This window comes from Acinetobacter sp. AS23 (assembly GCF_023612055.1).
In the GTDB taxonomy this organism is placed as follows: domain Bacteria; phylum Pseudomonadota; class Gammaproteobacteria; order Pseudomonadales; family Moraxellaceae; genus Acinetobacter; species Acinetobacter oleivorans.
On the sequence record NZ_CP082274.1, the window covers coordinates 2,996,990 to 3,054,660 of the forward strand.

General features: G+C 39.2%; 50 protein-coding genes (2 of these 50 running past the window's edge). 22 read left to right on the forward strand and 28 right to left on the reverse strand.

The annotated features are described in order from the left end of the window. On the forward strand, nt 1–470 hold the end of the coding sequence (locus tag K6I41_RS14200) for a CitMHS family transporter (protein WP_250374640.1). 868 nt of this gene lie to the left of the window's left edge; only the last 470 of its 1,338 coding nucleotides appear in the window; its start codon lies beyond the left edge, outside the window; its stop codon occupies nt 468–470. 41 nt (nt 471–511) lie between these two features. Here K6I41_RS14200 and K6I41_RS14205 read toward each other — a convergent pair whose 3' ends face one another. Beyond that, on the reverse strand, nt 512–1,024 hold the full coding sequence (locus K6I41_RS14205) for a hypothetical protein (RefSeq protein WP_004793963.1): 513 nt from the start codon (nt 1,022–1,024) through the stop codon (nt 512–514). Between the two features lie 213 nt (nt 1,025–1,237). On the opposite strand from K6I41_RS14205, the gene K6I41_RS14210 reads away from it, so the two are divergent. Then, complete coding sequence (locus K6I41_RS14210; protein WP_250374641.1) at nt 1,238–1,795, forward strand: DUF2239 family protein; 558 nt, start codon at nt 1,238–1,240, stop codon at nt 1,793–1,795. Between the two features lie 53 nt (nt 1,796–1,848). On the opposite strand, the gene cysN is transcribed toward K6I41_RS14210, so the two are convergent. The 5 genes from cysN to lysS all read right to left on the reverse strand — a co-directional run bounded on the left by cysN (nt 1,849) and on the right by lysS (nt 7,944). Then, nucleotides 1,849–3,462, reverse strand: a complete 1,614-nt coding sequence (gene cysN / locus K6I41_RS14215; protein ID WP_250374642.1) for a sulfate adenylyltransferase subunit CysN — start codon at nt 3,460–3,462, stop codon at nt 1,849–1,851. Nucleotides 3,463–3,492: 30 nt separating this feature from the next. After that, nucleotides 3,493–4,401 (reverse strand): sulfate adenylyltransferase subunit CysD, encoded by a 909-nt coding sequence (gene cysD / locus K6I41_RS14220; protein WP_000140408.1) that lies wholly within the window; start codon nt 4,399–4,401, stop codon nt 3,493–3,495. Beyond that, nucleotides 4,394–4,525, reverse strand: a complete 132-nt coding sequence (locus K6I41_RS14225; protein ID WP_002117520.1) for a hypothetical protein — start codon at nt 4,523–4,525, stop codon at nt 4,394–4,396. Before K6I41_RS14225 ends, cysD begins: the two co-directional genes overlap by 8 nt. A gap of 254 nt (nt 4,526–4,779) precedes the next feature. Beyond that, nucleotides 4,780–6,228 (reverse strand): capsule assembly Wzi family protein, encoded by a 1,449-nt coding sequence (locus tag K6I41_RS14230; RefSeq protein ID WP_250374643.1) that lies wholly within the window; start codon nt 6,226–6,228, stop codon nt 4,780–4,782. 186 nt (nt 6,229–6,414) lie between these two features. Continuing rightward, nucleotides 6,415–7,944, reverse strand: coding sequence for a lysine--tRNA ligase (lysS, locus tag K6I41_RS14235; RefSeq protein ID WP_004793971.1), 1,530 nt, complete (start codon nt 7,942–7,944; stop codon nt 6,415–6,417). A gap of 258 nt (nt 7,945–8,202) precedes the next feature. On the opposite strand from lysS, the gene K6I41_RS14240 reads away from it, so the two are divergent. After that, nucleotides 8,203–8,691: a YqiA/YcfP family alpha/beta fold hydrolase gene (locus K6I41_RS14240; RefSeq protein ID WP_107881118.1), complete on the forward strand. Its 489-nt coding sequence runs from the start codon at nt 8,203–8,205 to the stop codon at nt 8,689–8,691. 51 nt (nt 8,692–8,742) lie between these two features. Here the strand turns inward: K6I41_RS14240 and K6I41_RS14245 are convergent, their stop codons facing one another. After that, nucleotides 8,743–9,183 carry an SRPBCC family protein gene (locus K6I41_RS14245; protein ID WP_250374644.1) on the reverse strand — a complete coding sequence of 147 codons (441 nt, stop codon included), beginning with the start codon at nt 9,181–9,183 and terminating at the stop codon, nt 8,743–8,745. A 435-nt stretch (nt 9,184–9,618) separates the two neighbouring features. On the opposite strand from K6I41_RS14245, the gene rubA reads away from it, so the two are divergent. The 4 genes from rubA to oxyR all read left to right on the forward strand — a co-directional run bounded on the left by rubA (nt 9,619) and on the right by oxyR (nt 12,972). Then, entirely contained in the window at nt 9,619–9,783 is a 165-nt protein-coding gene (rubA, locus tag K6I41_RS14250; protein WP_000760495.1) for a rubredoxin RubA, read from the forward strand. A 94-nt stretch (nt 9,784–9,877) separates the two neighbouring features. Then, a complete protein-coding gene (gene rubB / locus K6I41_RS14255) occupies nt 9,878–11,059 on the forward strand; it encodes a rubredoxin reductase RubB (RefSeq protein ID WP_013198616.1) in 1,182 nt (393 codons plus the stop codon). A gap of 53 nt (nt 11,060–11,112) precedes the next feature. Continuing rightward, nucleotides 11,113–12,057, forward strand: coding sequence for an esterase EstB (gene estB / locus K6I41_RS14260; RefSeq protein ID WP_005303349.1), 945 nt, complete (start codon nt 11,113–11,115; stop codon nt 12,055–12,057). A 6-nt stretch (nt 12,058–12,063) separates the two neighbouring features. After that, complete coding sequence (gene oxyR, locus K6I41_RS14265) at nt 12,064–12,972, forward strand: LysR family transcriptional regulator OxyR (protein ID WP_004793979.1); 909 nt, start codon at nt 12,064–12,066, stop codon at nt 12,970–12,972. 30 nt (nt 12,973–13,002) lie between these two features. Here oxyR and K6I41_RS14270 read toward each other — a convergent pair whose 3' ends face one another. Beyond that, the gene (locus K6I41_RS14270) at nt 13,003–13,593 is read right to left on the reverse strand and encodes an SPOR domain-containing protein (RefSeq protein ID WP_250375791.1); all 591 of its coding nucleotides are present in this window, start codon (nt 13,591–13,593) and stop codon (nt 13,003–13,005) included. Nucleotides 13,594–13,650: 57 nt separating this feature from the next. Here K6I41_RS14270 and K6I41_RS14275 point away from each other — a divergent pair, with 57 nt between their 5' ends. Then, nucleotides 13,651–13,779 (forward strand): hypothetical protein, encoded by a 129-nt coding sequence (locus K6I41_RS14275; protein ID WP_081399186.1) that lies wholly within the window; start codon nt 13,651–13,653, stop codon nt 13,777–13,779. 59 nt (nt 13,780–13,838) lie between these two features. Here the strand turns inward: K6I41_RS14275 and ppk1 are convergent, their stop codons facing one another. Beyond that, nucleotides 13,839–15,920, reverse strand: coding sequence for a polyphosphate kinase 1 (gene ppk1 / locus K6I41_RS14280; protein WP_004793981.1), 2,082 nt, complete (start codon nt 15,918–15,920; stop codon nt 13,839–13,841). A gap of 105 nt (nt 15,921–16,025) precedes the next feature. Next, nucleotides 16,026–16,703 carry a monofunctional biosynthetic peptidoglycan transglycosylase gene (gene mtgA, locus K6I41_RS14285; RefSeq protein WP_250374645.1) on the reverse strand — a complete coding sequence of 226 codons (678 nt, stop codon included), beginning with the start codon at nt 16,701–16,703 and terminating at the stop codon, nt 16,026–16,028. A gap of 76 nt (nt 16,704–16,779) precedes the next feature. On the opposite strand from mtgA, the gene K6I41_RS14290 reads away from it, so the two are divergent. Beyond that, nucleotides 16,780–17,589: a rhomboid family intramembrane serine protease gene (locus K6I41_RS14290; RefSeq protein ID WP_107881116.1), complete on the forward strand. Its 810-nt coding sequence runs from the start codon at nt 16,780–16,782 to the stop codon at nt 17,587–17,589. A gap of 1 nt (nt 17,590) precedes the next feature. Here K6I41_RS14290 and K6I41_RS14295 read toward each other — a convergent pair whose 3' ends face one another. Together K6I41_RS14295 and K6I41_RS14300 are read right to left on the reverse strand one after the other, a co-directional pair. Next, complete coding sequence (locus tag K6I41_RS14295) at nt 17,591–20,050, reverse strand: ABC transporter permease (protein WP_250374646.1); 2,460 nt, start codon at nt 20,048–20,050, stop codon at nt 17,591–17,593. A 3-nt stretch (nt 20,051–20,053) separates the two neighbouring features. Continuing rightward, nucleotides 20,054–20,746, reverse strand: a complete 693-nt coding sequence (locus K6I41_RS14300) for an ABC transporter ATP-binding protein (protein ID WP_005303339.1) — start codon at nt 20,744–20,746, stop codon at nt 20,054–20,056. A 44-nt stretch (nt 20,747–20,790) separates the two neighbouring features. Between K6I41_RS14300 and K6I41_RS14305 the strand changes: the two genes are divergently transcribed. Further along, nucleotides 20,791–21,414, forward strand: a complete 624-nt coding sequence (locus K6I41_RS14305; RefSeq protein ID WP_250374647.1) for an arylesterase — start codon at nt 20,791–20,793, stop codon at nt 21,412–21,414. A 35-nt stretch (nt 21,415–21,449) separates the two neighbouring features. Here the strand turns inward: K6I41_RS14305 and K6I41_RS14310 are convergent, their stop codons facing one another. Beyond that, nucleotides 21,450–22,064, reverse strand: coding sequence for a carbonic anhydrase (locus tag K6I41_RS14310; protein WP_004793989.1), 615 nt, complete (start codon nt 22,062–22,064; stop codon nt 21,450–21,452). Between the two features lie 285 nt (nt 22,065–22,349). Between K6I41_RS14310 and K6I41_RS14315 the strand changes: the two genes are divergently transcribed. Together K6I41_RS14315 and K6I41_RS14320 are read left to right on the forward strand one after the other, a co-directional pair. After that, the gene (locus K6I41_RS14315; RefSeq protein WP_005303335.1) at nt 22,350–23,375 is read left to right on the forward strand and encodes an alpha/beta fold hydrolase; all 1,026 of its coding nucleotides are present in this window, start codon (nt 22,350–22,352) and stop codon (nt 23,373–23,375) included. A 26-nt stretch (nt 23,376–23,401) separates the two neighbouring features. Beyond that, nucleotides 23,402–24,409 carry a hypothetical protein gene (locus tag K6I41_RS14320; protein WP_250374648.1) on the forward strand — a complete coding sequence of 336 codons (1,008 nt, stop codon included), beginning with the start codon at nt 23,402–23,404 and terminating at the stop codon, nt 24,407–24,409. A 23-nt stretch (nt 24,410–24,432) separates the two neighbouring features. Here the strand turns inward: K6I41_RS14320 and K6I41_RS14325 are convergent, their stop codons facing one another. Further along, a complete protein-coding gene (locus tag K6I41_RS14325; protein ID WP_174746255.1) occupies nt 24,433–26,697 on the reverse strand; it encodes a TonB-dependent siderophore receptor in 2,265 nt (754 codons plus the stop codon). Nucleotides 26,698–26,866: 169 nt separating this feature from the next. Then, the gene (gene nfuA, locus K6I41_RS14330) at nt 26,867–27,505 is read right to left on the reverse strand and encodes a Fe-S biogenesis protein NfuA (RefSeq protein WP_250374649.1); all 639 of its coding nucleotides are present in this window, start codon (nt 27,503–27,505) and stop codon (nt 26,867–26,869) included. A gap of 157 nt (nt 27,506–27,662) precedes the next feature. Between nfuA and K6I41_RS14335 the strand changes: the two genes are divergently transcribed. The 5 genes from K6I41_RS14335 to K6I41_RS14355 all read left to right on the forward strand — a co-directional run bounded on the left by K6I41_RS14335 (nt 27,663) and on the right by K6I41_RS14355 (nt 33,503). Beyond that, on the forward strand, nt 27,663–28,280 hold the full coding sequence (locus tag K6I41_RS14335; RefSeq protein ID WP_004793994.1) for a rhomboid family intramembrane serine protease: 618 nt from the start codon (nt 27,663–27,665) through the stop codon (nt 28,278–28,280). Nucleotides 28,281–28,450: 170 nt separating this feature from the next. Next, on the forward strand, nt 28,451–30,127 hold the full coding sequence (locus tag K6I41_RS14340; protein ID WP_250374650.1) for an arylsulfatase: 1,677 nt from the start codon (nt 28,451–28,453) through the stop codon (nt 30,125–30,127). Further along, on the forward strand, nt 30,124–31,128 hold the full coding sequence (locus tag K6I41_RS14345; protein ID WP_250374651.1) for an SUMF1/EgtB/PvdO family nonheme iron enzyme: 1,005 nt from the start codon (nt 30,124–30,126) through the stop codon (nt 31,126–31,128). The genes K6I41_RS14340 and K6I41_RS14345 overlap by 4 nt, the downstream gene beginning before the upstream one ends. 107 nt (nt 31,129–31,235) lie before the next feature. After that, nucleotides 31,236–31,400: a hypothetical protein gene (locus tag K6I41_RS14350; protein ID WP_016138934.1), complete on the forward strand. Its 165-nt coding sequence runs from the start codon at nt 31,236–31,238 to the stop codon at nt 31,398–31,400. Between the two features lie 555 nt (nt 31,401–31,955). Continuing rightward, nucleotides 31,956–33,503: a hypothetical protein gene (locus tag K6I41_RS14355; protein ID WP_151766849.1), complete on the forward strand. Its 1,548-nt coding sequence runs from the start codon at nt 31,956–31,958 to the stop codon at nt 33,501–33,503. A 46-nt stretch (nt 33,504–33,549) separates the two neighbouring features. Here the strand turns inward: K6I41_RS14355 and dsdA are convergent, their stop codons facing one another. Both dsdA and K6I41_RS14365 read right to left on the reverse strand, forming a co-directional pair. Then, a complete protein-coding gene (gene dsdA / locus K6I41_RS14360) occupies nt 33,550–34,884 on the reverse strand; it encodes a D-serine ammonia-lyase (protein WP_250374652.1) in 1,335 nt (444 codons plus the stop codon). 164 nt (nt 34,885–35,048) lie between these two features. Further along, on the reverse strand, nt 35,049–36,680 hold the full coding sequence (locus K6I41_RS14365; protein ID WP_023274301.1) for an inorganic phosphate transporter: 1,632 nt from the start codon (nt 36,678–36,680) through the stop codon (nt 35,049–35,051). Nucleotides 36,681–37,145: 465 nt separating this feature from the next. On the opposite strand from K6I41_RS14365, the gene metH reads away from it, so the two are divergent. Next, nucleotides 37,146–40,832: a methionine synthase gene (gene metH, locus K6I41_RS14370; protein ID WP_250374653.1), complete on the forward strand. Its 3,687-nt coding sequence runs from the start codon at nt 37,146–37,148 to the stop codon at nt 40,830–40,832. Nucleotides 40,833–40,870: 38 nt separating this feature from the next. Here the strand turns inward: metH and K6I41_RS14375 are convergent, their stop codons facing one another. The 5 genes from K6I41_RS14375 to K6I41_RS14395 all read right to left on the reverse strand — a co-directional run bounded on the left by K6I41_RS14375 (nt 40,871) and on the right by K6I41_RS14395 (nt 46,307). Continuing rightward, a complete protein-coding gene (locus K6I41_RS14375; protein ID WP_250374654.1) occupies nt 40,871–42,100 on the reverse strand; it encodes a hypothetical protein in 1,230 nt (409 codons plus the stop codon). Nucleotides 42,101–42,298: 198 nt separating this feature from the next. Next, nucleotides 42,299–43,303: a transketolase family protein gene (locus K6I41_RS14380; RefSeq protein ID WP_151743961.1), complete on the reverse strand. Its 1,005-nt coding sequence runs from the start codon at nt 43,301–43,303 to the stop codon at nt 42,299–42,301. Nucleotides 43,304–43,313: 10 nt separating this feature from the next. Then, complete coding sequence (locus K6I41_RS14385; RefSeq protein WP_250375792.1) at nt 43,314–44,159, reverse strand: transketolase; 846 nt, start codon at nt 44,157–44,159, stop codon at nt 43,314–43,316. A 19-nt stretch (nt 44,160–44,178) separates the two neighbouring features. Further along, entirely contained in the window at nt 44,179–45,480 is a 1,302-nt protein-coding gene (locus K6I41_RS14390) for an MFS transporter (RefSeq protein WP_250375793.1), read from the reverse strand. 77 nt (nt 45,481–45,557) lie between these two features. Further along, nucleotides 45,558–46,307: an SDR family NAD(P)-dependent oxidoreductase gene (locus tag K6I41_RS14395; RefSeq protein WP_250374655.1), complete on the reverse strand. Its 750-nt coding sequence runs from the start codon at nt 46,305–46,307 to the stop codon at nt 45,558–45,560. A gap of 184 nt (nt 46,308–46,491) precedes the next feature. Between K6I41_RS14395 and K6I41_RS14400 the strand changes: the two genes are divergently transcribed. Further along, nucleotides 46,492–47,367, forward strand: coding sequence for a LysR substrate-binding domain-containing protein (locus tag K6I41_RS14400; protein ID WP_250375794.1), 876 nt, complete (start codon nt 46,492–46,494; stop codon nt 47,365–47,367). Between the two features lie 12 nt (nt 47,368–47,379). On the opposite strand, the gene K6I41_RS14405 is transcribed toward K6I41_RS14400, so the two are convergent. Continuing rightward, entirely contained in the window at nt 47,380–47,826 is a 447-nt protein-coding gene (locus K6I41_RS14405; RefSeq protein ID WP_250374656.1) for a hypothetical protein, read from the reverse strand. 172 nt (nt 47,827–47,998) lie between these two features. Here K6I41_RS14405 and K6I41_RS14410 point away from each other — a divergent pair, with 172 nt between their 5' ends. Then, nucleotides 47,999–49,144 (forward strand): aldose epimerase family protein, encoded by a 1,146-nt coding sequence (locus K6I41_RS14410; RefSeq protein ID WP_250374657.1) that lies wholly within the window; start codon nt 47,999–48,001, stop codon nt 49,142–49,144. Nucleotides 49,145–49,212: 68 nt separating this feature from the next. On the opposite strand, the gene K6I41_RS14415 is transcribed toward K6I41_RS14410, so the two are convergent. Then, on the reverse strand, nt 49,213–50,433 hold the full coding sequence (locus tag K6I41_RS14415; protein ID WP_250374658.1) for an MFS transporter: 1,221 nt from the start codon (nt 50,431–50,433) through the stop codon (nt 49,213–49,215). A gap of 105 nt (nt 50,434–50,538) precedes the next feature. On the opposite strand from K6I41_RS14415, the gene K6I41_RS14420 reads away from it, so the two are divergent. After that, nucleotides 50,539–51,327 (forward strand): AraC family transcriptional regulator, encoded by a 789-nt coding sequence (locus K6I41_RS14420; protein WP_049837673.1) that lies wholly within the window; start codon nt 50,539–50,541, stop codon nt 51,325–51,327. On the opposite strand, the gene K6I41_RS14425 is transcribed toward K6I41_RS14420, so the two are convergent. Beyond that, nucleotides 51,294–52,616 (reverse strand): glutaminase, encoded by a 1,323-nt coding sequence (locus K6I41_RS14425; protein ID WP_004703144.1) that lies wholly within the window; start codon nt 52,614–52,616, stop codon nt 51,294–51,296. The two genes, K6I41_RS14420 and K6I41_RS14425, sit on opposite strands and share 34 nt — an antisense overlap. A 177-nt stretch (nt 52,617–52,793) precedes the next feature. Further along, nucleotides 52,794–53,276, reverse strand: coding sequence for a peptide deformylase (gene def / locus K6I41_RS14430; protein WP_004703146.1), 483 nt, complete (start codon nt 53,274–53,276; stop codon nt 52,794–52,796). A 234-nt stretch (nt 53,277–53,510) separates the two neighbouring features. Here def and K6I41_RS14435 point away from each other — a divergent pair, with 234 nt between their 5' ends. Next, nucleotides 53,511–54,809: an MFS transporter gene (locus K6I41_RS14435; protein ID WP_250374659.1), complete on the forward strand. Its 1,299-nt coding sequence runs from the start codon at nt 53,511–53,513 to the stop codon at nt 54,807–54,809. Nucleotides 54,810–54,869: 60 nt separating this feature from the next. Here K6I41_RS14435 and K6I41_RS14440 read toward each other — a convergent pair whose 3' ends face one another. Beyond that, nucleotides 54,870–56,066, reverse strand: a complete 1,197-nt coding sequence (locus K6I41_RS14440) for a putative porin (protein WP_216070919.1) — start codon at nt 56,064–56,066, stop codon at nt 54,870–54,872. Between the two features lie 155 nt (nt 56,067–56,221). After that, nucleotides 56,222–57,671: the 3' portion of a thiamine pyrophosphate-binding protein gene (locus K6I41_RS14445; RefSeq protein ID WP_192455525.1), read on the reverse strand. It continues 191 nt past the right edge of the window; the window shows 1,450 of its 1,641 coding nt (coding positions 192–1,641); the start codon falls outside the window, past its right edge; its stop codon occupies nt 56,222–56,224.

Consider the following 57,671-nt stretch of genomic DNA (forward strand, 5'->3'; position numbering starts at 1 on the left):
CAATGCATGCAGACAGTGTCTTAGCTGTTGTGGGCTTAATTTTCGCAGCAGGTATTTTCACAGGTATTTTATCTGGCACAGGTATGGTTGAGGCGATGTCTAAAGAATTCGTCGCAATGATTCCTCCAAGCATGGGTCCATACCTTGCACCGATCACAGCTTTAGTGAGTATGCCTTTGACCTTCTTTATGTCAAATGATGCTTTCTTCTATGGCGTTTTACCTATTCTTGCTGAAGCTGCTTCACATTATGGTATTAGTGCAGAAGCGATTGCTCGCGCTTCAATTGTAGGTCAACCTGTACACTTGCTATCCCCTCTTGTTCCATCAACCTATTTGTTATGCGGTCTTGCTAAAGTCGATTTTGCCGACCATCAAAAGTTCACTTTAAAGTGGGCATTCATAACTTGTATGGTATTAATGGGTACTGCTTTAGTGATTGGTGTTTTCCCACTATTTAGCACGCTTTAATTATTGTTTCACAATAAAAAAGCCCCTATCGGGGCTTTTTTTTATTTCTGTACATATTCAATTAAGTGATCTAACACAATTTGAAAATGCAATGTAATGTCTTCTTCTAAAATTTTATAAGCATTATCAAACTGAACCATTGGCCAACCTTCTTTCCAAAATGGAAAAATATTGTGTAGACCTTCAGTCACGATCGCGTCTTCACGACTAATCGCTTGAGCAACTTGAGCTAAAACCTGAGCGGTTTCTGCACCATCAATAGCTAAATAATCAATACCACGTGCTTTAAAAATACGGATACGGTCTTTTTTATAACGAATCTTTTTCGCCTGACCTGAATTCAAGCCTAATGCCAGCGTAGCAGCCTCTACAAACTTTTCTTCAAAGTTTGCATTCAACGCAACTAAAGCCTGTTTATGTGCTTCTTGACGCCCAGCTTTCCCCCCATTACGGATAATCTCATTTGCTTCCGTATCCAGCTTATCTTTTTTCATAGACTGTAAAATGTCTAAAATTTCGATATCGCTTAAAGATTCAGGAGATTGCTCAATCATGGGAGTCCTAATACACAAAAATAAAAAAACATTGTCTCATAAAAGCGATATCAAAGCAGAGTAAAATTTTAAATAGCCTATTATCTTGACTATTTTTATAGTCCTAACTTCATAGACTACCCTCATAAAATCAAATAATTCTTTGGTTATAAAATTAATTATTTGCCAAAATAATTTTACCCTGGTAATATTATTTTACCCAGATAAAAATATATGACTAAAATGAATACTAAAATCACCTATACTGCTTTCACTGGAAGCACGCTTATTGCGAGTGACTCCCTAATTGAACTTGCAAAAAAACTTAAAGATCTTCCGAAAACAACGGAAAATATTCTGATTTTTAATGATCAAACAGGCCAACAAATTGATCTTGATCTTTCTGGTTCGGAACAAGAATTTCAACAACGTTATGCTGAACCAGAAGAAATTAAAAAAGTTGGACGACCTAAACTCGGAGTAATTTCGCGTGAAATCACTTTACAGAAAAAACATTGGGATTGGTTAGATCAACAAAGTGCGAGTGCATCAGCAATAATTCGTAAGTTAATTGATAAAGAGTTAAATAACCCAAATTCTGAAGGTAATATTATGCTCGCTAAACAAGCCATCGACCGTTTTATGTCTGCCATGTTGGGTAATATGCCAAATTATGAGGAAGCAACACGCGCCTTATATCAAGGCGATCGAGATCTATTTTTAAAGATGATTCAGAGCTATCCTAAAGATTTAAGAGAATATTTAACTTTAAAAACTCAAAGTATTTTCTAAGCCCAATAAAAAAAACCCGCTTACGCGGGTTTTCTCAAAATCAATTCAGCCTATTAAAGACGGACTAATTCCACAACTTTTTCAACTGCTTCTTCAACAGTTTCAGCAGTAACTTCTGTATCTGTGCCATCCACAGCCGTAGTGATAACCACAACACCTGTCTCACGCAATAAAGTAATTTGCTCAGCAGTTAAGTTAGCTTTTGCAATCGCAACTACACCTTGTTGGATCAATAAGCTTTCTAAAACTTGAGCTTTCTCGATTAACTGTGCAGAAATCCCAATCACCGCAGGTTTTTGACCTAAACGTGCAGCACGATCTTCAGCAGTAACAGGATTGCTATGTGCAGTCCACTCTACCGCAGACTCAACCATACCCGCACCAACCGTTACATTGCTTAAACGATCAATGAAAATAAATGAACCTGTGTATCGTGAATCTTGGTATTGATCAAATACGACTGGTGCATCAAACTCAACAACAACATCTGCAATTGCATTTAACTCAAGCTCCTCAACCTGAGTATGCTCAAGCGTATTCACATTCACACGATAGTGAATGTTAGTCACTTTGGCAGGAACAGTCTGTGTACCAATTTTAACGTTGTACAACTTGCCTTTCACCAATGGATGTTCATTCATCCATACCACTGAAGCACGAACACTACGTGAAATTAATGGTTGCTCGCCAGCACGTACCAAAACGTTACCACGGCTAATATCAATTTCATCATTCAACGTTAATGTTACAGCTTGACCGGCAACAGCTTGATCTAGATTTCCATCAAAAGTAACGATTTCTTTAACTGTTGAACGCTTACCTGATGGTAATGCAACGATTTCATCACCAACATTGATTTCACCCAAAGCAACAGTACCAGCAAAACCACGGAAATCGAGGTTTGGACGGTTCACATATTGAACAGGGAAACGGAATTCGTGTTTGTTTGATTCACGACTAATTTCCACAGATTCAAGAATGCTCATCAAGGTTTGACCCTTGTACCAAGCTGTATGCTCAGAAGCATTTACTACGTTATCGCCATTTAAAGCAGAAATTGGAACAAACTGGATGTTGGCTGGACGACGATCACCCAATTGGCTTACGAAAGCATCATATTCAATCTGAATTTCAGTAAAGCGTTCAGGAGAGTACTCAACCAAGTCCATTTTATTAATAGCAACAACGATATTTTTAATACCAAGTAAACTAGCAATAAATGTATGGCGACGAGTTTGAGTTTGCACACCATAACGCGCATCAATCAAGATAATTGCAAGATCAGCTGTCGATGCGCCTGTTGCCATGTTACGCGTATATTGCTCATGTCCTGGGGTATCAGCAATAATAAACTTACGCTTTTCAGTTGAGAAATAGCGATAAGCCACATCAATGGTAATACCCTGCTCACGCTCAGCTTGTAAACCATCTACAAGTAATGCCAAATCTGGCGCATCACCTGTGGTTCCTACTTTTTTACTATCGCGCGTTACAGCTTGCAATTGATCTTCATAAATCAATTTTGAGTCGTAGAGTAAACGTCCAATTAAAGTACTTTTACCATCATCTACGTTACCGCAAGTCAAAAAGCGCAGAAGGTCTTTTTGTTCATGTTGCTTCAAATAGGCCAAGATATCTTGACTGATTAATTCTGATTGATGAGACATTGCTCAAACTCCACAAATTTAGAAATTGTCTTAGAAATAGCCTTCTTGCTTTTTCTTTTCCATTGAGCCCGCTTCATCATGGTCAATCATACGACCTTGACGCTCAGAACTAGTGGCTAAAAGCATCTCTTGGATAATTTCAGGTAACGTATCCGCTTCAGACTCAACTGCACCAGTTAATGGATAACAGCCAAGCGTACGGAAACGTACAGACTTCATCTGTGGAACTTCACCTTCTTTTAAGCGCATACGTTCATCATCAACCATGATTAACGTACCACTACGCTCTACTACTGGACGAACAGCAGAGAAATAAAGAGGAACGATTTGAATATTTTCTAAATAGATATATTGCCAAATATCCAACTCAGTCCAGTTAGATAAAGGGAATACACGAATACTTTCACCTTTGTTCACTTTACCATTGTAAAGATTCCAAAGTTCAGGACGCTGGTTTTTCGGATCCCAACGATGCTTGCTATCACGGAATGAATAAACACGCTCTTTCGCACGTGATTTTTCTTCATCACGACGTGCACCACCAAAAGCAGCATCAAATTGATATTTATCCAATGCCTGTTTTAAAGCTTGGGTTTTCATAATATCTGTATATTTTGAACTACCATGATCGAATGGATTAATTCCAGCTTCACGACCTTCTTTGTTCTGATGAACGATTAAATCAAAGCCATGCGTTTTTGCCATATTATCGCGAAACGCGATCATGTCTTTAAACTTCCAACCTGTATCTACATGCAATAAAGGAAATGGAAGTTTCGCTGGATAAAATGCTTTTAACGCAAGGTGAAGCATTACCGCAGAGTCTTTACCAATTGAGTAAAGCATGACTGGATTTTCAAATTCAGCAGCAACTTCACGGATAATATGAATGCTTTCAGCTTCAAGTTGCTTGAGATGTGTGAGTCTTGATTCAGTCATGAACACGTCCTTCTCTATCCATTTTGCCCATAAAATCTAGAAGTAGTATTAAACCACCACCTAGAAGACCATGTGGAGGAACGAGTGCCATAACAACTCCAATTTTTCGTGATAGATAATCCAACCACAAGCCTTTATATGGCTTATAGCATTAGTTATGCATTATAGTGATTTAAAACCGATTTCTTTTGCTTGTTTTTTCATATTGATATTCGATTTCATCATATACATGTAATATGCTGATTCACTTGCGCAACTTTGCAATCGTAGCTTGTGTAGCCAACTTAAGCAAATCATGTTCTAGTCTTTAGATTTCTCTAAAAACCATAAAAAAAGAGAAGCTTTGATCGCTTCTCTTTTCTAAAACATGATCTATTCTTAGAAACCGAACATTTTACGTTCTAATGGAATTTCAATTCCAATAGACGCACCTGCGTCATTACCTTCTAGATCAGAATCACTTACCCAGCCATTAATTTTTAATGGAAGATCAGGTTTGATGTAATGCGTCCAAGTTAAATCAAAGGCTTTGATTTCATCGTCTTTAGGGAATGCCTTATTGATTGCCAAGTTAGATTGATTAACTTTAACCACCATTGCACGACCACTTAAACGGTTCATGACATCAAAGCGGATATCACCACCCACTGAGTACATTTGTCCATCACCACCCATCGCGTGGCCTAATGGGTAACCATGTTGGTAATAGCCATCTTTATATGTTGCATTATGAGCATAAGAGATACCTCTTACATCACCATTAGTTCGTGTATCCGCCCATTCTGCATAAAGTTGATAAGGCAAGTTATTGTAGCTAGATGAATAGTCCACACCCGCTAAGTACATTTTCTTAGAAGGTAAGCCACCAGCCTCATCCTCACCTACATATTGTCCATATATGCTAACTGGAACTTGGAATAGCGGTTGTAGTAATAAGCGACCATCAAAGCCAGCAATTTGGTTAGATGGATCTGGTTCCCCCGTTCCACCGTTATCTTTATTGCCGACAAATGCATCCCATAAAGAACTAAAACTTTCAGGACGTCCATCACCGCCCCATTGAATAGCACGCGATGCACCCAACTCAATATAGGGTAATGGTTGTGCAGTTACACGCAATCCAATTAACTTTGCGTCTGGGACTGCTTTGTAGTCATCTAATTGACCAGCAAAAGCTTGGTATTGCCAAGGTCCAATCCAAGATAACCATTTTGTATCAAAAGCATTTTGCACAGCACGTTGTGCTGTTACACCATAAACTGGGCGGCTAGCATCACCACGAATTAAGCTACCATCATGGCCAGGACCCCACCATGTTGGAATTTGACCCGCAACTATCCACTGATTCCAAAGTTTACCAGCAACATATGAGCCTTCAACATTCACATCTTGCCCATTATCAATTTGTGGATCTTTTTCTGCATTTACTCGGATTTTTGCATCCCAGTTTTCACCACCAGCATTAAACTCTAAAGAACCTTGATATTGAGCTTTTTGGTTATCACCGAATGCTTGCGGAATATTTTTGCTATCGGTCTCAGCAAAAGCGCCCACTTTAACCGTATCGTTATCTGCTTTTAATGCATCAAGAACTGAATTAATAACTTTTTGTTGAGCTGGATGCGTCACTTGCGCTTGAGAGAGGGCTCTCTGGATTTCATCACCACTTAACGGCCAAGTTGAGGTGCTAATCTTGATAACACCTTGTTGATTCAACCAATTTAAGTCTGTACGTAAGTCCTCATTATTTAGCACTAAACCTTGTGCAAAAATAGCGGATGAAGCAGTTGCCAATATTGCAATCGAAAGTGTTTTTCTTAGAAACATGCCAGCCAATTCTCAAAGTTATTTATGAGCAACACCTTAAATTTTTTATCACAACTTTGCAATTGTTAAACTGTGCAATTACATTTTTTAACGCTATTTTAAGATTAGTGTAGATAGGTAAGTTTTTGAGATATAAAAGTAATAAAAAAAGGCAGTATAAATACTGCCTTTTTTGCCTTTAGAAGATTAACCTTCTTTACGGCGCATATGAGGGAATAAAATTACATCACGAATACTTGGAGCATCGGCAAATAACATCACCAAACGGTCAATACCGATACCTTCACCTGCTGTAGGTGGTAAACCATACTCAAGCGCTTCAACGAATTCTGCATCGTAATGCATTGCTTCATCATCACCAGCATCTTTTTCAGCAACCTGAGCTTGGAAACGTTCAGCTTGATCAATTGGATCATTTAACTCGCTGAAACCATTTGCCAATTCACGGCCACCAATGAAAAACTCAAAACGATCAGTAATATGTGCATTGTCATCATTACGGCGAGCGAGTGGAGATGTTTCAGCTGGATATTCAGTAATAAATGTAGGCTGACGAAGTTTGGTTTCAACAGTTTCTTCAAATACGATCGTTTGAAGCTTACCTAAACCAAACCCAGGCTTAACTTGTTCTTTTAATTCTTCACGAATAAATTGAGCAAGGAACTCACGGTCACCAACATTTTCAGGCGTAAATTGTGGGTTATTCTCTAAAATCGCATCAAACATAGAGATTTTCTTGAATGGCCCTTTGAAGCTAAACACTTCACCTTGGTAAGGCACATCAGTTGTACCCAGAATATCCAAAGCCAATTTTTCAAGCATGTTTTCAGTTAATTGCATCAAGTCTTTATAATCAGCATAAGCTTGATAAAACTCGATCATCGTAAATTCAGGATTGTGACGCGTTGACACCCCTTCATTACGGAAGTTACGGTTAATTTCAAACACACGTTCGAAACCACCAACAACCAAACGTTTTAAATAAAGCTCAGGTGCAATACGCAAGAATAAAGGCATATCCAAAGCATTATGATGTGTTTCAAACGGACGCGCAGACGCACCACCCGGAATCACATGCATCATTGGCGTTTCAACTTCCATGAACCGTTCATTGTTTAAGAATGCTCGAATACCTGCAACAACTTTGGCACGGATTTCAAAAGTTTTACGTGTTTCTTCATTCACAATTAAGTCAAGGTAACGTTTACGGTACTTAACTTCTGTGTCATTTAAGCCATGGAATTTATCTGGTAACGGACGAAGAGATTTTGTAAGAAGTTCAAAACCTTCAAGATGAACATATAAGTCACCTTTTCCTGAACGTCCGATATAACCTTCGGCAGCAATAATGTCACCAAGGTCTAAACCTTTAATAGTCTCAAGAATATCTTTTGGTAAACCTTTACGGTCAACATATAGCTGAATACGACCTGTCATATCTTGAATAACCATGAAAGAACCACGGTTTAACATGACACGACCAGCCACTTTTACATAGACATGCTCAGCGCTTTCAATTTGTTCTTTCGACTGATCTTTAAATTGTTCTTGTAGATCAGCTGCGTAGTGTTCACGCTTAAACGTATTCGGCCAAGGACTCTTTCCAGTTTCCTTCGCAACATCTTGGATTTGCTTTAATTTGGCATGACGCTGTGCAATTAAATCGTTTTCGGAAATAGTTGGTTCAGAAGTCGATTGAGCGTTTTGTTGCGTCATCTCTGCCTCGATTAAGTAAAAATTAAGTGCTATATCCTAACAGATTGCGGAAGTTTTTCGAATGATTTCAATCAAACAAAAATGAAAAAAGACAATTTTATAGAACAAAACACCACTTTTTAAAGGCAAAGTGACTTAGACCAATCGCTAAGATCATTTTTTAAAGCATTTAGTAAAATATAAAAAAATCCAAATAACCTCGATATTCAAAAGGCCCGATTTGCCTTTTATTTTATGAATGAGATTGTGTCGTAAATAATGAAAATTCTATTTTTACATGGCTTGGATTCTTCCCGGGAATCGACAAAGTTCCATGCCATTTTACATCCTGAAAAATTTTGTATTGACGTCGATTATCGTAACTTAAGTTATGCATCTGTTGAGTACTTTTACCATCAGGCTATTCAGACGATCAAACCAGATTTATTGGTGGGTCATAGCATTGGAGGCTATTGGGCTCTAAAAACTGCTGCTCAACATAAATTAGCGGTTATAGTGGCAAATCCAAGTCTTACCCCTAATTTTCGGGCAGACTACCCTCAACTTTCTGAAGATGAACTCATGCTCTCTAATCCTAAAATGGCCTATTTAGAATTAGGAGATGAGCAACTTGATATGTATCAGGTTCAAGAAAAACTTGCACCCTACATGAATATTGAAACGTTTGAAGGTGGACATCATCGCTTAGCCTATCCTTCTCGAATTAATGATCTGATTATAAAAATTTATAAAAAATATTTGTCCTAGATTTATATCGTTTGATTATAAAAACTGGTTTATATGTGATTTAAAGAAGCTTTATTTCGCTTCCGCCATTTTTTTAACCACATCAAAACCTTGAACGAAGCCACTTTTCAACATGCCCATATATTCGGGTAAAGTGGCCAATTCAACTTTTAAAGTGGTTATATTACCTTTTTGGTTTAGAAAATATTTTTCTTGAGAACCACTCCAGCCTTTAACTTCTTCACTTTCTAAATCTTCTTTACCCTCCTTAATCATTCCTAAATGTTTAAAAATCAATATTTCCGGTTTTTGCATTTGTTCAATTGTAGAAACCATCCCATTTCCTTCGCCATCAAGAAAATAAGTTTTTCCACCTACTTGCCAGTCAGTACGCATTGAGGAATCTGGTGCAAAAAATTTCGTCCAAGCGTTATATGTTTCGCTATTCCAAAGTATGTCCCACACTTTTTCTATAGAAGCATCAATTTCCACTTCATATACTAAATTTTCCATATTTCACTTCCCTGATTTATACCGTCTTAATGACAGCAAATTTTAATTTTCGGTTTTAATAATGACATTCTGTAGCATCGTAGTTTGTTGTTATTTAGCTTTCATATGAGATGAATTTTTTAAATAATTTGGCACTCTTTATTTCATGATATTTTCACAAATAAAATTAACTGTAAGAATGCATTAATTATTATTAGTTTATGGCGAAGTTTTGCCTAAATAACCACTTATTTGTCCTAACCTGCCATTCATCTTTGCTTACGAATGATTAAACTCCGTTATTTACTTTACTTTGAATGTAGAACTGCGTAAAAATTTGATATCCGATCAAAGGCACATTGGTTATTATTGACCGGATCGTAGTTACATTATTAATAGATGGAATAGTTTTACTGAAAGGCAGCTTTGAGCAAACTTATCAGTGCGGAGAGTCTCATGAAAAAATATCAATGTATCGTTTGTGGATGGATTTATGACGAAGCGGAAGGTTGGCCACAAGACGGCATTGCAGCTGGAACAAAATGGGAAGATATTCCAGATGACTGGACTTGCCCTGATTGCGGCGTTTCAAAAGCTGACTTCGAAATGATCGAAATCTAAGAGCGTAAAGTAGAAGGCCATGATAGACATGGTCTTTTTTACGAATATTACCAATCACCGTATTAAATAAATAATTCTAACTCTGGAGAAAAAAATGCATCCTATCGTCATTATCGGATCAGGCATGGCGGGTTATACCTTGGCACGTGAGTTCCGTAAGCTTAGCCCAGAGCAAGAACTTGTGATGATTTGTGCGGATGATGCAGTGAACTATGCAAAGCCAACATTATCAAATGCATTTGCAGGTAAAAAAGCACCAGAACAAATTCCTTTAGGTGATGCTGCTAAAATGGGTACTCAACTCAATATGCGTATTGAACCTTTTACTTTTGTAAAAGAGATTTTAGCTGAACGCCATGAGCTTGTTTTAGAAAAAGATGGTGTAACGTCGAATCAACCTTATTCAAAACTGATTTTAGCCGTAGGTGCTAACCCAATTCGCCTTGCAATTGCAGGTGATGGTAGCGATGACATTCATGTCGTGAACTCATTGATTGATTACCGTGCTTTCCGTGAAAATCTAGCTCAGCGTAAAGATAAACGTGTTGTTATTTTAGGTGCTGGTTTAATTGGTTGTGAATTTGCCAACGACTTACTGCATAGTGAATATGACATCACTGTGATTGATTTAGCTCCTCAACCATTAGGCCGTTTACTTCCAGGACATATTGCTTCTGCTTTCCAGCAAAATCTTGAGGAAGCTGGAGTAAAATTTGCACTTGGAACCACGGTTGAAAAAGTAAGTAAAATTAATAATGGCGAAGACTATGCGATAACACTCGCAAACGGACAAACATTGGTTGCGGACCTTGTTCTTTCTGCGATTGGTTTACAGCCAAATATTTCACTTGCTAAAAGTGCAGATATTCAAACAAGCCGTGGAATTATTACCAATGGCTTACTAGAAACAAATCAAGCAGACATCTACGCAATTGGGGATTGTGCGGAGGTAAACGGTACTTTACTTCCATATGTAATGCCGATTATGCAACAAGCTCGCGCCCTCGCTAAAACACTCAGTGGACAACAAACTGCTGTGCACTACCCTGCTATGCCAGTTGCAGTAAAAACACCAGCTGCTCCACTTACAGTTTTGCCAGCTCCGGTTGATGTAGAAGTGAACTGGGAAACAGAAGAGTTCGACGATGGTATGCTTGCCAAAGCAATTGACAATGAAGGAACATTGCGTGGTTTTGTATTGTTAGGTGCAACTGCAGGTAAACAACGCTTAACTTTAACAAAGCTTGTTCCAGATCTTATTCCAGCCCAAGCATAAGGTTTGTATCAGGAATACTCAGTTAGAGAGTATTCCTTTAAGGAATGAATAACATGAATAGCGCCTTACAGTTTAACATTTCACCGTATACATCTTTCATGCAAGAAACCAAAGTCAACTTAGGCAATGGAATTGAGTTACATGTAGAAGTCGGTGGAAAGCCAGAACATCCAACCATTTTGCTGATTATGGGTCTTGGCGCCCAAATGCTTTTTTGGCCAGATTTTTTCTGTAAATCGCTGATTGATCAAGGATTTCGTGTTATTCGTTTTGATAACCGTGATATTGGCCTTTCTTCAAAAGTACGTCACGAAGGTAAACGCTTAAATACTGTCAAATTGATGGGCCGCTTTGCACTTGGACTCGCTAATCAGGGTGCACCTTATACGCTGCATGATATGGCAGATGATGTATCGATGCTGATTGATCGTTTAGGCGTGAACAAAGCGCATGTAATTGGTGCATCAATGGGTGGGATGATTGCTCAAATTCTTGCAGCAAAATATCCAGAAAAGGTTGAGAAGTTAGGGCTTATGTTTACAAGCAATAACCAGCCTTTTCTACCACCTCCTTTTCCGAAACAACTTTTGAGTTTAATTGGTAAACCCGAGACACGTGACGAAGAAGGTATTGTTAATCATAGTTTAAAACTATTTCAATTGATTGGTTCACCTGGTTATATCAACCAGATTGAAGCAATACAAACAGCGCGTAAGCTTTATCAACGTAGCTACTATCCTGCTGGTGTACTTCAACAGTTTTTAGCAATATTATGTACAGGCTCTTTACTACAACTCGACCGTGAAATTAAGCAACCCGCTTTAGTCCTACATGGCTCTCGCGATCGCTTACTTCCGCCTAGCCACGGTAAGGCTGTAGCAAAAGCAATTTCCGGTGCTAAGTTTGAATTAATTGATGGAATGGGGCATGATATCCCTGCACATTTTATTCCACAGCTTAGCGGTTTATTTGCGCATCATTTTAAATCATCAGACTAGGACACTATGGCTGCATTACCCTCATTAAGACAGCTATCATATTTAGTTACGTTGTCGGAAACTTTGCATTTTACTGAAGCAGCACGCCGCTCTTTTGTCACTCAATCGACTTTATCAGGCGGCATCATGGAGCTTGAACGGTTATTAGGTGGCGTTTTGGTAGAACGTGATCGCCAGAATGTGCGTTTAACACCTTTAGGTGAACAAGTCGTTGCTCGCGCCCGTGTACTACTAGCAGATGCTCAAGATTTAATGCGTTTGAGCCGTGAAATGAGTGAGCCGTTAACGGGTGATTTGCATTTGGGTGTTATTCCAACAATTGCACCTTTTATCCTGACACGGTTACTTGATGAAGTGCATCAGCAGTTGCCTAAAATTCAGCTGCATTTGCATGAAGCACAAAGTGAAAAAATTGTAGAGCGTTTAGAACACGGTAATCTAGACATGATCGTTCTTGCTCTACCGTTTGACACTAGAGGCCTAAAAGTCGCTGAAATTTCGAAAGAAAATTTGTACCTTGTATGTAGTAAACAAGATACAAATGCTCTTCAAGCAAACTCTCTAGATGATCTTGATTTATCAAGATTAATTTTGCTTGAAGAAGGTCACTGTTTACGTGACCACGTTTTAAGTGCATGCCCTATCGGTGAGCGTAAAAACGACAACCGTTTAAAAGCAAGTTCTTTACCAACGTTAGTTGAAATGGTTTCTTCTGATTTAGGCTTTACGCTTTTACCAGAAATTGCAATTGAAAATAGTATGATCAAGTTTAATGATCAGATTACTGCAAAACCAATTGAAGATGCTCCGAGCCGTACTTTAGCTTTAGTGACTCGTAAAAGTACACCATTGCAAAGTGAGTTCGATGTATTACTGCAAATTATGCAGAAAATCACGACAAGAATACATGAATAAAAAAAAGGAGTCTTCGGACTCCTTTTTATTTTATTGCGGCGTTAAGGATGCCCACTTAAACACCCAAGCAGATGGCATATTCAAACTATTATCAGCAATAATTTTTTCTCTAATAATTTGTGCAATGGCATAGTCATTTGCAGGGTCTACCATGACCCGTATGCCTTTAGTCGTTGCACTGGTTACAACCTTGTACCCTTTTGCTTCTAATTGAGACTGAACCGTATTTGCCTTATTTTGATTAGATGCTAGCGCAACTTGTACCATCCATTTCTTTTCACCATTTTCCAAGATTTCTTTAGCGACAGCTGCATCAAGTTGCTTTTTACTGTCATAATTTTTCTTTTCTTCTACTTTCTTGGTGTGGACATCTTCAACTTTCTTTTGGGTTAAAAACTCATCTTGTTTTGGTTTTCTCTTTTGGATGATTATTTTTTTATTTTTCTCTCCACTTTTGTTAGCTTTATCATTAGAAGGATTTACAAAATAAGGATATATCGCTTGATCATCAAATCTTTGAAAGACGATGATATCTCCATAACACTTCTGATCTGCGTAAGCGGTCACTGGTATTATCCCCAAAAGTATTTTAATAAGTAAACTTCTAATAAAGCATTGCATCTTATTCATTTACCAAAGTTAAGTATATTTAATGCGGCGTATTAAAGTAGATTTCTCGTGATTTGTATATTTTTAAAATTCAATGTTTTATGTAAAAAATCACATATTTTCAAAACATATTGCAGTGCTTCAAATTATTATCGTTTATCCAGCAACCATTTAGAAAAACTAACTAAATTACTTTGAATTTCAGTCAATTAAAAAAGCCGACAAAATGTCGGCTTTTATTTAGTCTTGAAAGTTCATTATTTAATGATTTCCAATAATGCCCTTTGAGCATTATGCAATTTTTCACCCTCTGCTGGCTCAGCACGAATCCAAGTACCATCCCCTTGTAGCAGCCATGCCTGTTGATTATCTTGTAAGTAATTTACCAAACCTTGTTGATAAATACGTTTTTTCAATGCAGGGTCTTCAACAGGGAAACACGCTTCAACACGATTAAATAAATTACGGTCCATCCAGTCTGCACTTGAACAGTAAATACGTGCATCGCCATTATTACTGAAGTAATAAACACGAGTATGCTCAAGGAAACGCCCTACAATTGAACGCACTCGAATATTCTCCGACAGGTTCGGCAAACCTGGACGTAAGCAGCAAATCGAACGGATAATCAGGTCAATTTGAACACCCGCCTGAGAAGCTTCATACAATTTATTGATTAACTGGACTTCGGTTAATGCATTTACTTTAACAATGATCTGAGCTTTACGGCCTGCTTTAGCATTGGCAATTTCTTCATCAATAAAGTTAATAAGCTGAGCATGTAGGGTAAACGGTGCATGTAATAGCTTTTTCAATTTCGCCATTTTGCCCATGCCGGTCAACTCTTGGAATATACGGTGTACGTCTTCACACAGATCTTTATCTGTGGTCATGAGACCATAATCGGTATAAATTCGGGCATTCATCGCATGGTAGTTACCCGTTCCTAAATGAACGTAACGCACCAATTTATTATTTTCACGGCGCACGACCATAATCATTTTGGCGTGGGTTTTATAACCTACAATACCGTAAACAACGACTGCTCCAGCTTCTTGTAAAACGTTTGCTACTTCAATATTTGATTCTTCATCAAAGCGAGCACGTAATTCAATAACGGCAATGACTTCCTTTCCATTACGCGCCGCTTCTGCCAAAATTTGCACAATCTCAGAATCAGCACCACTACGATATAACGTCTGCTTAATTGCTAATACTTGCGGATCGCGAGCAGCTTCGCGAAGTAACTGAATTACAGGAGCAAAAGATTCGAACGGATGATGCAGTAAAATATCTTGCTTCTGCATTGCCGAGAAAATACTCTCGGTCTTTTTAAACACTTTAGGCACAACTGGCGTATGCGAGTCATAACGCAAATGAGGACGTTTAAAGTTTGAAACCAGACGAGCTAAATTTACTGGGCCATCAACTTTATATAATTGCTCATCAGTTAAATCGAACTCTTCCAGTAAGTACTCATAAATATGCTGTGGGCAGTTATGGGTTACTTCCAAGCGAACTGCACGCCCAAAACGTCGAGAACTTAATTCACCTTTTAATGCTTTAGCTAAGTCTTCAACATCTTCATTCAGGGCTAAGTCTGCATTACGTGTCACACGGAATTGATAACACCCAGTTGCTGTCATTCCTGGGAATAAATCAGACACATGTTCATGGATAATTGCCGATAACATTACATGATGTTCTTTACCACCTGTTAATTCGTCTGGTAGGCGTACAACGCGTGGTAATGAACGTGGCGCAGGTACAACAGCCAAATCGATTTGACGACCAAAAGCATCTTTACCTTCAAGCGTAATAATGAAGTTCAAGCTTTTATTAACAAGTCGAGGGAACGGGTGTGCTGGATCTAGACTAATTGGGGTTAATACAGGTGCAACTTGTTCTTGAAAATATTTTTTCACCCAAGCAGATTGAGCTGGAGTTAACTCACCACGACGTAGGAAACAAATATCTTCTTCACGTAGTTTAGGTAAGATTTCCTCATTTAAAATTCGATATTGACGCTCAATCGCAGCATGAGCAGTTTCAGAGATTTTTTGTAAAACCTGTCTTGGGGTAAGACCATCAGGGCTACGACTTTCATTGCCCAGAGAGAATTGTTCCATCACTCCCGCAACACGAATTTCAAAGAACTCATCGAGATTACGCGAAAAAATGAGCAAGAAATTCATTCGTTCAAGTAATGGATGTAAAGGGTCTACCGCTTGCTCCAATACACGCAAATGGAAGTCAAGAATAGACAATTCACGATTTATATAACGGTCATTATAACTGTATTCTATTGGGGTCGTTGTTGCTGTAATCGCTGTATTCATGTCTAACTCTATTCTCTATCCAGCCAAAATCTCTATAAACCAGTATGCTGCAAAAATATGACAATTTGGTAAAAACTAAAAAATTTACACATCTTTAAAACAGCTTTATTCAGGAATCTGGGTGCTATTCATATAACGTAAAATAACGCGTTTTCTATATTGTAGTTTATGATCGTTACGGTGATCTTGATAATATTTCGGATCAGGCAATAATGCAGCTAAGAATGCGGCTTGTTCACGCGTTAAGCTTTTAGCACTTTTACCATAATAATGATGAGCGGCTGCTTCAACACCATACAAATTTTTGCCGAATTCAACCGAGTTCATATACACCTCAAGAATTCGGCGTTTTGACCACATCCGCTCCATCATCCAAGTCGCGACCGTTTCTTGGCCCTTACGAATAAATGAACGTTTGTTGTATAAAAACAAGTTCTTTGCAAGCTGTTGAGACACGGTAGAACCACCCGCAACTACTTCACCCTCTTCATTATTTCGCTCAAGGGCAAAACGGATACCTTGCCAGTCAAAGCCATGATGATGAATAAATTTTGCGTCTTCGCCCGCTAAAATCGCATGTTTAAAATTATCGCTAATATCATCATAGTCCAGCCACTGATGGACAATTGGCTCTGATGTATCAGACCAATAATCAATTCGCATGAACATGGTCGTATCCACTTCATGTGTCCGCCACCAGACCAAACTCGAAAAAATCCAAAGTTGAATAAGGAGAATCACCCCAATAAAAATTAACAACACGCGAACAATAAAAGCTTTCATGTTCGTCCTGATCTCCTGTATTCAACTTTTTTCATGTTAAGCTGTAAAGCATGTTCATATATAACAAAAGCATAGCATGACTCAATATCAGCCTCCGCACATTAATCGTAAACTCAATGTACAAACTTGGTGGCTGACCGCCTTGCTTATCGCAATCAATGTAGGTTTGTTTGTCTGGCAAATTCTATCTGGCGTCGATATTAGTGACCCAGCCATGAAAGATGCTATTCATTGGGGAGCTGATTTTACACCACTTACTTTTTCTGGGCAGCCTGAACGCCTATTTACCAGCATGTTTTTTCATTTTGGTTTAGTCCATCTCATGCTTAACATGTGGGCCTTATATATTTTCGGAAATGTTGCCGAGTCACTATTTGGTCGCTTCTATTTTATAGGCATGTATTTACTTGCTGGTTTATTCGGTAGTCTTTTAAGTAGTTATATGACTATTCAAAATGGACATGAGTTGCTGCAACATTTTGACCAGAGCTTACTTCCCCATGTCAGTGCAGGTGCTTCAGGCGCCGTAATGGGATTAGGTGCTGCGTTAACAGTCCTTTCCTTATTTCCACCACTTCCGCATCAAGCCTACATACTCGATAAAAAAGCATTATTAATGATTATGGCAATCAACCTTATTTTTGGTTTTGTCGCAACTGGTATTAATAATGCCGCACATATTGGCGGCATGGTTATTGGGGCATTTCTTGCACTGATGTGGTACTTAAGCTACGTCAGTAAGTTTAAAAGTGTGCTCAAGATTTTAGGCTTATTAGGCGCAGTAATCATTACGGGTGGTTTTTATATGTACTGTGTACAACTCAACTCACCTTTACTTCCGCTATGGCATGAAATCATCATCCAAAATCCTGGCATTATTCCTTAAGTTAAAGCTGATTTAATTCTCTCAAGCTTTGTAAAGGTGGTAAGTTGCAAAGATAACCGAGTCGATAACGACCAATCAATGCACAAATGAGCATCATGCCAAGAGGTAAAATCAGCCATATTTCAAAATGCCACTGTATTGCCATATTCATTTTATAACTAGCAATCGCACTAATCACTTCCGCAAAACAGCAGGCAACTATGCCTGCTAACAGACCAAGAAACCCAATCTCAAAACTGAGCATTTGCTTCATTTTATTTTTAGATAAACCAAATGAGCGTAGTAAAGCAACCTCACGGCGTCGCTCGTCCATTAATAGGTTTAAACATGCAATCAGTACCAATACGCCTGAAAAACCGACCAACGCTGCCAGTACAGTCACTATTTTGACCAAGACATTCATTAAGCGTTTTACTTCATCTAAAATTCGATCAACATCAATAAAAACTGTATTTGAGAACTGCTGAATAATATTGATCATTTTAGGTTGATCTTGCTTAGGTACATAAAAACTCCCTAAATAACTTCCAGCATTTTCATCTAAGGTTTTAGGTGAAAAAATAAAGAAAAAGTTAGGGCTAAAGCTTTCCCACTCTACGCTCCGGAAATTCACCACTTTGGCTTGTAATGTACCTTCGGGCAGGCTAAAGGTCAGCTTGTCTCCAATTTGGATTCCTAAACTTTCGGCAGTTTTACTTTCGACTGAAACTTGCCCCACTCCATTAAACTGAGCTTGTCCTTTTGTAATTGCATTGTCATTCGGCAATTGATTTGATTGGGTTAAATTCAATTCACGGCGCAAAGAGTTATTTTGTTTTATGGCCTCTTCTGAAAAAGGCACATCATTCTTTGCTACCAGTCGACCTCGGATATTTGGATATAGCGGCGTGCTTTGCCAACCATGTAGCTTTAATTGCTGCTCAAAAGGTTTTAAATCGAAAGGAGGTAAACCATATACAAATTGATTCGGGGTTCCTTCAGGAAGCTGTTGCTGCCAACGCTGTAATAAATCTGTTCTTAATACGCTTAATACAGTAATGAGGCTTAAGCCTAAAGCCAGTGCAGTAATTTGTAAGGCACTTTGTGAGGGTGAACGAATATAAAAAGACAAACGATTTTTCATCTTTTTTAAACTACGAAGCACGAGCCAAACAACGGTATACAACAAAATACAAAGTACGATAATCGCAGCCAAAACCATAATGCTGAGCATCAAGTTTTCACTCAACATCAAACTAAAAACAATCAGGCTGCTAATGCCAGCAAAAAACATAAAGAATAATGATTTTCGAGATTTGGCTTCTTCGCGAATCACCCGAATTGGAGGTGTATTTAAAAGCTCCCAAATGCTTGGCAAAATAAAACCGAGCAGCACAATCACACTCGTAAAAATAGCGATTGGTAAAGGACCAAGTAAAAGTGGTATTAGCGAAAAACTTAACTCTAATTGAGGAATCAATTGCAGCATAAGTTGCAGCAGTCCATACCCCATGACTAAACCTAATAGGCTGCCCATCACAATTGAAATCGCACTGACAATACAAAGCAATCCAATATAGGCCCATAAAATTTGAAACTTACTGGCTCCTAAGCATCTGAGAAGTGCAATATGATCTTGGTTTTGCTGAACATATCTTTGACTCGTTAAAGCGATGGCAATCCCACACAACAAAATCGTTAAAATATTGGCTAATTGCAAAAAGGTATCTAGGTTTTCAAGCGGGCGTAATAACCGACTATTTGATTCACTCGCATCACGCAAACGTAGACCCGCCGCTTCATCTGCTTCTTTAGAAGGTTGATGCTGTTGCTTAAATTGCTTTGAAAATGTCTGAACTTGTTCAGCGCTACCAGCCATTAAGAGTCGATAATCGATTCTACTGCCCGTTTGAATTGCATGCGTTTTAGCAATATCAGCTTGATGAATAATCACAGTAGGTGAAAAGCCTGAAAAACCGAGCTCTTGATTTGAATCACGCACAATTACGCCGCTAAAACGGAAGGTACCGTCAGCAATAGAAACAATATCTCCCCTTTTTACTTTTAATAAGTCCGCTGCTCTTTGACTTAGCCAGACCTCACCAGATTGAATTACTTGAGTTTTTGGCGCAATTTCAAGCTGTCCTCTGAGTGGAAATGCAGGTTCTATTGCTTTTACATTGACCATGACAAACTGATCTTGTGTATGAGCCATAGAACTAAATAGAGTGACATTGGTTTGCTTTAAACCAAGCTGCTCTGCTCTTTGTTTCCACGGCTGTTCGATAGGCTCGTTATTCGACAGAACTAAATCTGCACCCAGCATTTGCGAGGCTTGCAGACTGACTGCATTTTTAACTTGGTCATTACTAAATTTCAGGGCTGTGGTTGCACTAATCGCAAGCGATAAAGCAATAATGAGTAGATATAATCCACCCGTACGAAAACTTTGTAGCAAAAGTGGTTTTAGAAGATTACGCATAATTTAACCACCCTGTACTGTCTTTAGTCGGCCGTCATCTAACTCAACATGACGCTGACAAAGGGCTGCTAAATTACGATCATGAGTCACTAAGATCAGAGTCGTACCTAACTCTCGATTTAAATCAAAGAGCAAGCTTTCAATTTCTTGTGCTGTCTGACCATCTAAGTTTCCTGTCGGTTCATCCGCAAAAATAATCTGTGGTTCTGCAATAAGAGCTCGTGCGATCGCCACACGTTGTTGCTCCCCTCCAGATAAGACTTTAGGTGTTTGTTCAACTTGACGACTAAGACCTACCCGATGCAACCAATCTAAAGCTTTTTTCTCGGCGGTTTTATAATCAAAATCTTTACGTAATCGTAAAGGTAACATCACATTTTCGAGCGCACTCAACTGAGGTAAAAGTTGAAAAGACTGAAATACGAAACCAATATGCTGCATTCTGATTTGGGCACGTTGCTCCTCTGTGAGCTGATGAACAGCTTGACCACACAACCAAACTTCACCTTCAGATGGTTGATCTAAAGTTGCCAAAATTCCCAACAATGTTGATTTACCTGAGCCAGAACGCCCAGTAATTGCCACCTGCTCCCCTTCAAAAATTTCTAAATCGATATCTTTTAAAATCGTAAACTGATTTTGGTTAATCTGAATAGTTTGTGTAACTTGATGGGCAGCAATGATGGGTTGTGGCATGATGTAAAAAGTCCTATGTATTCAGAATCAGGGTCGAAGTACAAATGTATAAATCTTTTTTGATTGGTTCTAAAAGCATCATGCTCATCTCATTAAGTATGCTGCCTATGCTTGTATCGGCGAAAACTATTTTAATTTTAGGAGATAGTATTAGTGCCGGTTACGGAATTGATCCCAAACAAGGTTGGGTACAATTACTGCAAAAACGCTTAGACCAACAGTATCCCAAACAACACAAAGTGGTCAATGCAAGTGTTAGTGGAGAAACAACCAGCGGAGCTTTAGCCCGATTACCTAAGCTATTACAGACTTATAAGCCAAATGTGGTCGTGATTGAATTAGGTGGAAATGATGGCTTACGTGGTCAACCACCTCAAATGATTCAAAAAAATCTGGATCAGCTCATTCAGTTAAGTCAGAAACAAAAAGCCCAAGTTATTCTTTTTGGCATGAAAATTCCGCCAAATTATGGGGCTACGTATAGCAAAGCTTTTGAAAATAACTATAAAGTTGTCAGCCAAAAATATCAGGTGAAATTGCTACCGTTTTTTCTTGATGGAGTCGCAGGTCAAAAACAGCTTATGCAAAATGACTTGATTCATCCCAATGCTCAAGCACAGTCAAAATTACTTAATTTAGCTTATCCATATATAAAAGGTGCCCTGTAGGCACCTTTTATCTTTAAGCATTATTTTTAATATAATCAGAAATCAAAAAAGGTTACTTCACCAGTTTCTAGCGAATATTCTGCACCAACAACAATCAACTCACCTTTCGCAATCAGGCTCTCCAATACAGCCGAACCATGACGTAATTGATTTACCGAAGCAAAAACGTTTGAACGTACCGCATGACATGAAAGTTTTTTCAAATCATTTTTTAAATCAGTCTGCATTAAAATTTCAACTGATGGACGAACACGGTTCACAATCGACATTAAGTTAGATGATGGCGGGTGATCAGGATTCATTAACGTATCAATTGTCGCCTGAATAGCGCCACAATGACTATGTCCTAATACAACAACAACTGGACAGTCATAGCGTTCTGCCGCGAACTCAACACTACCGACTTGTGAAGGAGCAACCACATTACCAGCAACACGGATTACGAATAAGTCACCAAGACCTTGATCAAATACCATTTCTGCTGGAACACGTGAATCTGAACAACCTAATACAATCGCAAACGGATTTTGATCCTTTGCCATTTCAGCGCGTTCATGATGCGATAAGGTTTTTGCAAGGGAACTATTTCCATTTACAAATCGTTGATTACCAGCTTTCAGACGATCTAAAACTTCTTGCGCGGTAGGCATTTTATATTTCCATTGTTTTTTCAAGGTTGGAAATCATTTTAATGTGTCAAAATTTGAATGTCACTGACAAAAAATTAAATCATTTCCCATGAAAAAATTTAAAAATACGATCTCTATTTGAATGTAATGTTGATCGCAAATTCCTTACTGTTTAGCGAAAAAATAGACATACTTTGGTTCTCGGATTGACTATAATTTTTCTCCTTTTGATCATTTGGCAAATGACTCATTGGCAAAGTTTTTCAATAATTTTCAAACTCGCTTATGCCTCAAGGATGAAATCTTATGACGACGCTGTTTGTATCAACCAAAACAACCATAAAGAAAACAGCTATGGCACTTGCCTTGGCTTGTAGCCTTACAACAATAACAGGTGTTTTTCAGACGCAAGCAGCTGATACGATGGATATAAACTTTCAGAATATTTTACAGCAAGAGCGCAGTTGGGCAGGTTTACAAAGTAAAAGTTTAAAAGTTGGCGAGGTGACATGGTCATATAGTGAAGGTGGTTCTACGGCTAAACCGACATTGCTTCTTATTCATGGATTAGGAGGGAGTCGTGATAACTGGAACCGAGTTGCACGTTATCTCACAGCAAATTACCACGTTATTATTCCGGACTTACCGGGTAGTGGTGAAACCATAGTTGCACAGGATTTCGACTACTCAGTACCCAATCTTGCCGAAAAGTTACGTCGGTTTGTTGAAGCTGCAAATTTAAAAGGTCCAATTCACATTGCTGGCCACTCACTTGGTGGTTCGATTGCCCTACTTTATGCTGGACAATATCCATTTGAAACCAAAAGTCTATTCTTGGTTGATAGTGGCGGTATTTTCCGTTCTGCAAATACAATTTATCTAAAAGATCCCGCCTACTTAAAACAACTTTTAGTATCTAAAAAAGGTGACTTTAACTATTTGTTAAAGCAAACCATGTTTAATCCTCCATTTATTCCTAAAGAGTTCCTTCAAGCTCAAGAAAAGCTCATGATTAATCAGGCGCCTCAAACGCAAAAACTGGTTGATCAGCTTATTGCACTCAATAAAGTCTACACGCCAGATTCATTTGCAGTTCTTACCAAGACAATCGATGCACCAACACTGATTTTATGGGGCAAGCAAGATAAGATTATTAATGTTGAAGTAGCAAGTGAACTAAAACGACTTTTAAAGAATGCCCAGCCTCCAGTTATTTTAGAGAATGTCGGCCATATGCCAATATTGGAAGCCGAGCAGCTGGTTATTCAACAATATGTACCGTTTTTACTTAAAGTAGAAACAAATCAGTCTTTAAAAACGACTACACCTTAAATAAAACTTCGGACTTGTGAGACCTTATGTCTACCCAACCGCTTATAGAAAAACTCATTGAAGCTCATCTTGATTTTTTAGATGAGGAATTTGCTCAGCCACAAATCATTCAACAAGAATTTGAGCAATTTTATCATTGGTTGGGTAGTCGGCAACTACAACACCTCTGGACCTTTGAACAAATCCAGCAGCTGATTCAAAAACAGATTTTAGAAACTCCTGCTTCTGATTTTCTGCTTGAACAAATTGCAGAACATATTCGCTTTGCACTTATTCATCCAGCCAATGAAAATACAACAATTGAAGATGTTATTCCTGTTTTAACAATTGATGGAATTGCGCAATACGTTGCAAGTAAAGAAGAGCATCGTAAAAAAATCATTAAAACGATTGTGAATAATCCTGCGTTTTCAGCACTCTTGACTCAATTGATTCAACAAACAATGCATGATTACTTAGATGAATCTATGTCAAAACGTGTGCCGGGTGTAGGCCGTTTTATGAAAATGGGGAAATCTGTTCTAGAAACAGTGACTGATTCAAATTTAGACGACACGATTAATCATTATTTGCAAAAGAATATTTTAAAACTGAGCCAAATGAGTGAGCGCGTTTTAAATCAACATTTTGACAATGACAAGCTCTATCATTTTCAGGCAAATGTTTGGCATAAAGTTAAATCTATGCCACTTTCTGTTTTGAAAAACTATGTAGAAGTTCAAGATTTATCAAAAACTGTAGGTTTAGGACACGAGATTTGGGATCACATTCGTCAAACTGATTACCTGAAACAACAAGTCCATGATGGTATTTATACGTGGTATGTTCGAAATCAGGAACGTAATTTTGACTTATTACTGCGTGATCTCAATATTAATGAAAGTTTAATTCAACATGAACTGACTCAGTTACTTGTGCCGGTATTAAAGCAATTAGTTACAACGGGACATTTAAGACGTCGCGCCCGTGTTTACCTAGAGAAATTTTATTATTCTGAAAAAGCAATAAATATTATAAATAACAAAGGCGCTTAAAGCGCCTTTGTTATTTATCTTGATTAGAAAGAATATTTTAAAGAAGCGTAATAAGCTCGACCTGGCTCATTGTAAGTTTGGCTGATCGAATTACTGTCTCTTAAAATTTGTTTATCAAACAAGTTGCTTACGCCAACACGCGTACTAATATTGTCTGAAATTTTATAACCAACATTAATTCCAGCGGTGCTATAGCTTTTTACAGTACTTGGCTTAATCGCAGAATTTGTTCCACCTGAACCAATGCCCGATTCGAGTCTATTTTCAGCAAACTGGCGAGATTTTTGACGGCCATATTGAGTGAATACAAAATTCACATCTAACTGATCTGTAATGTCGTAATCAAAAATTGAGTTAATCGTATAGTTTGGAACTAAAGATAATGGGTTACCCGTTTGCTTATCTTTCGAGTCCATCATGTAAGTAAAATTATTGGTCCAACGAATATCACCAAAGTCTAACCCCAAACTTCCTTCAAAACCTTGAATTAATGCTTTAGGCGTATTTTCCCAGCGTAAGATATTCCACTTGGTATTGGTCACAGCTCCTGTATTTGCATTGGTACTTGAACCATCAACTGTTCCAACAACATTTGTACCAGCCACAATCTTATCTTTATAGTCATTGCGGAACCAAGTTAAGCTCGCATTTACGATATCTTTTTGGAACTGAATGCCTAACTCTTTGTTTACCGAAGTTTCTGGTTTTAAATCCCCATTACCTTGCAACAAGCAACGTGACTCAATATTGGCCGGGCAACCATTGCCGTTCGTACTGAGTAAGTATCCTTCGGCATTTTGATACATGTTTGGTGCTTTATACGCTTTTGCTACCCCACCTTTTAAAGTGAAATAATCATTGAGTCTTTGAGTAATGTTTAAGCTTGGGCTCCAGTTAGAACCAGATTTGCTGTGATCATCGAAACGCAAACCTATTACGGCATCGGTGCTGTCGGTAAGTTTTAAGTTATCTTCGATATATGCAGAAGCAATACGTGATTCCATTTTACTGCGATTGCCTTTAGCTAATTGATCGCCGTAACCTGAACCGCTGCTGTCTGCTCCCTGATTTGTCGAAATATTATCTTTAAATCTGTCTTCAACCCATTCAGTACCGAGTGTTAATACGTGTGGTACATAATATTCAAAAGGAATATTGGCTTCACCATTTAACCGAAGAGTTTCTAAGCGTGAAGTGGCTTTGTCATCCAGATTATTAATTTTTCCTTCTGTGCTGCCGCCCAGACCTTCAGGAAGACGTTTATTGTGAGTTTTATCATATTGGGCAACTAACTTGCTTTTACCCCAAGACCAATCCCCTTCATGCGTTAATGCATAACTATCGCGGTACATTGTATTGGTTTCTTTACCAATAAGTTCCGAAAGAATCGCATCCGCTTCAGCATTTGCATTTAACTGAGAGTCACCAGAATAAATATTACCTTGTTTGCTAGAAGAGACATCAAGTAAGACAGTTTGTTGATCTGTTGCCTGCCAAGCTAAACGGCCTGAAATATCTTTATTTTTAACGCCTTCACGGCCAGCTGCGGTACTGCCTATTGATTTATTAATATCGACATCGTCAGCTTCTGTTTTATTGTAATTACCATATAAACGATAAGACAAAACGTCTTTAATCAATGGCCCACTTACGTTAAAGCCAACACGATTTGATGCACCTTCTTTAGAATCTTCGGGTTGTGAAGTATAAAACTCTACTGAGCCATGAGTTTCATTCGTCACTTTTTTAGTAATGATGTTAACCACACCACCTGCTGCACCCGAACCATAACGAGCTGCGGCTGGTCCGCGTAAAACTTCAATCGATTCGATTGCTTCTGCTGGAACCCAGTTTGAATCACCTCGTGTATCACGCTCTCCTTTCCAGCCATAACGAACTGAATTACGAGAGTTAATTGGTTTTCCATCCACTAAAATGAGCGTGTTTTCAGGCCCCATTCCACGAATATCAATTTGTCTATTATTACCACGCTGCCCCGTTGCACTATTGCCTGTTAAATTAACACCCGGCATACGGCGTACATAGTCAGAAATATCATTACGAACTGGTAGTTTTTCTAAATCTTCTTTGGTAATAACCGACACACCGAGCGATTGCTTCACTTGCTCTTCAGCAGTTACAAAAATTGTTTCCAATTTCACAGGTTCAGCAGGCTTTTCTAATGCTTGTTCAGCTTGTTCTTGCTCATTTTGTGCAGCATAAGCCATAGACATCATACTTGCCAGTACTGAAACAGAAAGCACTGACTGGATAATACGCTTCGACATAAGTATTCCCAATATATTGATTTATTAAACATCTCTCATTTTAAGTTCGGCATTGTAACAAATCTAAATAAAATTACAAATGATATTGATAATAATTATCATTATTTATATTGAATAATAAAAAAACCTCATTGCGAGGCTTTTTTATGTCACTTTTCGAATAATTTAATTATTTGAAATAAGCACCTTCTGCTTGCGTATGGTCAGTTTGGTCAACCACACGTTGGAGCTCAGGAATCTGCTCTTTTAAAGTAGTTTCAACGCCCTGTTTCAAGGTAACGTCAATTGCAGAACAACCTTGGCAACCACCACCAAATTTCAATACAGCAGTTAAACCATGTTCTGGGTCATCTTGTACTTCTACCAAGCTACAATTTCCGCCATGCCCTGCAAGGCCTGGGTTAATTTCTGCTTGAAGAATGTAAGTAATACGTTCTTCAATTGATGCATCTGGACCAACACGTGGAACCTTAGAATTTGGTGCACGGAAAGTGAGCTGACCACCAAAACGGTCCTTGTTGTAATCGATTACAGCATCTAAAAGATATGGAATAGATGGTGCATCAATATACGCAGGAAAATCAGGATAGTCCTGTTTATAATCTGTTGGGATCACTTCTTCTGGCGCACTATATGCCATACAGCATTCTGCACGTGGCGTACCCGGATGCTCAACAAAAATTCGAACGCCAATTCCCGGAGTATTTTGCTTCGTTAATAAATCGTGCAAATACTCTTGTGCAGATGGTGTAATCAAAAGGTTTGGAATTTCTTTTGCAACAGCAGTGTTGGTGTTCTCAGTCGACATAACAATATTCCTCAAGCTGATGCCTTTATATTAACCGAAGATGAGGTGGATTTAAAAAAAATCAACTAAATTTGTCGGATTTATACACAACAGGGTTTCAACTTAAGTTTTTAATGGCATTATTGAGCCAGTATTGATCATTTTTTAAATATTTCTTATGTTGCATTTGCCATTTAACCATACAGTTACTCTTATTATTATTACGGTCATTATCTCTTTAATTGCTTTTAGCAACCAAAATGTGATGAACCGGCTGATTTTTTGGCCGCCTGCAATGCAACGTGGACAGATTGATCGCTTCATTACTCATGGCTTCATCCATGCCGATGGAACACATCTACTTTTCAACATGATTACCCTGTTCTTCTTTGGCAGTATTATTGAAAGTTTTTATCGCCAATATTTCTACGACATGGGTTTTGTGTTGTTCTATTTAGGTGGCTTAATCTTCGCGATTTTACCGAGCTATTTACAGCATAAAAATGATGCGAATTGGGCCAGCCTAGGCGCCTCAGGTGCTGTTTCAGCAGTGTTATTTGCTTATATCTTATTCCAGCCGTGGAAGCTCATTTTCGTATTTTTCATTCCTGTACCCGCTATTATTTTTGCAATTTTATATGTGGCATACAGTATTTGGGCTGGTAAGCGTGGTAATACCCATATTAATCATAGTGCTCATTTATGGGGTGCGGCTTACGGAATCATCGTAACAATTTTACTTGAACCCAAAGTTATTCCGCATTTCTTAGACCAACTTACTCGCCTTCCTTTCTAAACAAAATAAATTAAAGAAAGGTCCTTTATGGGCTTTTCTTTTTTTCTCATTAATTTATCACTATAAATTCTCAGTCTTTTTTCTGATTATCTTTGATCATTTCTTTGTTTTGATTGCAAAAACCATCTGATTAAACTCGTGCCAATTCTTTTAATAATTCAGATGATACAATGAAGTACAAAGCAATTTTATCTAGCCTTTCCATTGCTTTATTTAGCTTGTCTTTAGCTGGATGTAATGACAACGATAATCAAGAAACTGCGGCAAGTACTCCAAAGCAGCCTAATATTTTGTTCATTATGGCCGATGACTTAGGCTATTCAGATTTAGGGGCTTTCGGTGGTGAAATTCATACACCTAATATTGATAGTTTGGCTCAAGAAGGCCGCCTTTTAACGGATTATCATACTGCTCCGACTTGTTCTCCAACACGCTCTCAACTCATTTCTGGTACTGATCACCATTTAGCTGGTATTGGGGCAATGGCTGAACTCACACCAGAACATTTGAAAGGACAACCAGGCTACGAGGGATATTTAAATGAACGCTCTTTATCTATCGCTCAAGTACTTAAAGATAATGGTTACCGCACATACATCAGCGGTAAATGGCATTTAGGGCTAACTCCAGAAACAAATGCACATGCAAAAGGTTTTGATCATTCATTTACTTTATTACAAGGTTTAGATCACCACTTTAAGCAAGCGCCAAGTGCGTTTAAACGAAATTCAACTTACACAGAAGATGGTCAAGTTATTCCTGTTTCCGCTTTGCCTGATGACTTTTTCTCGACAAATTATTTTACCGATAAATTACTGAGCTACTTAGACTCAGGCAAAAATAGTGGTAAACCGTTCTTTGCTTATGCTGCCTATACGGCGCCTCACTGGCCAATTCAAGCACCTGCTGAATACCGTGAAAAATATCGCGGAGTTTATGATGTCGGTTACGATGCGATTCGTAACGCACGTATTGCTAAGCAAAAACAGCTTGGAATTATCCCTGCAAACTTTGAGGCGGCAGAACCAATTGCAACTCAAAATGCCCCACAAAAATATGGAAAATGGGATGAGTTAACAGCCGAACAAAAGGCATTAGAAGCCCGTAAAATGGAAATCTACGCAGGCATGGTAGAAAACCTCGATGCTAACGTCGGCCGCATTATTCAATACCTCAAACAAAATAATCTTTATGACAACACTTTAATTTTCTTTGTTTCAGATAACGGTGCCGAAGGTTTTGTACGTGGCGGATATGGTAGTGAATCTGGCTTTGATAACTCTGTAGCAAATGTGGGCACACCAACTTCATATCACTATATTGGACCACGTTGGGCCGAGGTCAGCGCGGCACCATTTCATTTATGGAAAGATACAGCTGGCGAAGGTGCAACCACTGCCCCTGCTATTGTGAAATTACCAAACCAGAAAAAAGCAGAAGAAACCAATAATAGCTTTGCATCTGTACTCGATGTTTTCCCAACCCTATTAGAATATGCCCATATTCCAGTACCTCAAGGCCAATACAATGGTCGTACCATTAATACGCCATCAGGGATTTCATGGAAGCCTTTACTTGAAAATAAAACCACTACCGTTCGCCCTGCAAATTTTAGTTTTGCCGATGAACTACATGGCAGTAAATATGCAAAACAAGGTGAATGGAAAATTGCAGTTCAAGGGCGCCCTGAGTTAGGCACTGGGACTTGGGAGTTGTATAACATTGCCACTGATCGTGGAGAAAAGCATAATGTTGCACAACTTTACCCAGCAAAAGTGCAAGAGTTGTTATCAGTTTATCAAAAATATACTGAGAAAAATGGTGTGCAGGAATATAATGCCAAATGAGATTAAAACTATTTTTAGTTACCACAATCAGCCTGTCTTTTATGACAGGCTGTAACCAATCTTCAAAAGTTTCTGAATCAGCACCCTCACCTCAACAGCCAACGTCTTTAGCTGACCTAGGTTCTATTGAAAAGTGTAAAAACTACTCTGGGCTACCCCAAGGTTGGCTCAAACAACCTACAGCTGGAATGGTGTTAATTGCCGATGGGCATTTTAATTTTGGTTCTGAGAAAGCCTATCCCGATGAACTTAATTTTGGAAAAAAACAAAGAGAAGTTAAAGGATTCTGGATTGATCAGACTGAAGTTACGGTTGCTCAATTTGCAAGTTTCGTAAAAGCAACAGGCTATATTACCGATGCTGAGAAACAAAAGCAGGCTGCTGTTTTTTCACCAGATCCTCATCATCCACAGCAATGGTGGCAGCTAAAATCAGGTTATACATGGAAAAATCCAAATGGCAGTAATGGTGCTGTAGCTAATCCGAATGAGCCTGTGCGATATGTGAGTAAAAACGATGCTGAACATTATGCAGTCTGGCTCGGACATGACTTACCAACGGAACTAGAATGGGAATATGCAGCTAAAGCCAACTCAAAAACTGATACGCCCTTACATCAAGCGCCTACCGATGAACATCAACATCCACAAGCAAATTACTGGCAAGGTGAATTCCCTTTTCAAAACCTAAATCAAGATCACTTTAAAGATGTAGCACCCGTTGGATGTTTTGCGGCAAATAATTTCAAACTATTTGATACGATTGGAAATGTATGGGAATGGACATCCTCTCCTTATCAAGGTGCTCATGACCAACATATGGGAAATTATTCTGATTTAAGACAACAACAAATTGCGAGTACACAATATGTAATTAAAGGCGGATCTTTTCTATGTGCTCAAAATTATTGTTCGCGTTATCGAAACAGTAGTCGTTATCCGCAAGACTTTGATTTAGCAGCAACCCACGTTGGCTTTCGAACAATTTTAAGATCTGATTAGTTTCTTTTAATTGGAATTAATAAATATATTTTTAACGAAAATTAGATCGAAAAATGATCAATATATTTCTATAGTAAAAAGGAGAATGATAAAAAAGTGAGAACATGATGAAAGCATTATTTCTTTGTGTAGCAGCAATTTTCACAATGTCATTATCAGCCTGTGCAGTTCATACACGGGAAGGTAGTATTGTGATTGATCCAGATTCACCTTATCACAATCATCCCGGAGACTTTTGCCCACCAGGACAAGCTAAAAAAGGACGCTGTTAGAACCACTCCATTCTTAAAGTAATTTTGAAGTTACATTAAAGAAATAGAGTTTGATTAAATGATAAGCTGAGTACAAAAATAGTGGGTTCCAACCCAAAAATAGATGGGATGAAACTAGAAAATTATGGTGTAAAAAAAATCACCATATCCCCAAGATTTTTAAAAGACAATCTTACGTTGTCTTCTATCTAGTTTCACCCCAATTCTTTCTTATTCCGTCTGACTTCTCTTATCCTTTAAGAAAAAGTCTAGTTTTTAATCATTTCTGCATCTGTATTATTGATACATTTTGAACATTTTACCTTCAGGTTAAAACTGATGTATTTGCTTCATACAAAATAATCATTTATGTAACGTAAGTCTATAAAAATGTTCTAAAAATGTGAAAAAAATTAAGGCCAAAATGAGATGAATTTATCATAATAAATCGCTCTTTCATGTTTCATCACATAAATAATCAATATTATTTTGTCAGTTATTGCCACTCGTTTCCTTTCATTGGCATAGATAATGTATACATCTGTATATTAACCCAGTCTTATAACGAGATATTTTATGTCCAGCACAAGTCAAGTCGAAGGTCTACAATTTCCAGTACATGCCTCAACAAAAAAACAAAGCACATCTCTTACAGGCCAAGAGATTTTGTCAGAGGCTTTATCTGTTGTAGATAATAAAACCGCGCAACAAGTGTTGAATGAAAAAAACTGGCGAAAAAACTACCCTATTTATTTTAAAGCGCTTGTTAAGCAAGGCATCTCAAATAGTAGCAATCCAATTACTATTGCTAAGCAGGGCTTGCATAAAGCTCACCACCTTTTTGACTACTATCGTGATAGTAAGCATTACCTCTTAAAAGATGCAGTTCATATTGCTTCATCTACCCCCCTTCATACAGTAAAACTTAAAGGTGAAAGTGATGCAGCCCCAGAGTGGTATGTTCCTTACAAAGGGCAAAAGCTCAGTGGACAAAGCTTACTAGACCAAATTCAACGTTGGGAAGAGGCTGGTATTATTGAACCAAGCCATGCAAAAGCTTTGCGTGAAGCTACTGCTCATCCAGAATGGTTTGATTTATCCGACCGTACCATGGTGTTGTTTGGTGCGGCTTCAGAAGCTGGTCCTCTACCTTGGTTAGCCAAATGGAAAGCGAATATTATTGCTGTCGATTTACCAAACCCACGTGTCTGGGGCAAAATTTTAAATACGATTCAACAAGGAAACGCAACACTCATTGCTCCAAGCGTTGAACAAATTGCTTCCTCAGCAAAAGCTTCTGAACTAAAGGATAAATTGGGTGCAAATTTATTGACTCAATTACCAGAAATTGCACAGTGGCTAGTGCAGTTTCCACAAAAGTTAGATTTAGCTGCAATTGCCTATTTAGATGGTGAAAAGCACGTTCGTGTGTCCATGGCAATGGATAGCATCATGCAATTTGTGAGCGAACATAAGTCTGATACGAGCCTTATGTTTATGTGTACGCCAACCGATGTTTATGCAGTTCCTAAAGAAGTAGCAAAAGCTGCTCAACAAAAATTTAAATCACGCACAAAACTACAAAAATTGGCAGTGAAAGGTGTTTCTACACTTTCCTTAAATCGTTTTTTCCAAGCACCTTATCAAGACCTGATTGATTGTGAAAATGGAAAAACTTATGGTATTGCCGATTGTCTAGTGGTTGAACAAGGCCCAAACTATGCTTTGGCGAAACGTATTCAACAATGGCGTGCTATTTTGGCCCGTCATCAAGGACAACACGTCAGTATTAATATTGCTCCATCTACAACGACTCACTCTGTGACTAAAAATCCATTATTGAAAGCAGCTTTTAATGGCGCAGAGCTTTTTGATGTAGAAGCGTTTAGTCCTGAAACGACCAATGCCATTATGGCGGCACTCTGGATTCATGACTTAAGAAATGAGTCTTCTGTGGCAAATCCTGAAACTGAACTGGACCATCCGCTTGAACTCATGATGGAAGGTGCTAACCACGGCGGATTATGGCGTGTTGCTTATTTAGCAAGAACTGCCCTGCCTTTTGCTGCAATCTATGGCTTTGCAACTGAAAAACTACCTTTTGGAAAATCATCTAAAAAATAGTTTAATTAAAGCCCAATTCTAGAATTGGGCTTTTTTCTGAGTTTTTCTATTTATTTTGAAAGTGTGAAAGATATTTTTGCATTTCATCAGGTGGTACCATACCGCCTCCTGTCGCCCATACTACATGATTTGCCTGCTGCAACTGTTCAGCTGATAGTTGATGTAAAGCCAAATAATCAGGACTCGTCTGAACATAATATGGACCCATCATTCCTGCTACCGCTGAAGGCTCAAGCTGAATATTTTCAGTTTGATTTAGAAGTGCTATTAGTTCATACAAACGTTCATCATGAATGGTGTAATAGCCATCAATTAACTGCTGCATAGCACGTCCAACAAAACCTGAAGCACGCCCTACTGCAAGTCCATCTGCGGCGGTAACGTTATCGATGCCAATGTCATTTACTGAAATCTGATCATGCAAGCCTGTGTGCACACCAAGTAACATGCAAGGCGAATGTGTAGGTTCAGCAAAAATACAATGTACGTGCTCACCAAAAGCAAGTTTCAACCCAAAACTCACCCCACCTGGGCCACCACCGACGCCACACGGCAAATAAACAAATAATGGGTGTTCAGCATCAACTTTAATTTGTTTTTGCTCAAATTGCTGTTTTAAGCGGATTCCTGCAACGGCATAGCCTAAAAATAATGTTCTCGAGTTTTCATCATCAATAAAAAAGCAGTGTGGATCTTGTTCTGCGGCTTTTCGTCCCTCTTCAACCGCTACGCCATAGTCACTAGCATATTCCACCACGTTGACGCCCAGTGAACGCAGTTTGTCTTTCTTCCACTGTCTAGCATCGGCAGACATATGGACTGTGACTCTAAAACCCAGTTTGGCGCTCATAATGCCAATTGAAAGCCCAAGGTTGCCTGTAGAACCTACTGCAATTTGATACTTAGAAAAAAACGTGCGAAATGCGTCTTGGTCGAGTTTAGTGTAATCGTCTTCCAACTTGAGAAGCCCTGCCTCAATTGCCAATTTTTCGGCGTGAGCCAAGACTTCATAAATACCACCACGGGCTTTAATTGAACCTGAAATAGGTAAATGACTATCTTTTTTTAGCCAGAATGCTCCACTCAGTTGCACTTGTTCTGTTGAGGAAAGTGCTTGCTGCATGTTCGCAATTTCAACGATATCTGATTCAATTTTTCCATGTTGTGCTTGAGTTTCAGGAAACACTTTTGCTAAATAAGGTGCGAAACGCGCTAGTCTTGCTTCTGCTTCACTTACGTCCTCTGCTGTGAGTCCAACTTTTTCTAAAGCTTCTGTTAAAGGATAGCGATGAGGTGTAAACCAAAATGTCTCTTGATAGGCTTGTAGTGTCTCAATAAGTGGGAATTGTTGTTTTAGCTGATCTATTTGAACCGCATCCATAATCTATCCTGATATAAAAAGTTTAAGCTCAGCTTTTAAAGCTGCTTGATGCTCTATAACAACTTGTTAATTTATAATTGAATGTACATGAAAATAGACTGAACTTAAAAAAGAAACAAATAAAAAAGCCACTGTTCACAGTGGCTTTAATGTTTTAAATGCTTTTATACAAACTGCAAGAATAACCAGTACAAACCACCTGATAAACAGATTGTTGCAGGAAGTGTAAATACCCATGCAGATAAAATTGTTTTCACTGTATTGAAGTTTAAGCCTGATTTATTCGCAACCATGGTACCCGCAACAGCACTGTTTAAAACGTGTGTTGTTGAAACTGGCATACCTAAACCGTCAGCAGCTGCAATTGTACTCATTGCTACAAGCTCAGCAGACATCCCCTGACCATAAGTCATATGATGCTTACCAATACGCTCACCTACAGTCACAACAATACGTTTCCAGCCAACCATGGTGCCTAAGCCAAGTGCCAAAGCAACTGCTACTTTCACCCAAGTTGGAATGTATTGTAAGAATGAATCTAAGCTACTACGGTATTCTTTCACAAGTTTTTCTTGTGACTGATCCATTTTTGGTAATGCATTCGCTTTATCCAAACGCTTAAACGAAGTGGTGCTTAAATACATGTCATTACGAATTTCGCTAATTGCAGCTTCTGGAATGTCCTTTAAGTTGCTATAGCTAGAAACACGCTCACCCAAGTGGTCAGTCATGCTTGCTAATGCAGGCACTACTTCTGGAGTTTGCTGTTTAGTTTGAATGTATTTAGTCAGAATAAGACGTGCTTTTTCGTCAGTTAATTCTGGCTGATTTTGATTCAAAAATACGGCAGTTTGAGAAGAAAGCTGATGGAATGATTGAACTTGTTGTGTATCAAGGTTTTTATTTAATGAATAAGCCAACGGCACCAGACCAACCAAAATCAGCATGATGAGACCCATACCTTTTTGACCGTCATTAGAACCATGTGCAAAACTTACACCTGTACAGGTAAAGATTAAAATTGCACGAATGATTGCTGGTGGTGGTTTATTACCTTCTGGCGGCTGGAATAATTCTAATTGGCGTTTAAAAACAGTTTTAACCAACAAGAATACAATCGCTGCAAAAGCAAAACCAATTAAAGGTGAAAATAATAAAGCCTTACCGACTTTAATCACCTGATCCATATCAACACCGCTGGTCGTTACGCCAGTCGATGCACTCAACAGATGGTTCATAATGCCCACACCCAAGATTGAACCAATCAAGGTATGAGAACTAGAAGCAGGAATACCCAAGAACCAAGTACCTAAGTTCCATAGAATCGCAGCAATTAGAAGCGCAAAAACCATTGCGAAACCTGCACCGCTACCCATGTTCATAATCAGTTCAACAGGCAACAATGCAATAATGCCGTAAGCGACTGCGCCGCTTGCAACCATTACCCCAAGAAAATTACAAAAACCTGCCCACATGACTGCAACTGGTGCAGGTAAAGCATTGGTGTAAATCACTGTTGCTACTGCATTTGCAGTATCGTGGAAGCCATTTACAAACTCAAAGCCTAAAGCAATCAAGAGTGCAGTAGATAGAAGGATAACCGAATAAAGACTCAAAGGTGGTACATGTGCTAAATCAGCACTCACCTGAAATCCAATATAAATAAGTGTTGCAACAATAATCGTCAGAAACACCGGCATAAAAAACTTAGGTGTCGGGACATGTACATTCGTCGATTTGACTTGCAGGTTTGCCGCAAGTTTTGAATCCGAAACAGGGGGTAGATTAGAATTCATGCAGACGGTAAGAGGATAAAAAAATCCTCTGTATTCTTAAATTAAATTATGACAATTATATGACAAAGCGGCGCCTGATGAAGTCAATTTTTCATATTTTGACCTCATTTGATGCACCTTTCCTCTATGAAATTTATTTTTTTATTAAAATACAATAATTTAAATCAATTTATATCTTCCTTATTTATGACTATTTTTAAAGCAAAAATATATAAAAAATTACCCGAATGCTTGTTTTTTAAACAGCACAATTGTCATAAAACGGAATATTGGCGATGAAATATTTCAATATCATGATCATTTTATGAATATTTGATGAAAAAACACCCTCTTTTTGTTCGAAAACACTTTTTTTTTACGACTAATTTACGGTGAATGGTGGGTCGTCATAGATCATCAATTGTGCTGCTATTCTGTTACAATAGCGCCGCATTTTTAAATTCATATAAAAGATCGGGGTTTTCTATGTCTACGCTTGCCACCCTAAAAGCGCTTCTTGCTAAACGCATTCTGATTATTGATGGTGCAATGGGAACGATGATCCAGCGCCATAAATTAGAAGAAGCCGACTACCGTGGTGAGCGTTTTGCCGATTGGGCACATGACCTAAAAGGTAATAATGACCTTCTTGTGCTAACTCAACCCGAAATCATTCAAGGTATTCATGAAGCTTATCTTGATGCAGGCGCAGACATTATTGAAACCAACAGCTTTAACGGCACGCGTGTTTCAATGTCTGACTACCACATGGAAGATCTTGTTCCAGAGATTAACCGTGAAGCAGCACGTTTAGCTAAAGCAGCTTGTGAAAAGTATTCAACCCCAGATAAACCGCGTTTTGTAGCAGGTGTACTCGGTCCAACATCGCGTACCTGTTCAATTTCACCTAATGTAAATGACCCTGCCTTTCGTAACATTACCTTTGATGAGCTAAAAGAAAACTATATTGAGGCAACTCATGCGCTGATTGAAGGCGGTGCAGATATCATTTTGATTGAAACCGTTTTTGATACCTTAAACTGTAAAGCTGCAATTTTTGCGGTGAAAGAAGTCTTTAAGCAACTTGGTCATGAATTACCACTCATGATTTCAGGGACCATTACCGATGCTTCAGGTCGTACCTTAACAGGTCAAACTGCTGAAGCGTTCTGGAACTCTGTACGCCATGGTGACTTACTTTCAATTGGTTTCAACTGTGCCCTTGGTGCAGATGCTATGCGTCCTCACGTTAAAACCGTATCTGATGTTGCTGATACGTTCATTTCTGCTCATCCAAATGCTGGCTTACCAAACGCTTTTGGTGAATATGATGAAACACCAGAACAAACTGCTGCCTTCTTAAAAGAATTTGCAGAAAGTGGTTTGATCAATATTACCGGTGGTTGCTGTGGTACGACGCCAGACCATATTCGTGCTATTGCCAATGCTGTAAAAGACATTGCACCACGTCAAATTCCTAAAACTAAGCCAGCTTGTCGCTTAAGTGGTTTAGAACCATTTAATATTTATGATGACTCATTGTTCGTTAACGTCGGTGAACGTACCAACGTTACTGGTTCAAAAAAATTCTTACGCTTAATTCGTGAAGAAAACTTTGCCGAAGCTTTAGAAGTTGCACAGCAACAAGTGGAAGCTGGCGCTCAGATTATCGACATTAACATGGATGAAGGGATGCTCGATTCGCAAAATGCGATGGTACATTTCTTAAATCTTGTAGCATCTGAGCCAGATATTTCACGTGTGCCAATCATGATTGACTCATCAAAATGGGAAATCATTGAAGCAGGTTTAAAATGCGTACAAGGTAAACCCGTTGTTAACTCGATTTCCTTAAAAGAAGGTTATGACGAGTTTGTCGAAAAAGCTCGCCTGTGCCGTCAATATGGTGCTGCAATTATTGTGATGGCCTTTGATGAAACTGGTCAAGCCGACACTGCTGAGCGTAAACGCGAAATTTGTAAACGTTCTTATGACGTTTTAGTTAACGATGTAGGCTTCCCTGCCGAAGATATCATTTTTGACCCGAACGTGTTTGCAGTAGCAACAGGTATTGAAGAACACAATAACTATGGTGTCGATTTTATTGAAGCCACAGGTTGGATTAAACAAAACTTACCGCATGCCATGATTTCTGGCGGTGTATCGAACGTTTCATTCTCTTTCCGTGGAAATGAGCCTGTTCGTGAAGCGATTCACTCTGTGTTCTTGTACCATGCCATTAAACAAGGCATGACTATGGGTATTGTAAATGCCGGTCAAATGGCAATTTATGACGATATTCCTAAAGAACTCAAAGATGCAGTTGAAGATGTTGTGTTAAACCAGAACCAAGGTGAATCTGGTCAGCTTGCGACCGAAAAACTACTTGAAGTCGCTGAAAAGTTCCGTGGTCATAGTGGTGCTCAACGCGAAGCAGAAAACCTTGAATGGCGTAACGAACCTGTAGAAAAACGTCTTGAATATGCATTGGTTAAAGGTATTACCACCTATATTGACGAAGACACAGAAGAAGCTCGCCTCAAAGCCAAACGTCCTTTAGATGTAATCGAAGGCGCTTTGATGGACGGCATGAACGTTGTTGGTGACTTGTTTGGTTCAGGCAAAATGTTCTTACCGCAGGTTGTGAAATCTGCACGTGTTATGAAGCAAGCTGTGGCTTGGCTCAACCCGTACATTGAAGCTGAGAAAACAGGTAGCCAATCTAAAGGTAAAGTCCTGATGGCAACTGTTAAGGGCGACGTACACGATATTGGTAAAAATATTGTAGGCGTGGTACTGGGCTGTAATGGTTACGATATTGTTGACCTTGGCGTGATGGTGCCTTGCGAGAAAATCTTGCAAACTGCAATTGATGAAAAATGTGACATCATTGGATTATCGGGTCTGATTACCCCATCTTTAGATGAAATGGTATTTGTTGCGAAAGAAATGCAGCGTAAAGGCTTTAACATTCCTTTATTAATTGGTGGTGCAACAACATCAAAAGCACATACAGCAGTAAAAATTGACCCTCAATACCAAAACGATGCGGTGATTTATGTTGCCGATGCTTCACGTGCTGTGGGTGTCGCAACTACCCTGCTTTCAAAAGAAATGCGTGGAAACTTTATTGCAGAGCACCGTGCTGAATATGCCAAAATTCGTGAGCGCTTAGCCAACAAACAGCCTAAAGCTGCCAAGCTAACTTATGCAGAGTCTGTTAAAAACGGCTTTAAAATTGATGAGAGTTACGTTCCTGCCAAACCAAATCTTTTGGGAACAAAAGTCTTAACCAATTACCCACTTGCAACCCTTGTAGAATATTTTGACTGGACACCATTCTTCATCTCTTGGAGCTTGGCAGGTAAGTTCCCGAAAATTTTAGAAGATGAAGTGGTTGGTGAAGCTGCAACAGATTTGTACAACCAAGCTCAAGCAATGTTGAAAGATATTATCGACAACAACCTTTTTGATGCACGTGCTGTATTTGGTATGTTCCCTGCACAGCGCACTGACGCCGACACTGTCAGCGTATTTGATGAAGCTGGTCAAACTGTTACGCATACTTTTGAGCACTTACGTCAACAATCTGACAAAGTTACAGGCAAACCAAACTTGTCTTTGGCAGATTACATTCGCGCTGACGGTGAGCAACAAGATTATTTAGGCGGATTCACTGTATCGATTTTTGGTGCGGAAGAATTGGCAAATGAATACAAAGCTAAAGGTGATGACTACTCTGCAATTTTAGTTCAGTCACTAGCCGACCGTTTTGCTGAAGCCTTTGCAGAACACTTGCATGAACGCATTCGTAAAGAGTTCTGGGGTTATAAAGCTGGTGAACAGCTTAGCAATGAAGAGCTGATTAAAGAGAAATATGTCGGTATTCGCCCTGCACCGGGTTACCCAGCTTGCCCAGAGCACTCTGAAAAAGCAGTGTTGTTTGACTGGTTAGGTTCTACCGACAAGATCGGTACTAAACTGACTGAACACTTTGCAATGATGCCACCATCTTCAGTAAGTGGTTTCTATTATTCTCATCCACAAAGTGAATATTTTAACGTGGGCAAAATCTCTCAAGACCAACTTGAAGATTATGCAAAACGTAAAGGTTGGACACTTGATGAGGCAAAACGCTGGTTAGGTCCGAATTTAGATGATTCGATTGTTTAAGTTATTAAAGGAACATCCCCTCAATTGAGGGGATTTTTTTATTTTTGTTCAAATACTCCTGTAATATGAGTCATACCATTAAGTGTATTTGCTCCTGCTTTTACATTATGAAAATAAAAGGTTTGTCTATTACTATCTGAAGTTATGCCAGAACAAGGGATTTCTCGATTTCCGCACATGAACTCTTGTTCACCAACTATTGTTTTAACGCTTAAATGTCCTGCAAGCTCTTGAATGATAGATATATCAATTAATTCATTACTATTTTCAAAACCTAGATTATAAATTTTTTGATCATTTTTAACTGTAGCTATATAACGATTGTGAATAGGCAACATTACTATTTTTTGATCCCCAAATTGTAAGTCACTATAAGTTTTAGGCATGTTCATATTTACACTAACATTTAGTTTCCTATTATTAGTATGATCAATCAATTCTATATTTTCGAGATTAAACTCTATATTTTTTTGATCTTCCTTCCAAAACTGATCGCTCAATTTCTCTATATTTTCAAAATCCCCACCTTCATATACCAAATTAATTAATGCATTACTTTTCACCTTATTTTCATAAAATATTATACTTAAATATGAAATATCTTCATTTTTCTTCAAAGTAAATTTTTTTGTAGTGTATATTAATTCATTATTATAATATTGCTTTGACTCTTCAAAATCTATAATTTTAAAAATACTTCCATCAATAGCAATATCATTAACTTTGATAGCTGAAAACCTATCTTTTTGAAACAATGGCCAATTTGAAGGAACCGTAAAATTTATATTTCCAGACACAACTACGGGAACTCTATTTCCTATCTCCTCTCCATTTATAGAAGTTACTGAGAACTCATTTTTGGACTGATTCAAATCAAAACTCAATTTAAATTTATCCCCGAAATTTTCTATCTTATATGTCGTACCATCTGAACAAGTTAAGAGTGGTAAACATATAAGTGCCTTATTTAAAGTATCCTTCCATACCAAATAATCTAAACTCGCTATATTTGAATAAGGTTTTAATGAAATAGAACCCAAGAGCTTTTTTTCCTGTCCCGTTAAATTAATCAAGACAGCCTCAGTAGGTTCATTACCATAAGCAATTAGGTCATAGTTGGTTATAGCTGGGTTTAATTCAACCTTTTCATTAACACTAACGCCTTGTATAAACAATGTATTATCTTTATTTGGTACTATACTTTGGTTATTTTCACCACATCCAGCCAACATTAAAAAACTTAATAGACTAAAGTGTATTTTTTTCATTTTTTCAAATCCTATTTATAATTTTTATTCATCTTATAACAGATAATTATTTAAACCAAACCTTCAAAATAGCCAACTTCCTGTTAATTGATGTCTATATTTCATTAGCATATTGAGATAAAAAATCCCCCAACCTTTAAGATTAAGGGATTTCAACGGATCTATTTCCATACTATCCACATTAAGCAAATACTACTTTTACTTTAAATGTGACTTAATCTTCTCTTTAACTGCTTCAGTTGAAATACCATATCGATCATGCAAAGTTGGTAACGCCCCTGCATCTAAAAATGCATCTGGCAAACCAATCATGTCAAAACGAGGGTGTTGACCATTTCTTAAAAGTAAGGACCCGACAGCTTCCCCTAACCCACCAATGACTGAATGATTTTCGGCTGTTAAAACAGGTCGACCACCTTTTGCGACTTCATCCAAAATAGTTTGTTCATCTAAAGGTTTAATTGTAGGCACATGTAACACTGAAACCTCAATGCCCTCTTTTTCAAGCTCTTCGGCTGCCTCAAGCGCACGCATGGTCAATAAGCCAGTCGAAATAATGAGTAAGTCTTTACCTGGTTTAATCACCTGTGCCTTACCCAATTTAAACTGGTAATTGTATTTATCGAGCACTAACGGAACCTGACCACGTAATAAACGCATATATACGGGGCCATTATGAGCGGCAATTTGTGGAATTGCCTGTTCGATTTCTAAGGCATCACATGGGTCAATGATCATGAGGTTCGGCATAGCGCGGAAAATCGCAATATCGTCAGTCGCCTGATGACTTGGGCCATAACCCGTGGTTAACCCCGGAAGTGCCGCCACAATTTTGACATTGAGGTTATCTTCTGCAATCGCCATACAAATAAAGTCATAGGCGCGGCGTGATGCAAACACGGCATAGGTGGTCGCAAAAGGAACAAATCCTTCACGAGCAAGTCCTGCTGCTGCACTCATCAAAAGTTGTTCTGCCATGCCCATTTGGAAAAACTTGTCTGGATTTTCTTTAGCAAAAATATGTAGGTCTGTATATTTAGATAAATCTGCTGATAACCCCACAATATCGTCACGCTCTTTTGCCAAGGCATTCAGTGCATGTCCAAATGGTGCAGGTTTGGTCGGTTGGCCCTCGGCAGCAATAGAAGCAATCATTGCCGAAGTGGTTAGTTTTTTCTTAGGAGGATTGGCTAACTGGCTCATGGTGTATTCCTTACTGTCCGTAGTGGGTCAAAATATTTAAAGCATCGTCCCACTCATGTTCATCAACACGAATGAAATGTGTTTTTTCGCGGCTTTCCAAGAACGACACGCCCTTACCCATCTTGGTGTCACAAATAATAACGCGTGGGCATGTTCCCTCATGGTTTCGTGCCTGATCGAATGCTTCAAGCAAAGCTTCCATATCGTTGCCATCTACGCGCTGCGTGTACCAACCAAAAGACTGCCAACGATCAACAATTGGCTCAAACGCTAAAATTTCGCTGGAATGTCCATCTGCCTGCTGATTATTCACATCAATAATGGCAATCAAGTTATCTAGTTTCCAATGAGAAGCAGACATCACAGCCTCCCATGTTGAGCCTTCATTTAGCTCACCATCGGACAGTAAGTTATAAACAAAAGCATCCGACTTTTTCTGTTTCAGCCCTAGACATGCACCGACTGCAATTCCAAGACCATGTCCCAATGAACCACCTGTAATTTCCATGCCCGGTGTATATGAAGCCATGCCCGACATCGGTAGACGACTATCATCTGCACCGTAGGTTTCAAGTTCTTCAAGTGGGATAATTTTTGCTTCAATTAAGGCTGCATAGAGTGCAATTGCATAGTGCCCAATAGAGAGATAAAAACGGTCACGACCTTCCCATTCAGGGTTTTCTGGCTGATATTTCATGGCATGGAAATAAGATACTGCGAGCAAATCTGCTGCACCCAAAGCTTGTCCAACATAGCCTTGACCTTGTACTTGCCCCATACGTAAAGCATGTTGGCGAATGTGGTAGGCACGTTGTTGCAACTCGGCAATTTGGCCTGCTTTATCAACATTTAACATTGTCATTTACTATTCCTTATTAACGATTGACCAGTTTTGCCGGAACACGCAGAACCAGACTGGCACCAAAAATTAATACTGCTGTGATTAAGAACATGCCGATTGCATTTGAACCTGTGTTGGTGGTGACCCAACCGATTAAATAAGGTGAGCAGAAGCCTGCGAGGTTGGCGAAGCTATTGACGGCTGCAATACCTGCCGCTGCCGAAACACCACCCAAAAAGTTGGTCGGTAACATCCAAAATAAAGAGGATGCCGTCAGCACACCTGAGGCTGCGATGCAAAGGCAAATTAAAGAGAGGGTTAGATTTGAAGCGAATAAGGTCGCAAATGTGAGTGCTATAGCACCTGCACACATTGGAATAATTAAGTGCCAACGGCGTTCTTGGAAATGGTCACCACTACGTCCTGCCAAAATCATAACTACAATCGCGCACATATAAGGCAGGCTGGTGAGCAAACCGATATGCCAGTTATCACTAATGCCTGAGTTGCGAATAAGAGTTGGTAACCAAAAGGTAATGGCGTATTGGCCCATCACTACACAAAAATAGATGCCTGCGAGTAACCATAACCGTTTATCCGCAATAAACTCTTTGACACTAGCATGACCTTCTTTGTGCTGGTTATCTTGAGCAAGCTCTTGCTTCACCAAGTTTTTTTCGTCTTGAGTTAACCAGTTGGCGTCTTGAACTGAATCTTTTAAAACAGCGAGTACCAATAGACCCACGAGCACAGTAGGAATGGCTTCAATAAGGAACATCCATTGCCAGCCAAACCAACCATGTACACCGCTCATTCGGTCCATGATTAAGCCTGAAAGTGGCCCACCAATCATTCCTGAAATTGGAATCGCGATAAACCAAAGTACAGTCATGCGTGCACGGCGGTAAGACGGGAACCAGTAAGTGAGGTAGAGTAACAATCCCGGAGCCAAACCAGCTTCAGCAACACCGAGTAGAAAACGTAAGGTGTAAAATTGCCATTCGGTTTGAACAAAGGCAAAACAGCCAGACAAAATGCCCCATGTAATCATGATACGGGCAATCCAACGTCTTGCACCTACCTTGTGGAGGACGATGTTACTTGGCACTTCACAAAGAAAATAACCAATAAAGAAAATCCCTGCACCTAGCCCATATACAGCTTCACTAAACTGTAAATCACTCATCATCTGGAGCTTGGCAAAACCCACATTCACTCGATCTAAATAGGCACAAAAATAACAAAGCATTAAAAATGGCATGAGCCGAAATGCAATTTTTCGATACGCCGATTTACGAATCGCCATATCTACTTCAGATGAAAATACTGTATCCATCATGCGAATCCCTTTACATTTGGCCACAGTATCCTCTTGTGACCATCATTCTATTTTTAGTTTTTAAATGACAAACGTTAATGAATCAGCATGCCACCATTTACATCGAGTGTTACGCCAGTTAAATATGCTGACAGATCACTTGCCAAAAATAATGCTGCATTTGCAACATCTTGTGCTTTGCCTAAACGTCCGAGTGGAATACCAGCAAGAATGTCATGGCGACGGTCATCATTCATTAAACCGCCAGTAATATCAGTATGGATTAGACCTGGAGTAAGAGAATTTACACGAATTTGGTCAGGACCAAACTCACGAGCCATCGCTTTTGCCAAACCTAAAACCCCTGCTTTTGCAGCACTATAATGCGGCCCGCCAAAAATACCACCACCGCGTTGTGCTGAAACAGAAGATAGACACACAATGCTTCCACCACCATTTGCTTTCATGGATGGAATAACAGCTTGCGACATAATGAGTGTTCCGCGTAGGCTGACATCTAAAACACGGTCATAGTCATTGCGCTGAATATCGAGTGTTTTAACTGGCTGAGTAATGCCAGCATTGTTGATTAAAATATCAATCTTGCCGTAGTGCTGTAGTGCTTGTTCAACAGCTGCTTTGACCTGTTCTTCATTTGCAACATTTGCGGCAAGACCTAAATGTCCTTTACCAAGTGCCTTTGCAGCGTTTTGGCTTTGAGCAAGATCTAAATCAACAATAATGACTTTAGCACCTTGTTGTGCAAAGATTTCTGCGGTTGCTCGCCCAATTCCACGTTCTGATGCTGCACCGGTAATTAATGCCACTTTTCCTTGTAGTAACATGTTCAATCCTCTTTTACGCTTTATTTCCTGAGTTCTGACTTAGAATCTCTTTTTTCACAAAGCCCAGCAATCAGCTCGAATTCAACAAGGCATGAAAAAAATTCATGCCTATGCTATTTTTAAATAAGTTTTAGGGATAAAAACGGATCATTTCATGGATAGTAGTGAAAACAATTTCAACCAGATGCCCTCAATTAAAACATTACAGGCTTTTGAACAAACCGCCCGTTTCGGCAATGTCGCGAAGGCAGCCGAGCATTTGAATCTCACCCCTTCAGCAGTAAGTCATCAAATTGCTAAGCTTGAAGAAATGATTGGGCAGAGTTTATTTATTCGTGGTGCTCGTGGTGTGACGCTTACCCCTTCTGGCGAACGCTATTTTCAAGATGTCACGACCATTTTGCATAACCTGATGTTAGCCACTGAAAAAGCTGCCGATAAAAGCCCTAAAGACAGTCTATATATTCATTCATCCCCAAGTTTTGGTTTGCTCTGGTTACTGCCTCGCCTTGAATCATTTAAAGAAAAATTTCCAATGATTCAAGTTAACTTGTCATGTTCTTATGAAAATTTGCACTTTACTCGCGACAAGATCGACATTGATATCCGTCATGGTTTGCCCAACTGGACAGGGGTAGAAATCAGAACGATTCGTAATGAAAAGCTAGAAGTACTTGCATCCCCCAAACTACTTGAACGTAGTCCGGTTCATAAACCTCAAGATTTATTAAAAAAAGAACTGATTTTATCGCGCTCAACCTTGGTTACTTGGCCACAATGGTTTGCCCATCAGGGTTTAAGCATTCCTGAATTTCCTTATACTTTGAGTTTTGACCGCTCTTATATGTCACTTGAAGCAGCCACACATGGGCTAGGTTTTGTTTTAGAAAGTAATTTACTCACTCAAAATTATTTGGACTCTGGAAAGTTGGTTAGAGTTTTTGCAGATGAACTATCAATTCCTATCTCTGCTCATCATTTGGTGTATCCACGAACGCATCAATTTATTCCTAAAACTGAGCTGTTTTTAAACTGGATTCATGATGAGTTGGCGGATTGAGAAAGTGATTTCTTAAAGGATTTGAATTTGCTCAAATCTTAAGTGATGCATCATCTCTCGAACAAATACAAAGTAGGTAAAAACAGAAAGCTGATCTGGAGACACTTGGCTTGTGTAGTAACTCAAACGCTCTATAAAATCATTGAATCCATGCTCAAGCTCGATACGGCTGATTTGCTTTTTAGCACTAAAAAATAATTCACTGAGTTGTTTCATGGCTGCATCAGACGTAACAGCTACACCACTTATCTTTAAATTTCTAAGTGGCTTTGACTCGATAATTTCTTCAATAAAATAAATCATCTTTTCGATAGCAAGCTCATCAATAACACCATGGCCGATACTTTTTGAATCAATACCCCCCAAGCCCTGTTCGAGTTGGATGTGCTGATTGTCTAAGTCAAATGACAAACCATTAAGACCAAGCGAAAACTTTAAAACCGAGTCGGGATGAATCATAAAAATAGCTTACCGTTGAGTTTTACTAATAGGATTAGTGCCAGCTTGTTCAATACTTAGCGTTAACATCGCTAATTATCATTAACACTATATATAATAAAAAACTCTTTAAAAAGACGAAAAATCAATCTTATATTCATCCAATCCTACGATTAAAAAATAGAGTATAAGCATGAAAAAATTAGTAATTTTAGGTGTTGCGATTTATAGCTTTGCCCAACTTGCAAATGCAGCAACATTAAATGTAAAACCATATGGCACAACTCAAGATGGTCAAAAAGTTGATCTATACACCATGAGCAATAACAAAGGAGTCTCAGTTTCTTTTATTAGCTTCGGTGGTGTAATTACCCAGATTTTGACTCTCGATGCACAAGGTAAACAAAATAATATCGTTTTGGGCTTCGATGACCTAAAAGGCTATGAAGTCACTGATACAAAAGAAGGCATTCATTTTGGTGGGTTAATTGGCCGTTATGCGAACCGGATTGGCAATGCTAAATTTAGCTTAGATGGAAAAACGTATAATCTTGAAAAAAATAATGGACCGAATTCATTGCATAGCGGTAATCCGGGTTTTGATAAACGTGTTTGGCAAGTTAAGCCCCTCGTTTCTAAAGGTGAAACCGTTAAAGCTTCTCTTAAGTTAACCAGTCCAAATGGTGATCAAGGTTTTCCCGGAAAATTAGATGTAGAAGTGATCTACAGTCTTTCAGATCAAAATGAATTCCAGATTGAATATAAGGCCAACACTGATCAACCTACAATCGTCAATCTTACCAACCATAGTTATTTCAACTTATCAGGCGCTGGTAATAACCCTTATGGCGTACTGGATCATATTGTCCAGCTAAATGCAGACCGTGTATTGGTAACCGATCAAAACTCTTTACCAACAGGTGAGATTGCCTCAGTTGCAGGTACACCTTTTGATTTTCGAACGCCTAAAGCAATTGTGAAAGATATTCGAGCGAATCATCAGCAATTGGCCTATGGATATGGCTATGACCAAACTTGGGTACTTAATCAAAAGTCTCAAGAGAAACTCAATCTTGCTGCTCATGTTTTTGATCCAAAATCTAAACGGACACTGCAAGTCTTGACTACTGAACCAAGCGTTCAAATGTATACAGCCAATCATTTACTGGGAAATATTGCTGGGGCAAATGGCGTACTCTATCGACAAGCAGATGCGCTAGCATTAGAAACGCAGCATTTTCCAGATAGTCCGAATCAACCATCTTTCCCTTCTACACGTTTGAACCCAAATCAAACTTATAACAGTGTCACCGTATTTAAGTTTGGTATTCAAAAATAGTCTTTTGAATTGACACTATATTTATCTAAAAAAGACTCTCAGCTGAATATAACTGAGAGTCTTTTCCTTTATTTAACTTTTGTGTTTGGTAAAAATGCGGTGGCAAACCCAAGTAATGGCAAGAATGAACATAAACCAAATACCCATTCAATGCCGTTAATATCGGCTAAATGCCCTAACCCTGCTGCGGCAATACCACTTACCCCAAACATAAGACCAAACATTAAACCTGCAATCATACCAACGCGACCCGGAACAGCTTCTTGTGCGTAAACCACCATTGCAGCAAAAGCAGACGACAACACCAAACCTGCAATAATTGAGAAAACTGTTGTCCAAAATAAGTTTGCATACGGCATCATTAATGCAAACGGCGCCATACCCACAAATGAAACCCAAATAACAGCTTTACGACCAATTTTGTCACCAATTGGGCCACCAGCAAATGTACCTAAAGCAACAGCTGCTAAAAAGGCAAACAAATGCAATTGAGCTGTCTGGATGCTGATATGGAACTTTTGAATTAAGTAAAAGGTAAAGTAGTTACTAATGCTGGCAATGTAGGTAAATTTGGCAAACATCAATAAACTAATTGTGCTCAAAGCAATAATCAGCTTACGGCCATGCAATTTACTTTGTACTTGGTTTGCACGCGCAGCCACCTGATTTTTTGCATGACTTACCGTCCAGCGGCTTACGCCAAATAAAACCCAAATCGCTAAAAGTGCAAATATCACTAAGCCCGCAACTGCATGCTGCCCAAATGGAACAATCAATAATGCTGCCAACAATGGGCCAATGGCAGTGCCTGTATTTCCGCCCACCTGAAAAGTCGACTGTGCCGTACCGAAGCGCCCACCCGATGCCATTCGCGCCACCCGTGAAGCTTCAGGGTGAAAAGTTGCCGAGCCTACTCCAATTAGCGCCGACGCACATAACAACACTGTAAAGCTTGGTGAAAATGCTAACAAGATAATGCCGCAGAATGTAACCATCATTCCGAGTGGGAGAAGATATGGTTTTGGATGTTTATCGGTATAAAGTCCAATCCAAGGCTGAAGCAACGAACCTGTAATTTGATATACAAATGAGATCAGGCCAACTTGAGCAAAACTCAGCGAAAAGTTTGCTTTTAGCATTGGATAAATAGCGGGTAGCACTGCTTGAATCAAATCATTCAGTAAATGTGCGACCGCCACGGCGCCTACAATTTTAATAATCATTCCTTGAGGCTGATCATGTGCAACGGTATTGGCAATACCATCTTTCAATTGTATTGAAGACGTCATACCTGAAAAACTCCAATATTCTAAGTAAGATGCTTATTGTAAATTGTCGCTTATAAAGTTATCTTCCAATAATCATTGTATAAGTGACAATTTTTAGGATAGTTTATGTCCGATTCTCTTATTCAGTCTGATTTGTCTGAACTTGTGATTGGGCTATCTTCTGAGCATTCTTACCGAGAAATCACCCCTACCCACACACATACACGTGCGCAGTTTTTATATGCATCCACAGGAAACATTCAGGTGTTTACACCGAACAATGTCTGGATTGTGCCGCCGATGTGTGCCCTATGGATTCCTGCTCATGTCGAACACAGTGTGATTTCACTAAGTCACGTGAAGTTAAATACGGCGTTGGTTGAAGTAAATGCAGCCGCTCTAATGGGTCAGCATTGCTTTATTATTCGGGTAAGCAACCTGTTGCATGAGCTTTTGATTCGTTTAAATGAAATTGAACGAGAAGACACACCAAATACGGCGACGTCTCAAGAACTTTCTCGCTCTTTACAAATTTTGATTTTTGAAGAAATCCATCGGGCTAATTTATTGCCTATTCAGATTCCTTGGCCGAAAGACAAACGACTATTAAAAATTTGCCAAGAGTTATTACATACTCCTGACCATTCAAAAGACTTAACAGATTGGGCTGATGAGATTGGTGCGAGTTCTAGAACCCTCATGCGTATGTTCCAAAAAGAAACTGGACTGTCTTATCGGGCATGGGTCCAGCAAATGCACATTGCACTTGCCTTAAGTAAAATTGCGAATGGAGAATCTATTGCTCGAATTTCTGAATCACTGGGGTATAACAACCCCAGCGCGTTCAGTGCGATGTTTAAGCGACATTTAGGAAAAACACCTCAGCAGTTTAGAAGTTCTGCGATGTCGCTATAAGTCTTTTTTTTTGCAGGTAGGTCATGCTTTTCGAGCAAATCATCAAAATCGTGGTAGACATGAAGCTCACGATCTTTACCAGTTCTCGCATGATCTAATCGTTGTTCAGGATCCACTAAAACAAGCGTATGGCCATCATCAATCAGACGATCAACGCCTTCTAAGAACATACGTTTACCCACATCGTGGATAAGTGAAATCTGGGTTAAATCAATGACGATTGTGCTTTGGTCAGTTGTCTCGTCTTGTAAAATGCGCAACAACATTTCAGCTTCAGTAAATTTCAATACACCGCGAAGCACATATACACTTAATGAAGCATCTTTTCCTGTGCGGTAATGACTTTGTACAATCGTTTGTGCAGAAGGTGTACCTTCCATGAGGTGTAATCCCATGTCACGAGATAACCGTTCTAAAATATCGATGCCTCGAATACTATGACCATGCTCATCTAAACGAGGAGAAAAAGCAGCAATACTGACCTGACCCGGCAGCACACCTAAAATACCGCCTGCTACACCACTCTTAGCAGGAATACCTACAGTCGACAACCAGTCACCCGCGGCATCATACATGCCACAGCTCATCATGACACTGAGCACTTGTCTAACCACAGATCGGTTTAACAAACGCTTTCCAGTTTTAGGGTCAACCCCACCATTGGCAAGTACACTGCCCATACGTACCAAGTCTTTAACTGTAACCATGATCGCACATTGACGAATGTAACCATTCACAATATCGACAGGGTCAGTCTCTAAAATTCCGACAGTTCGCAACATATAACCGATCGAAAGATTACGGTAAGCAGTTTTGACTTCCGAATCATAGACAGACTCATCAAAACTTAGTTCACGCCCTGCAAGCTCGCTCATAAAACGGCGTAGAATTTCTGCACTATGTAAACCATGCTTGACCTGAATCAAGGAATGCACAGTAATTGCGCCAGAGTTAATCATCGGGTTTTTCGGACGTCCGTCTTTACCCAATGAAATTTCATTGAAGGCTTCTCCCGAAGGCTCTACCCCTACTTTCGCAAGTACTGCATCAATGCCAAGCTGTTGTAAAACATAGGCATATACGAACGGTTTAGAAATTGATTGAATGGTGAATTCAACATCATCATCTCCAATCGAATAAATTTCGCCATCTACCGTAGACATGGCCAAAGCTAATCGATCTGGATTTGCATTTGCTAACTCTGGAATATAGTCAGCTAGATGTCCGCTATTATCTACCTCACAGGCTTCTATCACATTTGCCAAATAATCTGGGAGAGGGGTTTTCATGGTCAGTAACCTTAAATGAGGAGATTTACACTTTCGATCATTTTTTCAGCACAACCTGCTGATAATATTAAAATTATAATTTTTTAGTGAAATAAAAATCACGATATAAGTATTGTAATTCCGATGGCTTATTTATTTCAAGCTCATTATACGTTTTTAAAAACTTTAAATTGAGGATTAGATTATTCTTTCCACAAATAGAACTCCATTTAAATGATCGACTTCATGTTGAACAATTCGAGCCGGAAAACCATGGAAAACCGTTTCAACGGCTTCACCCTGAAGTGTTAAATATTTCACCTTAACCATTTCTGCACGTTCAACTTGTCCACGCTCATCTGGCACACTTAAGCAACCTTCTTCACCCAAAAGCGTTTCATTTGAGAACTCTAAAATTTCAGGATTCACCATCACCACAGCATCCATTTCAGGTGCATCGGGATAGCGTGGGTTTGGTCGAGATGCCACAATAATGACGCGTTTAGAAATATAAACTTGCGGTGCGGCAATCCCTACTCCATTACGCTCAAGCATGGTTGCTTGCATAGCAGCAGCAAGCTGATAAAGCCAGTCACTATTTAATTCATTTGCCGAGACAGGAGCCGCAATCAATTTCAAAATATCTTCACCACGCTTCGCGACTGGTAAAACTACGCTCATCCTTTGAATCTCTCATTAAACTGGCTATGACGAGTTTTATTGTGTCGCTGAATGGCTCAAAAGAAAAGTCATTCCTACATCTGTTTTTGTTTCATCTAATGCGTTTTTTGTTTTAAAGCTTTTTTATTTGAGTGATGAAAATCTACACCTCTTCATAGAACAAATTTCCTCCATTTACTTTTACTTCACTTTTCCATTAATATCCAAACTTCAATTACAACAATTAAGTAAAAAATGGATCAGGACTTAACTTTGCAGGATGCGAACTATCTTAATAAAGAAGATAAACGAACCCTTGCCCTTTCTTCATTGGGCGGTGCTTTAGAGTTTTACGACTTCGTGATTTATGTGTTTTACGCCAAAATCATTTCCGACCTGTTTTTCCCCAGCACACTCAGTCCATTTTGGGCCATGCTGAACACTTACGGCATTTTCGCAGCAGGTTACTTTTTTAGGCCCTTAGGCGGGGTTGTCATGGCCCATTTTGGTGATCTGGTCGGGCGTAAAAAACTATTTTCACTTTCTATTTTGCTAATGGCGCTGCCTACTCTGTTTATCGGGATTTTGCCGACCTTTGAAAATATTGGGTATTTGGCACCCCTACTTTTATTGCTTATGCGTGTAGTACAAGGAATTGCCATTGGGGGTGAAATTCCAGCCGCATGGACCTTTGTGTCAGAACATGTACCCGAAAGAAAAATCGGACTGGCAAATGGTTTACTCACTGCCGGACTGTCTCTAGGAATTTTACTAGGCGCGCTGATGTCTTTATGGATTTCACTGAATTTTAGTGAAGGGCAAATCCACGACTGGGCATGGCGTATTCCTTTCATTGCAGGTGGTATTTTTGGTCTAGTCGCACTTTATTTACGGAATTATTTAAAAGAAACTCCTGTGTTTAAAGCCATGCAGGCACGTAAAGAAATTTCAAAAGAAATGCCTGTGAAGCAAGTGTTAAAAACACATAAAACAGCCGTTGCGATTGGCATGTTATTTACGTGGTTTTTAACCGGCTGTGTGGTGGTGGTGATTTTAGCCATGCCAAATTTATTGATTGGTTCATTTGGCTTTGAGCGCGCGCAGACTTTTGAAATGCAAAGTGCAGCAATTGTTATGCAAATGGTCGGCTGTATCTTGGCTGGCTATTTTGCTGACCGTTTTGGCTGTGGCAAAGTCATGATGGTCGGTGCGCTTGCCGTTGCACTTACAGCAGCAGTTTTTTATAACAGTTTGGGTCATTCCGCACATTCAACCATTTTTGGTTTATATATGTTGTTGGGTCTATGCTCAGGTACTGTCGGCATGGTGTCGAGCAGTATGGTCAAAATGTTCCCCGCGCCTGTACGTTTCTCGGGCATTTCATTTTCTTATAATTTATCGTATGCAATTGTTGGTGGTATGACCCTGCCTTTAGTGCATTGGCTCAGTCAATATAGTGATATTGGTGCGATGTATTATATTTTCGCGCTGACCATTTTGGCCTTTGTGACTGCCTTTGTGTTTTGGAATAAGTTTGAAAAAAAGAGATATTAAATGCTTTAAATTATTAAATAAAAAACCACGCCGATTGCGTGGTTTTTTATGCTATTCGCTTTAGAAAGTAAACCCAATATTAAAGTTAATCCGGTATAGCCATTTATCACTGTTTGGCGAGGTTGCAGAGGTATAACCTGTTGAATTGGTCGCCCCACCAATAATGTTAGAGTTTTTGCCCCACGTATAATCTGCCCAGACCATAAATGGTGAAGCAATAAACATCATACCTGTGGTGTTCATTTGCGAGTCGGACCAATCATCACGTTTTTTATCGAGGTAACTATAGTCATTATAAAACTTAATGGATTTTAGCTTACCCATATTCGTGACAGGCAACGTATAAGCAAGGTTTAAACTGGCAATCGTACCTTCTGAAGCAATGAAATAAGCAGGCGTAAGGCCATTCGCTCCCATCAAAGTCATATCACTATTTACACCATCCGGATTTTTAGCATCGTACTGATAGTGAATGACCGAACTTTGTAAGTTAAAGCGTTTGTAGTTGTTTTCAGTGTGCAAACCGACTGCATAATATTTGCCGTCTTTATCGGTAATATCATTATGCAACTGAGCAATTGCACCCGATACACCGAACTCTTGCTTACCGAAATCAGTTTCTAACTTGCGAACAATGCGGGTATTCACCTGATTGCGTTTTTCATTTTGATAGGCTTTTTGAGATGGAAATGCATTTCCAGCCAAGTCATCATAAGTTGCACTTTCAGGTGAATAACGCAAATTCGTCTCTAACATTTGCGGGTAATAACCGAGTTTTAAATCCCAGTCTTTGTCGTGATAATTCCAGTTAATCCCCGGTGCAATATTGTTGCCATAACCTAAAAAGAATGGAATGTGATAGGTCCAGCCATTTTGTGGGTATGGATAAATCGTGAAAGGTTTATAGACCAGACCCGCTTCAATGCTGTTATTGGCATCTAGGTTATATCCAACATATGCTTTTTCAATGGACGTTTTTTGCTGGTCTTGAAACATATAACTGGCATTGATATAGGCATCATCAAACTTTCCTTTGAGATCTACCCTGAAAATATCAAAATGGAGCTTACCAAAACCACGGTTTGGCCCTTCCCAATCTTCATAGCGTTGATTTAACCGAACCACCCCACCTAACTTTAATGAGTCGGTGCCGTCATCACTTTTCCATTCAAGCAATGAGTCTTTTGCAAATGCATTGACGCTTACCCCCAGCGTAAACGGTGCAATGAATGCCATGATCAATGAAGTCTTTTTCATCTCTACATCCTTGATTGAGTTCCAGCATCCTGCTGGAACTTTATTTGTTTTACCTGTAAAACTTCGTTTTTATTGTTTTTTAGACAAAAAAATTTATCTAAAAAAAGGATGGCTTAGCAGCTCCCATCGCATATGTACTAAACCATCCAAACTGGTTAATACAGTTTCTTTTGCGGTGGACCAGCGAAGTTTAATGGTCCAATCGAATTCATATCGAGCTCGATTACAGTTGGCCCTTCAAAAGCTATAGCCTCTTGAATAACCGTTTTAAACTCATCTGCGCTACCAACTTTCCAGCTCTTCACACCCATTGATTCGCCAAGAAGTTTGTAGTCAGGTGTATGCAATTCATTGAAATACTGACGACCACCAAAGTAGTTATTTTGAATGCCACGCATTACTCCATAACCACCGTCATTCATAATCATTAAGACCATGTTGGTGTTTTCTTGCACCATGGTTGCAATCTCACCAATGCCAAGCATTAAGCCGCCATCACCGACTAAACCAATCACTTTTTTGTCAGGGTTAGCAACCGAAGCACCGATTGCAGTTGCAAGACCTAAACCAATTGCACCCGCAAGTGAGTGGATGTTTTGGTTTGGCGCTTGTACTGGGAATAAACGACTGCCCCATGTACTGCCCGACATGGTGATGTCTCGTACAAAAATGCCATCTTGCGGTAAAGCTGCACGCAAGTGATCACAAATTAAAGCGTATTGGTCGATTTGCTTACGAAGTGCATCAATTGCAGCCTGTTTTGCTGCCACTACAGCAGCATCGTAATCGGCATCAACTTTTGAAGTGCCTTGAAGCTGTTCTAAAACACGTGTTAAGACATCTTTGGCATCACCACAAATGAAGTTACGGATTTTGTAATTACGTTGCTGTGCGACTGGGTTTGCATCGACCTGAATAATGTTTTCAGGGAATTCAACCGAATAGGTTTTAGTTTCATTACTACGTAAACGAGACCCCACCACAACCATTAAGTCAGCATCTTTTAATAACTGCTCAACCGCCGCCGAGTTATGGAAAGCACCTAAACTACGTGGATGATCATCTGCTAACACACCGCGGCCGTGCGTAGACGACACCACCGGAATACCTAAATCTGCAATGGCTTTAACTTCGGCAACGCTATTTAAAGTTCCACCACCAATCCAGAAAATCGGACGTTTTGCTTTTTTGATTTCGCTTACAAGAAGATCAATTTCAGCTTGTTCTGCCTGTGGCAACTCAAGTGCTTTCACTGGCCCAAGATTAAGTGGCAAATCAATTTCTGCTGCTTGTACATCAATGGGTAACTCAACACTTACCGGTCCCATTGGAACTGTGGTTGCTACACGGATGGCTTCACGAATCACACCAATAGCATTGTCTGGACTGGTAATACGGAACGCCGCTTTGCTTGATGCGCGCAAGAATGTAAGTTGGTCTTTGGTTTCATGGATGAAGCTTGCATCACGGTCGAGATATTCACGCTCAACTTGACCTGTTAGGTGCAATACAGGACTACCAGCATTCATTGCTTCTATCAATGAACCTACCGCATTACCTGCACCAGCGCCTGTACTGGTTAACGCTACACCTAGGCCTTTAAAG

What these genes read in the sequence shown, in the direction of transcription:
- K6I41_RS14205 (WP_004793963.1), bottom strand. Translation starts at nt 1,024, where the DNA reads ATGATTGAGCAATCTCCTGAATCTTTAAGCGATATCGAAATTTTAGAC.
- K6I41_RS14210 (WP_250374641.1), top strand. Translation starts at nt 1,238, where the DNA reads ATGACTAAAATGAATACTAAAATCACCTATACTGCTTTCACTGGAAGC.
- cysN (WP_250374642.1), bottom strand. Translation starts at nt 3,462, where the DNA reads ATGTCTCATCAATCAGAATTAATCAGTCAAGATATCTTGGCCTATTTG.
- cysD (WP_000140408.1), bottom strand. Translation starts at nt 4,401, where the DNA reads ATGACTGAATCAAGACTCACACATCTCAAGCAACTTGAAGCTGAAAGC.
- K6I41_RS14230 (WP_250374643.1), bottom strand. Translation starts at nt 6,228, where the DNA reads ATGTTTCTAAGAAAAACACTTTCGATTGCAATATTGGCAACTGCTTCA.
- lysS (WP_004793971.1), bottom strand. Translation starts at nt 7,944, where the DNA reads ATGACGCAACAAAACGCTCAATCGACTTCTGAACCAACTATTTCCGAA.
- K6I41_RS14240 (WP_107881118.1), top strand. Translation starts at nt 8,203, where the DNA reads ATGAAAATTCTATTTTTACATGGCTTGGATTCTTCCCGGGAATCGACA.
- K6I41_RS14245 (WP_250374644.1), bottom strand. Translation starts at nt 9,183, where the DNA reads ATGGAAAATTTAGTATATGAAGTGGAAATTGATGCTTCTATAGAAAAA.
- rubA (WP_000760495.1), top strand. Translation starts at nt 9,619, where the DNA reads ATGAAAAAATATCAATGTATCGTTTGTGGATGGATTTATGACGAAGCG.
- rubB (WP_013198616.1), top strand. Translation starts at nt 9,878, where the DNA reads ATGCATCCTATCGTCATTATCGGATCAGGCATGGCGGGTTATACCTTG.
- estB (WP_005303349.1), top strand. Translation starts at nt 11,113, where the DNA reads ATGAATAGCGCCTTACAGTTTAACATTTCACCGTATACATCTTTCATG.
- oxyR (WP_004793979.1), top strand. Translation starts at nt 12,064, where the DNA reads ATGGCTGCATTACCCTCATTAAGACAGCTATCATATTTAGTTACGTTG.
- K6I41_RS14270 (WP_250375791.1), bottom strand. Translation starts at nt 13,593, where the DNA reads ATGCAATGCTTTATTAGAAGTTTACTTATTAAAATACTTTTGGGGATA.
- ppk1 (WP_004793981.1), bottom strand. Translation starts at nt 15,920, where the DNA reads ATGAATACAGCGATTACAGCAACAACGACCCCAATAGAATACAGTTAT.
- mtgA (WP_250374645.1), bottom strand. Translation starts at nt 16,703, where the DNA reads ATGAAAGCTTTTATTGTTCGCGTGTTGTTAATTTTTATTGGGGTGATT.
- K6I41_RS14290 (WP_107881116.1), top strand. Translation starts at nt 16,780, where the DNA reads ATGACTCAATATCAGCCTCCGCACATTAATCGTAAACTCAATGTACAA.
- K6I41_RS14295 (WP_250374646.1), bottom strand. Translation starts at nt 20,050, where the DNA reads ATGCGTAATCTTCTAAAACCACTTTTGCTACAAAGTTTTCGTACGGGT.
- K6I41_RS14300 (WP_005303339.1), bottom strand. Translation starts at nt 20,746, where the DNA reads ATGCCACAACCCATCATTGCTGCCCATCAAGTTACACAAACTATTCAG.
- K6I41_RS14305 (WP_250374647.1), top strand. Translation starts at nt 20,791, where the DNA reads ATGTATAAATCTTTTTTGATTGGTTCTAAAAGCATCATGCTCATCTCA.
- K6I41_RS14310 (WP_004793989.1), bottom strand. Translation starts at nt 22,064, where the DNA reads ATGCCTACCGCGCAAGAAGTTTTAGATCGTCTGAAAGCTGGTAATCAA.
- K6I41_RS14315 (WP_005303335.1), top strand. Translation starts at nt 22,350, where the DNA reads ATGACGACGCTGTTTGTATCAACCAAAACAACCATAAAGAAAACAGCT.
- K6I41_RS14320 (WP_250374648.1), top strand. Translation starts at nt 23,402, where the DNA reads ATGTCTACCCAACCGCTTATAGAAAAACTCATTGAAGCTCATCTTGAT.
- K6I41_RS14325 (WP_174746255.1), bottom strand. Translation starts at nt 26,697, where the DNA reads ATGTCGAAGCGTATTATCCAGTCAGTGCTTTCTGTTTCAGTACTGGCA.
- nfuA (WP_250374649.1), bottom strand. Translation starts at nt 27,505, where the DNA reads ATGTCGACTGAGAACACCAACACTGCTGTTGCAAAAGAAATTCCAAAC.
- K6I41_RS14335 (WP_004793994.1), top strand. Translation starts at nt 27,663, where the DNA reads ATGTTGCATTTGCCATTTAACCATACAGTTACTCTTATTATTATTACG.
- K6I41_RS14340 (WP_250374650.1), top strand. Translation starts at nt 28,451, where the DNA reads ATGAAGTACAAAGCAATTTTATCTAGCCTTTCCATTGCTTTATTTAGC.
- K6I41_RS14345 (WP_250374651.1), top strand. Translation starts at nt 30,124, where the DNA reads ATGAGATTAAAACTATTTTTAGTTACCACAATCAGCCTGTCTTTTATG.
- K6I41_RS14350 (WP_016138934.1), top strand. Translation starts at nt 31,236, where the DNA reads ATGAAAGCATTATTTCTTTGTGTAGCAGCAATTTTCACAATGTCATTA.
- K6I41_RS14355 (WP_151766849.1), top strand. Translation starts at nt 31,956, where the DNA reads ATGTCCAGCACAAGTCAAGTCGAAGGTCTACAATTTCCAGTACATGCC.
- dsdA (WP_250374652.1), bottom strand. Translation starts at nt 34,884, where the DNA reads ATGGATGCGGTTCAAATAGATCAGCTAAAACAACAATTCCCACTTATT.
- K6I41_RS14365 (WP_023274301.1), bottom strand. Translation starts at nt 36,680, where the DNA reads ATGAATTCTAATCTACCCCCTGTTTCGGATTCAAAACTTGCGGCAAAC.
- metH (WP_250374653.1), top strand. Translation starts at nt 37,146, where the DNA reads ATGTCTACGCTTGCCACCCTAAAAGCGCTTCTTGCTAAACGCATTCTG.
- K6I41_RS14375 (WP_250374654.1), bottom strand. Translation starts at nt 42,100, where the DNA reads ATGAAAAAAATACACTTTAGTCTATTAAGTTTTTTAATGTTGGCTGGA.
- K6I41_RS14380 (WP_151743961.1), bottom strand. Translation starts at nt 43,303, where the DNA reads ATGAGCCAGTTAGCCAATCCTCCTAAGAAAAAACTAACCACTTCGGCA.
- K6I41_RS14385 (WP_250375792.1), bottom strand. Translation starts at nt 44,159, where the DNA reads ATGTTAAATGTTGATAAAGCAGGCCAAATTGCCGAGTTGCAACAACGT.
- K6I41_RS14390 (WP_250375793.1), bottom strand. Translation starts at nt 45,480, where the DNA reads ATGGATACAGTATTTTCATCTGAAGTAGATATGGCGATTCGTAAATCG.
- K6I41_RS14395 (WP_250374655.1), bottom strand. Translation starts at nt 46,307, where the DNA reads ATGTTACTACAAGGAAAAGTGGCATTAATTACCGGTGCAGCATCAGAA.
- K6I41_RS14400 (WP_250375794.1), top strand. Translation starts at nt 46,492, where the DNA reads ATGCCCTCAATTAAAACATTACAGGCTTTTGAACAAACCGCCCGTTTC.
- K6I41_RS14405 (WP_250374656.1), bottom strand. Translation starts at nt 47,826, where the DNA reads ATGATTCATCCCGACTCGGTTTTAAAGTTTTCGCTTGGTCTTAATGGT.
- K6I41_RS14410 (WP_250374657.1), top strand. Translation starts at nt 47,999, where the DNA reads ATGAAAAAATTAGTAATTTTAGGTGTTGCGATTTATAGCTTTGCCCAA.
- K6I41_RS14415 (WP_250374658.1), bottom strand. Translation starts at nt 50,433, where the DNA reads ATGACGTCTTCAATACAATTGAAAGATGGTATTGCCAATACCGTTGCA.
- K6I41_RS14420 (WP_049837673.1), top strand. Translation starts at nt 50,539, where the DNA reads ATGTCCGATTCTCTTATTCAGTCTGATTTGTCTGAACTTGTGATTGGG.
- K6I41_RS14425 (WP_004703144.1), bottom strand. Translation starts at nt 52,616, where the DNA reads ATGAAAACCCCTCTCCCAGATTATTTGGCAAATGTGATAGAAGCCTGT.
- def (WP_004703146.1), bottom strand. Translation starts at nt 53,276, where the DNA reads ATGAGCGTAGTTTTACCAGTCGCGAAGCGTGGTGAAGATATTTTGAAA.
- K6I41_RS14435 (WP_250374659.1), top strand. Translation starts at nt 53,511, where the DNA reads ATGGATCAGGACTTAACTTTGCAGGATGCGAACTATCTTAATAAAGAA.
- K6I41_RS14440 (WP_216070919.1), bottom strand. Translation starts at nt 56,066, where the DNA reads ATGAAAAAGACTTCATTGATCATGGCATTCATTGCACCGTTTACGCTG.